This is a genomic window from Mycolicibacterium lutetiense (genome assembly GCF_017876775.1).
GTDB classification, from domain to species: Bacteria; Actinomycetota; Actinomycetes; order Mycobacteriales; family Mycobacteriaceae; genus Mycobacterium; species Mycobacterium lutetiense.
On the sequence record NZ_JAGIOP010000002.1, the window covers coordinates 2,567,648 to 2,624,135 of the forward strand.

Genomic DNA, 56,488 nt, shown 5'->3' on the forward strand with positions numbered 1-56,488 from the left:
GGCGTCATGTTGAGACGTTCGGTGTAGTAGACGTAGTCGAGTTCGGGGCGGTCGAAGGATCGCGCCACGTAGTCGTCGATCAGGGCGCCCAGTGCCTGCTCCGGATCCATCGCCGCGCCGAGCACCTCGGCCATATCGGCCGACAGCCGGTCGGCCGCCCGCCGGAACCCCGCGGCCAGGATGTCTGACTTGCCGGAGAAGTACCGGTAGATCCCCGAGGCCGGCATTCCGACGGCGGCGGCGATGTCCTCCATCGTGGTGTCGCGGTAGCCGTTCTGATTGAACAGCCGCATCGATTCGGTCAGCAGCGCTTCGTATTTCGTCGTGCCTATGGTGGGCGGCGGAGGCACCACAGGATCCGCCGCGCCGGGAAATTCCGGCAACTCGGCCGCCAGCAAGGCGTCGCAGATATCGGCGAGCGTTTCGCGGATCTGGCCGGCGGGCAGCTTGGACCGATGGTCGACGACGCTGCCGATCACGCCGAGCACCGCTGTCGACAGGGTCCAGCGGGCCCGCGAGCCGAGCTCGGGCCGCAATTCCATCAGTGGCCGGTGAATCCGCCGGTGCACCGTGCGCACCTGCGCGTCCAGGGTGCTCTGGTCCTCGCCGCGCAGATAGCGCGCCTCCCAGCGGTACAGCCCACCGGATTCGCGATTAGCCAAAGCGGTGTCGCTGAGCGCCGCGACGATGAGGCGCAACCGCTCCCGCGGGTCGCCGTCGGCCTCGTCCGCGAACGCCGTTCCGTCGACAAGTTGCTGGCTGAGATTGAGCACCGCGTCGCGGAACAGTTCGTACTTGCTCGAATAGTGCCGGTACAACGCGGCCGCCGAGATCCCGACACGTGAGGCGATGGCCTCCATGCTCACGCCGTGGTATCCCAGCGTGCTGAAAGACTCGGCCGAGGCCCGCGCTATCTGGGCCTTTCGGTCTTTGGGACGGCGGCGCACCACACTGGCACCGCTGTCGATCGACCGGGGCGAGATGCGCGCCATTCCGTCACCATAACGGACCGAACAGTCGGGTCAAAATAGTAGTTCGACAGAGAATAGGCGTTAACATAGATGACATTGTGGCCAGATGGGGGTCAGGTGTTTGCCAGGTTGCGGAGGTTGCTGGCCTACCGCGTCGCCGTCGGCGAACTGATCGTCGTAGCTGTGGTGCTGGGCGTGCCGTATCTGTTGGTCGGTACCGTCTGGTCCGGGACGCACATCGACCATCTGCAATCGATGGGCGGCCTCGACGCGGTGGTGTCCTTCCTGGGTGCGATCGTCTCGTGGCCGGTGCTGTTGTTCGCGGACGTATGTATGACGTGAAGGGGGAACGGTGAGTTTTCGCGCCGTCTATATCGGAATCGCCGGGGCACTGCTGCTCGCCATCGGCCTGTACCTGATGAGCCTGCCGGTCTACCTTGACGACTTCGACCAGTTCGGCATGCAGATCCCCTGCGGCTCCGGGTACGGCGCACACCTCGTGCAGGCCAATGCCGCCGGCCAGGAGTACGCGGACAAGTGCGGGTCGGCCGTGATGACCCGCCGGCTGTGGACCATCCCGATCGTTGCCATCGGAGCCCTGGGCCTGATCGCGGTACTGTTCCGCGCCGCGACGTCCTCGGCACACGAATCGCTGCTACCCAAGCGCGATACGCACTGATCTGAATCCCGTCGGCCGCGCTTGTCGGTGGTCGAATGTATGTTCGAGTCATGCAGGCGGGTGCGGTTGAGGCGGTAGCGGCGTTACGCGCCGCCTACGACGCGTTCGCCGCGTGTGACCTCACCGCCTTGACCCGCACCGAATTGCTCGGCGTGCTCGACGAGTACGAGGCCTTGACCTGTCAGATGCCCTCCGTGGCGCATCGACTCCTGGCCCAGCTGCAAGCCGACACCACCCCACAGGAGATGGGCGCCAAATCCTGGAACACGGTGCTGCGCATCCGATGGCGACTGTCCACTGCCGAGGCCGGCCGCCGCCTCGGTGAAGCCGCCGAGTTGGGGCCGCGGCGTGCCCTGACCGGTGAACCATTGCCCCCGGTGTTGCCGGTGGTCGCTGCGGCTGAGGCTGCCGGGCTGATTACCGCCGACCACGTCAAAGTGCTGCGCGACGCGGTCAGCCGACTCCCGAGTTTCGTCGACACCACCACCGCCGAACAGTTCGAAGCCGACCTGGTGCGCGTCGCGGTCGGGGTGGGCCCTAAAGAACTCAAAGACACCGCGGAGTTGCGATTGTTTCTGCTCGATCAGGACGGCCCCGAACCCGATGACACCGAACGCGCCCGCAAGCGCGGTGCCACGGTGGGCAGGCAGGGTCGCGACGGCATGACCGCGTTGACCGCGCACCTGGACCCCGAAACAGCCGCGGTGTGGGAAGTACTGTTCGCCAAATTCGCTGCCCCCGGTATGTGCAACCCCGCCGACGAACAACCCTGCACCAGCGGCACCCCCAGCCAAACCCAGATCGACAACGATCACCGCAACCTGACCCAACGCCAACACGACGCCCTGCTCGTCATCGGACGTATCGCGTTGATGACCGACCTGGGTCAACTCAACGGGCTACCCGTCTCACTGATCATCCGCACCACCCTGCAAGACCTCGAATCCCGCGCTGGGATCGGGATCAGCGGGGGCGGCACCAAAATCCCCGTCACAGACGTCATCCGGATGGCCGGGCACGCCCACTGGCACCTCGCGGTGTTCGACCGGGCCACCGGATCAGCACTCAATCATTTCCGGGCCCGCCGGGTCGCCAGCCCCGCCCAGCGCATCATGTTGATCGCCCGCGACGGAGGATGCACCAAACCAGGCTGCACCGTGGGCCCCTACGGCTGCCAAGCCCACCACGCCGTTAGCGATTGGGCTGATGGCGGCAACACCAATATTGATGAGATGGCCCTGGCCTGCGGCCCCGACAACCGCCTCGTCCATACCGACGGTGGCTACACCACCAGCATCAACCCCGACGGTGACGTGGAATGGCAACCCCCAGCGGGATTGGATCACGGGCAGGCCCGCATCAACTACCACCACCGCCCCGAACTCCTACTCACCCCACCCGCACAACCCGAACCCGAGTCAGCGCAACCAGAACCGGAACCGGACCGCGACTGGGAAACCGACTGGGACCTGGAGTGGGACCACCCCACACCCACCCCACCCAACATCGAACACCTCTGGGACACAGAACCACTCGACCCAGCCGACCTCCGACTCCCACCCGGCTGGACCCTGCTCGACCCCCACCCACCACACCCCAACCCCAACAACCACGCCCTCAGCAGCAAGGCAGTACGCGGACCCTAAGGGGCATTACGTTCGAGGGCATCGACTTCGCGTCGAGTCCGTCGGGCGTCGCGCTAGATCGGGTTGAACGACGAGATCAGCCAGCGGCCATCGATTTTCGTCAGCCCGACCTTCACGGCGCTGGCGGCCTGGGCCGGTTCGGGGTTGTCGCGGCTAGTAGTTGCCTGGTTCAGGTAGACCAGCACCTCCGCGGTGTCCGACTGCACGTCGACCGGGGCGGCGCGGACAACCGCAGCGGTGGCCTGGATGTCCTTCTGCTTGGCCGCCGGCGCGACGAACTTGTCGGCGAACTCGCTGTAATAGTCGAGGAAGTCGCCGGTCAGTTTGGATTTCGCCGTAGCGAAGTCCTGATCCAAACTGTTTGGCGCATAGGACAACAACGCCACCGAACCCTCGGTCGCCGCGTCGATCACCACCGTGGACGCTTGAGCGGCTTGATGTTCGGCGCGATACGCACCGAAATAGAGTGCCGCTACCGAACCCGCCGAGGAGAGCAGTACGCACACGACCGCGATCGCTCGCCACCGCCTCGCGATGCGACGGGTCCACCGCTCGGAATGCTCCGGGTCCTCGGTAACCGCTTCGGCTTCGCCGGTCTGCGGCTCTTCGCTGACTGATTCGGTGACGACCGATTCGGTGTCCGAAGGGATTTCGGTATCAGTGTCTGCTGTGTCGGTACTCACGGGACGAACTCCACCTTCGACATCTTGATCTGTCCACCGTCTTTGACCATGGTGACGCTCAGCCGCCAGTTGCGCGGCTGCTGATTGGCGCCGGCCGAGTTGCTCACCGTGGTTGCCGTGCTGACAAGGACGACTGCGGAGTCGGCGTCCATCGACTGCACAGCCGTGGCCTTCGCCGTAGCCTTCGTCGTCGCCTTCGAATCCTGCGCGGCTCTCACCAGGTCGTCGGCCGACGACTCAATGTCCGCCTTGAACTGCCCGGTGGAGTTGTCGACGATCTGCTTGACGTTCTCCTCCGCCTTGGCGCTGTCGATCGACATCAAGGTGACGGCGGCTTGCGATGCCGCCGCCGAGAACTCCGCACGGCGCTGCTGCTCACCGTCAGCCTTCAGCTGGAACCAGACCATGTATCCGCCGGCCGCCATCAACGCACCGCTGACGAGGATCGCGACACCGGCAAGCAGTGTCGCGAGTTTCGGTCGCCACCTGCGTTTTTCGTCCGCAGCGGGCTGATTCAGCAACTCGAGATCGTCGTCGAGCACGGTCGGCTCAGTTGTCTCGTCGGTGCGGCTGAGTAACCGCATGATGCACCTCCGGTTGGTCTCGGCGGGACGCTAATGCGGCCTGAGCCTGCGTCGACGCGGCTGTCCCACCCAGCGGTCACCAGTTCCGCAGCGAACACAAGGCCCCTTTGGGGCCGGCAGCACGGTCGACGACGACGCCGTCGATGGCCAGTTCGCAGCGCAGGGTGGAGGCCGATTGCGGAGCCAACCCGCCGGTGGAGACGGCGACCATGGCCCATCGCATGGGGTCGGCGAGCGTGACCTCACGGATCCACGGCGCGCCCGGTTCCAGGGTGAGATCGTCCTTGGGGCTGAACTGGTACGGATCATGGCTGTAGTCCGCCCATGTCGGCGGGTCGACGTCGCGGTAATAGATGCCGACGTCCGTCGGCTGCTCGGCGGTGACGGTGTAGGTCACGCGGTGCGTCATCGGGTTCTCGTCGGCGTATGCGGGTGCCGCCACGGGCAGGCCCGCACCGAGGGCGACGACGAACATCACGCCCCTCGACACCGCACGCCCCAGCGCGTCAGAGGTCGCCACGAAGCCACCTGCTCGCTCCGTCACTGGACACACAAGTCAGGAACAGCCCGTCGGGCGCCTGGGCGACAGAATTCTCGAATCCGGTGCACGGCGTGTTCTCCTCGCGAATGCCTTTCAAGGGCGGCGACCGGAAGTAGCGGGGTTCGTAACGGCGCGGCGACCCGCAGAAGACCACCCGCCCCCACGACGTGGTGCCGAAGACGTAGTACGCCGTATCCCCGCACGGAGCGCCGAGTACGACGCCGCCGGTAATCCCGGGTACACACGAGGGTTCACTGCATCCGACAGGTTCTGCGCTCGCCGGCGCTGGGGCCGGCGCTGGCGCGATCATCGCCGCCGCGACGAGCAACCCAGCCATGGCTGCCACCGGTATCCGCACGTACGACACTGTGGCACGGCTCAATCCGGCTGCCATCGCATTGCCCACTAGGTGGGAGGTTGCCCGTCAAACGGCCCCAGAAGTTGGACAGTGAAGGCTGCCACGGCGAGCGTCGGTGGCCGTGCACAGAGGAGTGTGGTCATGCGGGTGTCGACGGCAGTCATTGGGGCAGGGGTTTTTACCGCCGCTGCGGTGGGAAGCCTGTGCAGCCCCGTCGCCGCGGCCTCCCCGAACTGGGGCCTGAATGGCACCTACATCGCCACGTCGAACGGTGAGTGGGCGAAGACGAACGACATCTTCCACGACGAGGCCAGTATCCGTGGCACGTGGACGATCTCGACGACGTGCAGTTACCCGAGCGAGTGCACCGGCACGGTCGACAGCGACTGGGGTTGGAGCGCACCGATCTACAAGAAGAGCGACGTCTGGTACGTCAAGAAGACGGTGGACAACTGGCAGCCGTGTGGCGATGGCACTGCCGGCCCGGGTCTGCAGGTGTACCGCTTCTTCACCGCGAACAAGGACGGCACTGCGAACGACCCGAATTCGACGACACTGCTGGGCGAGGATTCGACGACCGGCGTCAGCGGCTCGTGCGGAACCAGCCGCGTCGTGTTCATCACGATGCCGTTCAAACTCGTGAAAACGGCCTGACCGGACAGCTTTTCAGCTGCCCGGCCAGGCGCGGTGTCAGGTCAGGTGGTGAAGAGGTCCTGCCACGTCTGGTCACCGGTGTGCGGCACGAGATCCTTCTGGCGGTACACCTTGCCGTCCGGAGTCGCGTACCGGCCCGTCTTCGGGTCGTAGGTGGCGAACGCCACCGAGGGTCCTTCAGATCCGTTGGGGGCAAATGCACTCGGCGCCATCGTCGGCGCCCCGCCGTCGCTCGGCGGCGCTTCGGCAGCCGGCGCTTCCACGACCGGCGCTTCCACGACCGGTGCCTCTGCAGGCGGCACGGCAGCCGGTGCTTCTACGACCGGCGCCTCAGCCGGCGGACGCGGCGTACCCTCGACCGGACCGTGGATGAACTTGTCCCGATCGACGCGGGAATCCGGCGCGATCCCCTGCGCAAGCAGGTTGGGATCGATCGGGTACGGGCCGAGAGCATGCTGGCGCATCGACAATGGCTCGTAAGGCCGGTCGCTGTTACAGATTTCGACCGTGGGAGCGCGCTTTCCCGGCTTGCCCATGCACGGGTAGTTACGGGCTCCGCGGACACCGATCGCCGAGTCCTGAGGCAGCTTGCAGTACAGCCCGTCGGGGGTGTCGATGTCGGTCATGTCCTCCGGGGACCGCCACGACGACGGCGGCAGGAACCCGACGGTGCATGCCGGCGGGTCACCCATCGAAAGAGTGAAGTCGCCCAACGTCATACCGACCGGGTTGTTCTTCGGCGCACCGTATGACTGGGTGGCCGAGATGGACGGCGGCAGAAGTACCAGCATCTGCTCCAGCGCGGGATGGTAGGTCACCCCGACCTGGCCGAGGCTGGTGAGGTTGGCCAGGAGCAGCGGCAGGGTGGGCTTGACCTGATTGAACAGGCGGGTGGCTTCGTCGGCGGCACCCGGCCCGTCTTTGAGCAGGGTGCGGACGTGCTGGTCGTCGGCGGCGACCTGCTTGGTGATGCCGGCCATGCTGCGTGCCCAGGTGCGGATCGCATCGACCGACTCGGCCTGTCCGTCGAGGAGCGGCGCACCGTCGTCGATGAGTGCACGGGTCTGGTCGGAGGCGGCGTTCGCCTCGGCGATCAGTCGTGACGAGGAGTCCAGCAGTGCCCCCATGTCGTTTCCAGAACCGTTGAAGGCCTTGAAGGTTTCATCGAGCAGTGGGCTGATCTTGTCCTTGGGGATGCTGCCCATCAGTGAGCTGACCTGATCGAGCATCGGCCCCACGGCCTGGGGGATCGACGTGTTGGCGACCGGGATCACCGAACCGTCGTGCAGATACGGCCCCGAGTCATTACTGGGTTGCAGGTCGACGTATTGCTCGCCCACCGCCGACACACTCAGCACCGCGGCGTGCAGGTCGGCCGGGACCTTGGGTGACGTGTTCAGCGACAGTGTGGCCACCGCGCCCTCGCGGGTGGGCCGCACCTCGGTGACCTTCCCCATCTGGACGCCGCGATAGGTCACGTTCGAGAACTGGTAGAGCCCACCGGTTCCGGGCAGTTCCAGGGTCACCGTCATGCGCCCGATACCCAACAGCGTGGGGGCCTGCAGGTAGACGATGCCCATCAGGGCCATGCCGATCACCGAGGCGATCGCGAAGATGACCAGCTGGATTCGGACAAAACGGGTGAGCATCAGTTGCCACCTTCGCTCGGCGCTACAGGGGCTGGAGGCGTTGAATCATCGGCCGGCGGGTCGATCAGCGGCGGCATCGTGGCCACCGCCGCCGGTGGCGGCGTCAACGGCATGCCCAGTGGATCCTTCGTGTAATTGGCGAAGAACGGGTCGCCGGGCGCCGGTGTGAGCGGCAGTCCCTCCTGGCCCCACCGGGTACCCAGGAACAGGCCCCGCTTCAGCCTCGGAATGGTGAAGTCGAAGGTGATGAACTGGTTGAGGTAATCCCCGCGGATCGCCCGGTCGATGAAGTTCTGCGGATAGGGATATGCCGGCGCAAATGCCAGCACGGTACCCAGATTCGGGCCGACGTCGGCCAGTGCCTTGACCGTCGGTTCGAGGTTACGCAGGTTGGTCAGCAGGTCCTCGCGCGTCGCGTTGACGAGATTGGTTGCGGTGTCGCTGAACTTGCCGAACTTCTCCAGCGCCGTGGTGATCCGCGGCCGCTCCTTGACCAGGATGTCCAGGGCCGGAGGTATCCGCTGCAGCGCCGTGGTGATCACCTCCTGCTGTCCGGACAGCGTGCCGGCCAACCGATTCAGCTCCGTGATCGAGGCATTGATGTCGTCTCGCTGGTTGGCGAACATCCCGACGATGTCGTCGAGCCGGGTGAGGAGATCGCGGATCTTGTCTTCGCGACCATTGAGCGCGGCGTTGAATTCGGTGACCAGGTCGCCGATCTTGCCCAGGCCTCCGCCGTTGACGAGCACCGACAGCGACGACAGGGTCTGTTCGGTCGACGGATATGTCGAAGTCTGGTTTAGCTCGAGGGTGGCCCCCGGGGTCAGCCGTCCGGTCGGCGACTGTCCCAGCGGAGGATCCAGCGCGACGTGCATCGAGCCCAGCAGGCTGGTCTGCCCAACGGTGGCGACCGCGTTCGCCGGGACGACGATGTCGGGCTTGACCGAGACCTCCACGTCCGCGTGCCAGCCCTTCACCGCCATGCCGGAGACACTGCCCACGATGACGTCACCGATCATCACAGGCGAATTGGATTCCAGCGTCCCGATATTGGCGAGTTCGACGTGATAGACCGTCGCGTCTGACCCGCGGCCGACGGTGCCGGGCAGCGGCAGTGAATTCAGGCCGTGGAACGCGCAGCCCGTCAGCGTCGCCGCCGAGCAGGCGGCTACCGCCGTCAGTCGTGTCAGGGACCGCCGACTGATCATGGGGTTCCTCCTGGGGCCGGCAGTGCGGGGACCGGTGCAGCTTCAGCTGGAAGCAGCATGTCCCGCACTGTCTTTGGCGCTGATACCGGCACATCCGCCACGATCGGCGATCCGGGATACGCCGCGGGCGAGGTGTTTGCGGGCAAGCCGTCGGGCGCGTACGAACCAGGAGGTCCAGGAGGCGCACCCCATCCGGCCGGCGGCGCGACATCACCGGCACCGGTGTACGCCGACACGGCCGGCGGCAGATCCGCGTAGGGCTGCGGCCGCCCGCCGGCCCCGCCGGGTGCGAGGTTCGGATCGGTGTACACCAGGCTCTCCGGGCTGGGCGACTTCTTCAGATAGGCGTTGAACGGCATCGGCATGTGGTTGAAGTTCAGCAACGACAGGGCCGGTCCGAGGTACTGGGCGCACAGCTTGGACGATTCCGCCGCGGTGGCATTCTTGATCGCGCCGATCGCCGAGCACACCACCGACAACGGGTCGGAGAAGTTCGCCAACGCGAATGCGCCGACGGCGGTGCCACTGTCGGGGTTGTAGATGTTGTAGCCGTTTGCGATCGCGTTGGGCGCGACGTGCAGAACGTTCTCGAGCTTGGTCTTGTTGTCCACCAGGTTCTGGGTGACGTTGTTCAGCCGCTCCAGCTGTTCGGCGGTCTGGTCGCGACTGCCTGCGACGAATCGCCGAACATTGCCGACGGCGTCCGCCAGGTTGGTCAGGGCGCCGTCCAGGTCGGAGCGGCTCCCATCGACAACACTGGTGACGTTGGCGAGCTGCCCTTGGAATTCCACGATCTGGGCGTTGCTGTCCCGCAGCGCCGTCACGAAGACCTGCAGGTTCTTGATGATGCCGACGACATCGCCGCTCCCCTGGCCCAGAATCTTTGCCACATCGGACAATTGACTGATCGCCTCGTGCAACTTCTCGCCGTTGCCGTTCATGGCCGCGGCGGCGCTGTCGACAAAGCGGCTCAGTGAGGTGGCCGACGCCCCGTTGATCGGTCCCAGGTCGGACGCCAACCGCATCAGCTGGTCCTTGACCTGGTCCCACTCGACGGGCACGGCGGTGCGCTCCACCCCGATCTGCGTACCGTCGGCCATCGTCGGACCGACGTCTTCATAGGCCGGCGTCAGCTGGACGTACCGGGCGGCAACCAGGTTCTGCGCCATCAGGATCGCTTTGGCGTCGGCCGGGATCTTGACGTTGTGATCGACGGCGAGGGTGATCCGGGCCTGCCCACCGGTCGGTTCGATACTCGTGATCGAGCCGACCTTGACCCCGGCAACGCGAACCTCGTCGCCGGGGTAGATCGCGGTGGCGGAGGTGAAGTACGCGGTGATGGTGGTCGGCTTGAAGACGGTCTGCCGCACGATCACCGCCGTGCCGGCCACGGCCAGCGCGACGAGCAGCACCAGCACGGTGCGGCTGATCCGCTTCCGGTTACGGGCGATCATCGACTTCCTCCAGGAATGCCGTTGTGGGGCCAGGGGAATTCAGCTCGGGGACCGGCATTGTCCGGTGGTTGTCCGGCGTTGGTGCCGCGCCGGAAGCCGAACGCGTAGTCGAGGAACGGCTGGATGGTCTGCGCCGGGTTGAGGTTCGCGACGAAGGCGTTGTAGTAGAAGCCGTTGTTCACCGATTCGCCCTGGGTGACTTGGTACTTGGCGAGACCTGCCAGGGCGCCTGCGACGTTGTCGCGGTTCTTCTCCAGCATCGCCGTCACCGAGTTGAGCTGCTTCAGGGTGGGGGCGAGCTCTTCCTCGTTGTCGTGGACGAGTCCGGAGAGTTGCTGGGCCAGCCCCGAGGTGTTGGCCAGCAGGTTGACGATCGCATACCGGCGTTGGTCGAGCACCCCGGTCAACGCGTTCGCGTCCAGCAGCAGCGTATTGACCTGCTCGCTGCGCTTCGACAGGATGCCGGTCACGTCGGCCGCACTCTTGAGCAGGTTGGACAGCGATTCGTTGCGGCTGTTCAGCGTCTCCGACAAGCGGGACAGCCCCTCGAACGTCGGCCCCAACTGCGGTGCCATCCGGTCGATGGTGTCCGACAACGTATCCAGGGACTGCGTGAGCGCGGCGGTATCGGTGCCGGCGGTGTTGTTGGTGAAGTCGCCGACTGCGTTGGTCAACGAATACGGTGACGCCGTCCTGGTGAGGGGGATGGTGTCCGAGGAACGCATGGTGCCTGCGCCGGCCGGTTCCAGGGTCAGCATGCGGGCACCGAGCATCGTCCCGGTCCGGATGTGCGCGGTGGTGTCGGAGCCGAGCCGGACCGTGCTGTCCAGGGTGAAGGTCACCAGCGCCTTGCCGTGGCTCAGGCTGACATCGGTGACGAGGCCCTTCGTGACCCCGGAGATCTTGACGTCGTTACCGGTGGTGAGCCCGCCGGCCTCGGCGAACACAGCGTGGTATTTGACGGACGTCGCCCACGACCACAACGCCTGCGGCTGAAGCCCGACCGCGATGACCATCGCGATCAGCAAGATGCCGATGAGTCCGCTCCGGATGAGGTGTGATCCACGGTATTTCAGCATCAGGGCTCCCCACAGCGTCCGGAGTTCTGGATGATCCACGGGAAGTACGCGGTCCGCCCCTGCAGGTCGGTGACGCGGACGTTCATCCCACACACGTACTGATTGATGAAGCTGCCGTATGCGCCCAACCGGACCAGCTTGCGGTAGTTCTTCGGCGCGTTCTGCAATGACAGGTCCAGACGCGCGATGTCGTCGGAGTTCGAGAGCAGCGGCGCCAGGCGGGTGAGCTGATCGACCGTGCCCGACAGCGGCGGTCGGGCCTGCGTCATCAGGTCCGCCAGGGATGCGGTGCCGTTGTCGAGGGCCGTGATGGCCTCCCCGATGGGATCGCGTTCCTGAGACAGACCGGTGATGAGCTGTTGGAGCTGATCGACAGCGCCGGAGAACTTGTCGCCATCTTTGGCAACGGTGGCCACGGCGGTTTTCAGATTGTCGATCAGTTGCTGCACGGTCTGCCCGTTGTCGGCCAGCGCCTGGGTGAACGAAGTCGTATGCGCCATCATTGATTCCACCGTGCCGCCCTGGCCCTGCAGGATCTGGATCAGCGAGTTCGTCAACGCGTTGACGTTCTGGGCGTTCAGACCCTGGATCACGGGTTTGAGACCACCGAGCAGAAGGTCGAGGTCCAGCGCCGGCTCGGTGCGCTCGAGCGGGATCTGTGAACCCGCCGGCTGGATCTTGGTCGAACCAGGGCCTTCCAGCAGCTCCAGATAGCGGTTGCCGACCAGGTCCAGATAGCGCACCGCGATCTTGGTGGCGGTCGTCATGACCACTTCGCGGTCCGCGTCGAAGCGCACCAGCACGGTGTTGTCAGGTTGTAGCGCAACCTCATTGACCGTGCCGATGCGAATCCCTGCTACCCGCACCGAATCACCGGACTTCAGGCTGGACGCGTCGGTGAACAGGGCTGAATAGCCGGTCGTCGACCCGGTGCGGTACTGGCCCATGATCGCGAACAGTGCTCCGGTCAGGAGCAGCATCGTCACTCCGAACACGCCGAACTTCAGGGCGGTCCCCCGGCTGCGCGTCATCCCGGTTGTCCTATCTGGGTGGTGTTACGTGGCGGGCCGTCGATGGGGCCGTACAGCGCCTGCTTGAGGCCGTCGGAGTTCAGCAGGATCCCCTGATTGCCGTACTGCGCAGGGTTGGCATCGATGTCGGTCACGATGAACGGCGGCCGCTGCTCGAATCCGACCTCAGGCAGGCCCTGGCACTGCGGGCCGCCGCTGGCGGCCACCTTCGGCAGGTTGCCCGGGTAGCGGTAGCGTTCGGTGCCCAAGAGGAACGAGTCCAGCAGCATGACGCCGGGCAACGGTGTCGGCGGCCCGAGTGCCAGCGGCTCCAAGCCCTTGAGCGCACAGGTGAGCGCCGGGTTGTACTGGTTGAGCAGATTCGTCGTCGGCACCAGCAGTCGCATCGCGTCGGTCACCCCGGCGCTGTTGGACGCGATCACCTCGTTGCCGACGTCGGCCAGCCCGATCGCGCTGATCAGCAACGCGTCCAGATCATTTCGGTGATCGACGAGCGTGTCGCTGAGTTGCGTCGCGCTACGCACTGTGTCCATCAGATGCGGTCCGGCGTCGGCGTAGGCCTTGAACACCTGGGGCGCGACGGCCATCTCGTGGCTCATCGTCGGGAGGCTGGGGGCGATCTTGGCCAGCAAGGCGTCCAGGTCGACCAGGGTCTGACCGAGCTTGTCGCCTCGACCGTCGACGGCCTGGGCCATCGCGCCCAGTGTCTCGTTCAGCTTTTCCGGTTGGATCTGTGCCAGCACCGAAACCAGCTGCTCGAACACCGTGTTGATCTCGACGGTGGTATGCGACGCGTCGAGCACCTGACCGGCGTACATCGATTTCTGCGAAGGATCCGGCGGCGGGACCAGCTGGACGAACTTGGCGCCGAACACGGTGCTGGAGGCGATCTCCACCCCGGTGTTGGCCGGGATCAGTTGCAGGTCAGCAGGGTTCATCTCCAACCGGAGAGCTGCCTGCCCGTCCGGCAGCGTCTCGATGGCGGCGACCTTGCCGACCTGCGCACCGTGCAGTTTGACCTTGGCGTCGGCGTTCATCACCAGACCGGCCCGCGGAGAGATCACGGTCACCGACGCGGTGGGCGCCACCCCACCGCGGAACAGCACGATGGCACCGATGACGATCGCGGCGATCACCACGACCGTCGCCAGTCCGCTCAGTTGACGTACAGCGTCACGCGACATCAGATGCCTTCTCTAGCCGGAGAGGTTGAAGTTGCCGTTGGAGCCGTAAACGGCCAGCGAGATCAGCAGGGTGATCGAGACGACGACGATCAGCGACGTCCGGACCGCGTTGCCGACCGCGACGCCCACGCCGGCCGGGCCGCCGGTGGCGAAGAAGCCGTAGTAGGTGTGCACCAACAGGATCGCCAACGCCATCAGCAGCGCCTGCAGGAACGACCAGAGCAGGTCGATCGGGTTGAGGAACGTGCTGAAGTAGTGGTCGTACAGACCACCGGACTGCCCGAGCAGCACGACGGTGGTGAACTGACTGGCCAGGAACGACAGGATCACCGCGATCGAGTACAGCGGGGTGATCGCGATCATTCCGGCCACGATGCGGGTGGATACCAGATACTCGACGGGCCGGATGGCCATCGATTCCAGCGCGTCGACCTCTTCGTTGATCCGCATTGCGCCGAGCTGCGCGGTGACACCGGCACCGAAGGTGGCGGCCAGACCGATACCGGCGACGATGGGCGCCGAGATCCGGACGTTGATGAACGCGGCGAGGAATCCGGTGAGGGCCTCGATACCGATATTGCCCAGTGAGCTGTAGCCCTGGATGGCCAGGACCCCACCGGTGGCCAGGGTGAGGAACCCGACGATCACGACGGTTCCGCCGATCATCGCCAATGTGCCTGCACCCATGCTGATCTCGGCGATCAGCCGGATCACTTCCTTGCGGTAGTGCGCGGCCGCGTGCGGTATTCCGGCGAGCGCCCGGCCGTAGAACAGGACGTGGTCGCCGATGCCGCCCAGCGCCGCCCCGGGCCGCCGCACCGCCCGGGACAGTCGCGGGTACGCCGTCTGAAGTACTGCCGTGGACCCCGTCATCGCGTCGTCATCTGGATGCCGATGGCGGTGACCACCACGTTGACCACGAACAAGGCCATGAAGGCGTAGACCACCGTTTCGTTGACCGCGTTGCCCACCGCTTTGGCTCCGCCACCGGAGACGGTCAGACCGCGGTAGCAGGCGACCAGCCCGGCGATCAGCCCGAACAATGCCGCCTTGACGCAGGAGATGATGACCTCCGGAATGCCGGTGAGCAGGGTGATACCGGCCGCGAACGCGCCGGGGTTGACGTCTTGGACGAACACCGAGAACAGGTATCCGCCAAGGATTCCGATGATCACCACGACGCTGTTGAGCAGTAAGGCGACCAGCCCTGACGCGAGCATTCTGGGCGTCACCAGACGCTGAATCGGATTGATGCCCAGCACCTCCATGGCGTCGATCTCTTCACGGACGGTGCGCGATCCCAGATCGGCGCACATCGCGGTGGCCCCGGCGCCGGCCACGATCAACACCGTCACCATGGGTCCGACCTGGGTGACGGCACCGAAGGCCGCGCCCGCCCCGGAGAGATCGGCCGCCCCCAGTTCACGAAGGAGGATGTTCAAGGTGAACGAGACCAGGACGGTGAACGGAATCGCCACCAAGAGCGTCGGTGCCATGGAAACCCTTGCCACGAACCATGACTGGTCGAGGAACTCGCGCCATTGAAATGGCCTGCGCACCGCGAATCTGGCGGCGTCCACCGACATGGCGAACAACCCACCCACCCCCTCGAGTGGGCCGGCGAGCTGTCGCTGCAGCATCGGATTCTCCGTTTCTGTGGATCGACCTTCCGACGGTTCGTCCGACCGGACCACTCGTCTCGACCGGGAACAATCGCAGTTCTTCATCCGGCCGGACATGCCTCGTCCCGCCCATCGGGAGACGGGAGGCGTGCGCAACAAATTTCACTCACTGAGACACCGCCCACATCCCGGCTCGATGCGGTACACCATCGGTGACAGCCCTCGACGGAATAGGACCAGATGATGACTGAGCGGGTAATCGACCGGGTGCGTGAGAACGCCGATCTACTGCGCAACCAGGGCACCGAGGCCGAGAAGATCGGCATGCTCACCGACGAGACGGTCAAGTTGATGAAGTCGGCGGGCAATATCCGACTGCTGCAACCGAAGGCCCACGGCGGTCTGGAGGTTCATCCGCGGGAGTTCGCCGAGACCGTGATGGCCACCGCGGCACTCGAGCCGGCTGCCGGATGGATCAACGGCGTGGTGGGTGTCCACCCCTACCAACTGGCCTACGCCGACCCCCGCGTCGCCGCCGAGATCTGGGCCGATGACGTCGACACCTGGGTCGCCTCACCGTATGCACCCCAGGGCGTGGCCACTCCCATCGACGGGGAGGCCGGCGGCTTCGTACTCAACGGCCGCTGGCAGTTCAGCTCAGGTACCGACCACTGCGACTGGATCTTCCTGGGTGCACTGCGCGGGGACGCCGAGGGTAAGCCGTTGATGCCGCCGCAGATGCTGCACATGATCCTGCCCCGCAGGGACTACGAGATCGTCGAAGACTCCTGGAACGTCGTGGGACTGCGCGGAACCGGCTCCAAAGACGTCATCGTCGACAACGCCTTCGTGCCGTCGTACCGGACCATGGATGCCACGAAGGTGATGGACGGTACGGCTCAGCGTGAGGCGGGCATGACCGAGACGCTCTATCTGATGCCGTGGTCGACGATGTTCCCGCTCGGGATCAGCTCGGCGACAATCGGTATCGCCGAGGGCGCACTCGCGGCTGCGCTGGATTACCAACGCGCGCGGGTGAATTCCAGCGGAGTGGCGATCAAGGACGACCCCTACGTGATGTACGCGATCGGCGAGGCCGCCGCCGATATCAACGCCGCCCGTCAGGAACTGCTGGCCAACGTCGACCGCATCTACGACATCGTCGACTCGGGCCGGGAGGTGTCCTTCGAGGACCGTGCCGCAGGCCGGCGCACCCAGGTGCGGGCGGTGTGGCGCGCCGTGTCGGCGGTGGACGAGATCTTCGCCCGGTGCGGCGGGAACGCCGCGCGGATGGACAAGCCGCTGCAGCGGTACTGGCGCGATGTGCACGTCGGCCAGGCGCACGCCATCCATGTTCCGGGCACGACGTATCACGCGTCGGCGCTGAGTTCTTTGGGCGTGGATCCGCAGGGCGCGCTGCGGGCGATGATCTGAGACGCCGACCCCATTCGGTGATTCGTGTGACAGGGCCCACACTGCTATGTTACAAATAGTCATATTCCTAATAGTCATATTTCTGTTAGGCATGCAGCTCCGGGCGGAAGGTTTCAGATGACAATGGCTGTCGAGAAGACGGGCGAGACACCCAGCGCAGTCATCGACCGGATTTCCCTGGTCCTCGACGCTTTCGACGGGCCCGGCTGCCTGACACTGGCCCAGATCGTGCGACGGACCGGTCTGCCCCGCTCGTCGGCGCACCGGATGCTCGAACGTCTCGTCCACCTCCGGTGGCTGCGCCGCGACGGCCGCGACTACCAGCTCGGCATGCGACTGGTCGAGCTCGGATCGCTCGCTCTGCACCAGGACCGCATCCACCGCGCGGCGATCCCATTGATGCGCGATCTGCACCGGGCCACCGGGCTCGTCGTCCACCTGGCGGTCCGCTGCGGTTCCGACGTGGTGTACCTGGAGAAGATCGGCGGCCAGATGGTGACCGCCATCCCGACCCGCGTCGGAGGCCGCCAACCCGCACACTGCACGGCGGTCGGCAAGGCAATACTGGCCGACAACCCGTCCGCCGAGGTCAGCTTGTCCTCACGCTTGACGCGATTCTCGATCGCCACCGAAGCACAGTTGGCAGCCGAGCTGGACCGGACCCGTGCCCGCGGGGTGGCGTTCGAGCGGGAAGAGTCACTGGCCGGATTCGGTTGTGTGGCAGCGCCGATCGGCCCGGCCGGCGAAGCCGTCGCTGCCGTGTCGGTGTGTGGTCCGATGAGCCGGATGACGTTCGACCAGCGGTTGACCGCCCCGGTCCGGATGACCGCGATGGCCATCTGGCGTTCCGCCGAGGACGGCCCCGACCGGCCCGCGCCCACCCTGCAGCCGTTGCGTCCGCTCCGTGCGCCACATCGCGGCGCACCCGCGCCCAGCCTGCAGCCCGCGTAAGCGGCCCCGGCCTACTTGCCGCTTTCAGCGGCCCCGGCCTACTTGCCGCTTTCAGCGGCGACCCGCTTCTCGAACTCTTCCCAATACTCTGGCCCCGGCAACGGAATCCCTTCGCCCACCTTCGGGAACGTCGCCTCGGCGTCGTCGAGATCCTTGATCATTCTCAAGGTCAGCTCCCGCTCGGACGCGTAATAACGCTCCGCCCAATCCAGGGCGATCCTGGCGTACGTCCATTTCGGATCCGCCGCGGCCCAGCGCGCACCCTTCGCGGCATCGAGGTGCATCTCGTCGACGTAAGCGATGTGCTCCTCGAGCGTTTGCTTGAGGGCCGCCGGGTCACTGAGATGCCCCAGGGTCACCCGCATGATCGCCGGGTGCTTCAGCGTCGGAGGATCGGCCGGCGTATCCCGCGCCCATCGTGTGACGGCGTCCAGGCCGGATTCGGTGATCTTGTAGAGCCGACGGCTGCGTGGGCCGCCATCATCCACCCGGGAGGTCAGGAAGCCCATCTTCTCGAGCTTCTTCAGATCGGCGTAGATCTGGCTGAACGCCGGGCTGCCGTAGTAGTAGCGCACGCCGTAGTGCAGCCATTTGCGGATGTCATAGCCCGAGAGTTCGCGCTGGTAAGACAGCATCCCAAGCAGCGCCCAGCTGTTGGCGGCGAGCGCCGGCACGGCCGCTGACTCGGGTTCTTCCACATGTCGAGGGTAACAACCGAGGTCACCAGCGCGCCGCCGGTAAACCACTGGTTGGGAGACGGGAGTGCTGCCGCGTCCGTCATCACCTCGAAACGCCCTACTATCGCGGGGGTGACCACCCCCGGCGGGCTGCAACGCAGGCTCGGGACCACTGACGCCGTCGTGATCGGCCTGGGATCGATGGTGGGGGCGGGCATTTTCGCGGCCCTGGCGCCGGCGGCCGGCGCGGCCGGAAGTGGATTGCTCATCGGCCTCGCGCTGGCGGCCGTCGTCGCCTACTGCAATGCGACGTCCTCGGCACGGTTGGCCGCGCGCTACCCGCAATCCGGCGGCACCTACGTCTACGGGCGCGAACGTCTCGGCGATTTCTGGGGTTACACGGCCGGGTGGAGTTTCATCGTCGGCAAGACCGCCTCATGTGCGGCGATGGCGCTCACGGTCGGGGTGTATGTCTGGCCGCAGTGGGCGCATGCCGTGGCAGTGGCCGCGGTGGTGGCGTTGACGGCGGTGAACTACGTCGGAATCCAGAAGTCGGCCCTGCTGACCCGGATCATCGTCGCGTGCGTGCTGGCGGTACTGGCCGCGGTCGTGGTGATCATCGCCGGTTCCGGAGCCACGGACCTCGCCCGGCTGGAGATCGGTGACGACGTCGGCGTCGGGGGCGTGCTGCAGGCCGCGGGCCTGTTGTTCTTCGCGTTCGCCGGGTACGCCCGGATCGCCACGCTGGGCGAGGAAGTCCGCGACCCGGCCCGCACCATTCCGCGGGCGATTCCGATCGCACTGGGCATCGCGCTGGTGGTCTATGCCGCGGTGGCGGTGGCAGTGCTCTCGGTCCTCGGCAGTTCCGGTCTGGCCTCCGCGCCCGCACCGCTGGCCGACGCTGTCGCCGCGGCCGGTGCGCAGGAGTGGCAACCGGTGGTGCGAGCCGGCGCGGCCGCCGCAGCGCTCGGCTCACTGCTGGCCCTGATCCTCGGGGTGTCGCGCACGACGCTGGCGATGGCCCGCGACCGTCACCTGCCGCCCGTACTGGCCGCGGTGCATCCGCGGTTCGCCGTGCCCCACCGGGCCGAGATGTTGATCGGCATCGTCGTCGCGGTCCTGGCCGCAACCGTGGATCTGCGTGGGGCGATAGGATTTTCGTCGTTCACCGTGTTGTTGTACTACGCGATCGCCAATGCGTCCGCGTGGACTCTGGGACACCACCTCATCCCCGCGCTCGGCCTGGCCGGCTGTCTGATGCTGGCCTTCTCGTTACCCCTGTCCTCGGTGCTCGCCGGGCTCGCCGTGGTGGCGGTGGGTGCCGCGGTCTACGCAGTCCGCATGCGCGGCGGCCGTTGATGGTGTTCAGTCAACATTCGTGATTCCGCTGCGTTGGAAATACGTCGAGACCCGCACCGACGACGATTTCGTGGTCAACCCCGGGGAACGGCTAGATTGGGCCAGCACCATCGGTATCGGGGCCCAGCACGTGGTGGCCATGTTCGGCGCCACGTTCCTGGTCCCGGTGCTCACCGGCTTTCCGCCGGCCACCACCCTGCTGTTCTCCGGCGTCGGCACCATCGGATTCCTGCTGATCACCGGCAATCGGTTGCCGAGCTATCTGGGGTCGAGTTTCGCGGTGATCGCGCCGGTGACCGCGGCGGTGGTCTCCCACGGAACCGGAAGCGCGCTGGGCGGGTTGATCGCAGTCGGGATGCTGCTGATCCTCATCGGCGCGGTGGTGCACCTGATCGGCACCCGGTGGATCGATCTGACCCTGCCGCCGGTGGTGACGGGCGCGATCGTCGCGCTGATCGGCTTCAACCTGGCCCCGGCGGCCAAGGCCAATTTCGAGAAGGGCCCGCTGGTCGGATTGGTGACGTTGGTGTTGCTGGTCGCGACGCTGGCCTTCTTCAAAGGGCTGGTCGGCCGGCTGGCGATCTTCGGCGCGGTCGTGATCGGGTATCTGCTGGCGCTGATCCTCGGCGACGTGGACACCGCGGCGATCGCGTCGGCGCCGTGGCTGGGACTGCCCGAATTCCACACCCCGACGTTCAGCCTGGCGGTGCTACCGCTGTTCCTGCCCGCGGTGATCGCCCTGGTCGCCGAGAACATCGGGCACGTCAAGTCGGTGGGACAGATGACCGGCACCGACCTCGATCCGATGATCGGCCGGGCGCTGGCCGCCGACGGCGTCGCCACCGTGCTGGCCGGCGCCGGCGGCGGTTCGGCCACCACCACCTACGCCGAGAACATCGGGGTGATGGCGGCGACCCGGGTCTACTCGACGGCCGCCTATTGGGTGGCCGCGACAGTGGCGATCGCATTGTCGTTGTGCCCCAAGGTCGGAGCGGCGATCTCGGCCATCCCCCCGGGGGTGCTGGGCGGCGCCACCATTGTGCTCTACGGCCTGGTCGGCATCCTGGGCGTGCGGATCTGGCTGACCAATCACGTGGATTTCTCCAAGCCCGTCAACCAGATGACCGCGGCGATCCCGCTGATCATCGGGATCGCCGACTTCACCTGGCAACTGGGTTCTCTGACGTTTACCGGGATCGCGCTGGGCTCCATCGCCGCGCTGCTGGTGTTCCACGGCATGCGGTTGCTGGAGTACCTGGGCAACCTGGCGCGGCCTACTCCCCCAGTGCATTCACCGCCCGAGCGAACACCGACGGCAACGCCGCCGACGCCGGGGTGATACAGGCCCGCACCGGACCGAAACCACTGCCGTGCAACAGGGCCGCGGTCAGCAACCGGTAGCGACGGGTCAACGCGCGCCACTGCCGGTCGTAGTCATCTGGCCGGTCCGCCCCTACGCACCCGACCAGGAGTTCGGCCGCCCCGAAAGCCAGGCCCAACCCCTCCCCGGTCAGGGCATCGACGTAGCCTGCCGCGTCACCGACCAACAGCACCCGCCCCGCACTGCGGTGGCGGACCTTCTGCCGCAGCGGCCCGGCGGCCCGGTCCTGGTCGTGCTCAAGGCCGTTGATCCGCTCGACCAGCATCGGAAATGCCGCCAGGTGCTGGTCGAACCCGCCGCGCTCCGAGGTCAGGATCGCTATCCCCACACAGTTCTCACCGACCGGCGTCACGTACGCCTCGGTGTCGGGCCCCCAGTAGACCTCGACGCAATCCGACCAGGGCGCGATCTGGACGTGACGCCGGATGCCCCAGCGGCGTCGCCTGCCCTCACCGCCGCTGAGCCCGAGGTCGCGGCGGATCGGCGAATGCAGGCCATCGGCGGCGGCCAGATAGCGGGCCCGAAAACCCGCGGCGCTCACCGATGTCGAGTCCTGGATCACCGGACCCACCTCACCGTGCACCACCCGAACCCCGGCCGCCGACGCTGCCTCCGCCAACGCGGCGTGCAGCACCGTGCGACGCACCCCGTATCCGGACCCGTCGCGAAACCTGGCCTCGGCGGTGCGCCGACCGTCCAGGTAACGAATACCCCAAAATGCCCGTCCGTCGACCTCGGCGCCCAGGCGCTGCAGCTGCCGGACCGAGTGCGGCATCAACCCCTCACCGCAGGCCTTGTCGACCGGGCCGGTGCGCCGCTCCACCACCACGACCTCCATCCCGGCGCGTGCGGCGTGCACCGCGGTGGCCAGCCCGGCCGGGCCGCCACCTGCGACGAGCAGATCGATCACGACAAACCTTGCAACGCTTCGTTTTCGATGCGGATCCGGGTCCGCAAGAGCGCGGCGTTGGCCACGGTGAAAACCAGAGCGGTGATCCAGGCGCCACCGGCCAGCGGCAACGCGGCCCCCTCGGTGACCACTGCCACGTAGTTCGGGTGCGGAATCACCCGGTACGGGCCGTCGGCGACCCGCGCGGCGCCGGGCACCACCACGACCCGGGTATTCCACTGCCTGCCCAGCGTGGTGATGCACCGCCAGCGCAACGCCTGGGCGGCGAGCACCACCGCGACCATCACCCGGCCGAGGACCGACGACGGCCTGCGCCTACGGGCCTCCACCACCGCGCCCACCAGCAGCGCGCTGTGCAGCGCCACCATCACCGGATAGTGGTCGGCCCCAAATTCCCTGCCGCCCTGGGCGATGCTCCACTTCAGATTGCGTTTGGACACCACCAGCTCGAGGACCCGCTCGGCGGCGACGAGGACGATCAGCGCGGTGAATCTCTTGGCCGTCATCAGCGCCAGCGCAGCAGGACGAGTTCGGAACAGAAACCCGGGCCCATGGCCATCATCACCCCGGGCGTATCCGACTCCGGCCGTTTGCGGATGGTGTCCCGCAGCACGTGCAGCACCGAGGACGACGACAGGTTGCCGACGTCGGCGAGTGATTGCCAGGTCAGATCCAGGGCATCCTCAGGCAATCCGAGGGTTTCGATGATCGCCTCGATCACCTTCGGCCCACCCGGATGGCTCACCCACGCGGAGACGTCCTCGACGGAAAGACCGTGACCGCCGAGGAACCCGGTGACGTCGTCGCCCAGATAGCGCCCCACGAAGCCCGGGATTTCGGCACTCAGCACGATCTCGAAGCCACCGGAGCCGATGTCCCAACCCATGGCGTGCAACGAATCCGGGTACAGATGACTGCGCGAGTCCAGCACGTCGGGTCCGACCGGGTTGAGCTTGCGGGCCCGTTGTTCGCCGACCGCGACCACCGCGGCGGCACCGTCACCGAACAGCGCGCCGGCCACCAGCGTCGGCATCGTCGGATTATGTTTGCGGGTCAGCGAACACAATTCGACCGACACCAGGACCGCGACCTGGTCGGGCGCACCCCGCAGATAATCGTTGAGCCGGGCGATGCCGGCCGCACCGGCCACGCAACCCAGCCCGAAGATCGGGATGCGGCGGACGTCGGGCCGCAGGCCGAGCCGCCCGGCGATCCGGGCGTCCAGCGACGGGACCGCGGCGCCGGTGACCGTCGTGGTGACGATCAGATCGACATCCTGCGGACGCAGACCCGCATCATCGAGTGCCCCGGACAGTGCGGCGCAGCCCAGTTCGGTTGCGTGTTCGATGAACAGGCTGTTGCTCTTGCCGAAATCATCGAGCTCGGCGTACTCCTCGAGCGGCAGGACCAGATACCTGCTGTTCACTCTCGCGCTCTTGTGCAGAGCCCGCAGCACGTCTTCGGACTCGGCGTATCCGGGCAGGTCCAACAAGGCGCTCGTGACCTCATCCTGGGTGTACCGATGAGGGGGCAGTACCGCATGGACGCCGGCAATGGTGCTGTGGCTGGGCATTCTCGCGACGTTAATTCCCATACCCCTACAACGGGGACCTACCCTCGACGGTTCAGCCGCGGTGCCGCTTGTCCCGCGCCGGCACACCGTTGGGGCCCTCGATCGACCGGGCGTACGTGCCGACGGTGAAGGCGATGGCCGATCCCATGATTCCCAGCGCACGCGCATCGACGTTGTCGATGGTGTCGCGGCGGGTGTGATAGTTCGGATCGAACGCCGCCCCGGCCCGTCCGCCCCATAATCGGGCCTGAACTTCGGTCTTGCGCTGTGACGATCCCGTGGTCACGCCCCCGATCGGTACCCCGGCCTGCAGAAGCGGGTGGTAGTCGGAGTTGATGCCGATCGGCATGTCCGCGGGTCGCACCCCGGCGAGGTTCAGGTATCCGGCCATGGTCCGTTCGACGCCGGCCGAGCCCTCGGGTATCGGCTTGGGATCGGTGGCCTGGCCGGACTGGTCGCCGTCAAGGGTGAAGAACCCGGCGTTGGGTGAGCCGACCATGTCGAAGTTCAGGTACAGCGCGAGATCGTCGAGTTGATCCAGCGGCAGGCCGCGCACGTACTGTGTCGACCCGTCCAGCCCCATCTCCTCGGCACCCCAGAACGCGAACCGCACCGCATTGGTCGCCTTCGGTGAACTGCCCATCTGCAGCGCGGTTTCCAGTACGGCAGCCACCCCCGACCCGTTGTCGTTGATGCCGGGCCCGCCCCCCACACTGTCCAGGTGCGCGCCGACGAGCACCACATCCGACGCCGAACCCGTCTTCGTCTGCGCAGTCACGTTGCGGGAGGTGACCATCTCGGCTTTGCCGTCGAGGGTCAACCGGACCGGGGCGCTGGTGCCTAACAGTGCCGCATCTGCATTCTCATCGATGACCCCGACCGGGACGGTGAGCTCACGGTAGTAGCCGGTGCTGAACAGCCCACCCGGAGCGGGCTGACGCCCACGGTTGACCACCAGCAGCCCCACCGCGCCCTTGGCCAACGCGGTGTTCTGTTTTGCCACAACGGAACACCCGATGTCGTCGACGACCGCGATGGCGCCGGAGATGTTGACCGAGCCGTAGTCGGTGGCCGCGCATCCGGAGGGTTTGACCGGACGCAACGTGGGCGCGTTGAGCCCGCCCGGCGCCGTCATCACCAGCATCGAAGCCTGATCCACGGGGTAACTGCGCCCGGAAACGTTCAGCGCCGGGTTGCCTCCGCGCATCGCGCCCATCCGCTCGAACTCCGGCGTCTGTACGTCGAAACCCTTGTCCCGCAGTAGTTGTGCGACATAGTCGACGCTGGCGTCGTATCCGGAACTGCCGGCCGAGCGCTTGCCGTCATGGCTGTCGGCGATCTCCTGGAGCTTGCGCAGGTGGGTGAACATGGCGTCGACGGTGATCCGGCCCGCCAGTTCCTCGGGCTGGACCGCCTTCGGCGTGGACTCCGCCGAGCAGGCCGCCAGTGCGGCAACGAACAAAATGATAGCGAGTCGACGCACTCTCACTGCGCGTTGATCTGGTGCCGGGTGCGGTCCGAGCGGATCGGTAAACCGTTGCGGCCCCGCTGGTCTTGGGCATACAGCCCGACAACGTAGGCGACTCCCTCACCATGAATCTGCATTGCATCCCGGTTCACGTGGTCAAGCGTATCGGTGCTCTTGTGATAGTTCGGATCGAACGGTTGGTCCACCTCGCCGGCCCACAACTTGGCCTCCTCCGCGCTCATCTTGTCCTCGGCGCCCGAGAACAACCCACCGGCGGGAACCCCGGCCATGGTGAACCCGTCGTAGTCGGACCGGCCGTCAAAACTTGTGTCGCGCGGCGTCTTTCCCGCCTCTTGAAGGTAGTTCGCCAACGTGCGCTCGATTCCCGCCGAGCCCTCGGGGACCCGCGGGCGCCCCTGCTCGTCCAGCGGTGCGGACTGGTCGCCGTCATAGGTGAAGTAACCCGCGTTGGGCGAGCCGAGCATGTCGAAGTTCAGGTACATCGCGATGTCTTTGAGCGCTTCGGTGTCCAGGGATTCGACGTAGTTGTTCGAGCCGAGCAGACCCTTTTCCTCGGCCCCCCAGAAGCCGAACCGCACCGCGTTGGCCACCTGCGGTGAATCACCCAGCTGCAGGGCAGTTTCCAGAACCGCGGCGACCCCGGAACCGTTGTCGTTGATGCCGGGGCCTTCGGGGACGCTGTCGAGGTGCGCCCCGACCATCACGACATCCGAGGTGGATCCGGTCTTGGTCTGGGCGATGACATTGCGGGTGCGCTCGACGCGTACCCCGGCGACGAGCTTGATCGTGGTGGTACCGGGTGCGTTGCGCAGCCGGGTGCCCTCGTCCTTGGTCACGCTGATCACCGGGATCTTGACCGCGGTGTTGCGGCCCAGCGTGCCGCCCATCTTCTCGTCGTTGTCGGTGTTGACGACGATCATCGCGACCGCACCGCGCTCGGCGGCCGCGGCCTGCTTGTCGGCGAAGGCGCAGGAACCACGGTCGACCAGCACCACGGCACCCGCGACCGGCAGCCCGTCGTAGTCAGCGGCCTGGCACCCCGGGGTGTCCTCCACCTTGGCCGGCACCAGCGGCGCGGACACCCCCGCCTGGTCGGTGCCGATGGTGAACTCCAGCGGCTTGGCCGTGACGGGCTGGCCACCGACGGTCACCTGGGGGTCTTCGGCGAACGGGAGCTTCACCTCGAACTCGGGGGTTTCTACGTCAAATCCCTTGTCGCGCAGCGCGCCGGCGACGTAGTCCACGCTCGCGTCGTATCCCGCGGTGCCCAGCGCGCGGTTGCCGTCGTGCGCGTCGGCAATCTCCTGCAGCTTGCCCAGATGGGCCATCATCGCGTCGATCGACACCCGCTCGCGCAACCCGTCGGCGAACTGCACCGCCGCCGATGAGGACTCCCGGGACTGCTGCCCGTCGGTATTCAGTTCGGTTTTCGCATCACAGCCGGCCAGTCCCAGGATCAGCGCCAGCGCGCCGAGAACCGCACCCGTCGAAGTACGTCGCATTGCACCCACGGTAGCTGCTGCCTCGATCTGGCAGACCGATAAATCAGTTGCCTGGCGATGTGCCGTGATGGGAACGTGTTTCCCGGCGCCGACAGGGAAGCAGGCCGAGCGGGGTACCGCAACGCTTCTGCATGTTGCCGGCGGCGCCGTGGCACAGGTAAAGGGCCTGAGGTTCGAATCCTCCTCCACATCCCGATACCGCCGCCGGGTCCACGCGATCAGCGACTTTGTGGCCCGCATCCGCCGGTACGGGGTGCGACGCCCCGTCACCGATCACGTCCGGCGGCGGTATCCCTTTGCCGCACAGACACTTACACCGGAAGGAGGACACGACATGGGCATCTTCACGTTCAACCGAATCACCGTTTCCGCAGGCCAGTGCGCACTGGAATACCGCGACGGCACGCTGGGTCGTGTCCTGCCCCCTGGTCGCCACCGCATTGATGTGGCGGCCTCGGTGGTGCGTGTCGAGATGCGCGAGCAGGTGCTCACGCTGGCTCCGCAGGAGGTGCTGACCTCGGATGCGGTGACGCTGCGGATCACCGTCGCACTGCAGTTCAAGGTCAGTGACGCCGTGGCCTACGTGGAGGCGGCGGCCGATCCGATGGCCGCGGTGTACCTGGCCGCGCAGATCGCCCTGCGTGACCTCGCCGCCGCGGTCACCGCCGATGAGGTGATGCAGCGTGGAAACCGCATCGACGCCGGGGCGATCGCTACGGCGGCACGGACGGCCGGCGCCCGCACCGGGGTCCAGGTGATCGAGGCGTTCGTCAAGGACGTGATCATCCCCGCCGAGATCCGGGCCGCGGCGATGCAGCTGGTGACCGCCAAGGTCACCGGTGCGGCGAAGCTGGAAGCGGCCCGCGCCGAGACCGCGGCACTGCGCGCGCTGGCCAACGCCGGCAAGCTGCTGGACGCCCACCCGGCCCTGGCTCAGCTGCAGCTGATCCAGCGGGTGCCGTACGGGTCGAAGGTGGTGCTGGCCCTCGGCAGCGTGGCGTCTGACCCGGAGTGATCCGGGTCAGGCGTCACGCCTGGTCAGTACCACCGCCGCGGCGACGAACGCCGCCGCAACCCACGCCATGAAGTAGAACAGCGAGCCCAGTTCACCCCAGGACGTGACATACGCCGGGAACAACCACTCCACGTGCAGGAACGTGAACATGTTGGAGAACGGCAGCCACGGTCCGACCTTGGGGCCGGAGTTGGGCATGTTGCCGAGCAGGGGTTCGGCCACCAGCGGCCACAGCAGCAGGACCGCCACCGCACCGGCCGCGAATCGCACCAGCGCCCCGACCGCCACCCCGAGCACCGCGGCCAGCGCGGCGTACAACGCGAACCCGCCGGCCACCCGCCACGTCGCCGGATTGGCCAGCGACAGCTGCGTCCCGGCCACCGGATCGGCGACCATCCGGGCCACCAGCACCGAAGCCAGCACCATCATCACCGCGCACACCGACGAGAACGCGGCGCACACCACCGCCTTGGCGGTCAGTACCTGCAGACGGTTCGGTGTGGCCAGCAACGTGGTGCGGATCAGCCCGCTGCGGTACTCGCCGGTCATCGTCATCGAGGACAACACCATCAGGACCGGAACCCCGAACACCGCGACACCCAAGGCGGCCTTGGACGGGGGCAGCGCGGAGTAGTGGTCCGTCGTCATGCCCTGCAAGGCGGCCAATCCCAGGCTGAGCACCGCGACGCCGACCGTCGACCACAGCGGGGAGCGGGTGGTGGACAGCTTGATGCGCTCGGCGTCGAGCGCGGCCAGCGCGCTCACTTCGGTGCCGCCCGGTAGTCGACGACATCATCGGTGAGTTTCAGATACGCCTCCTCCAGCGAGGCCTGCCGCTGGCTCAGCTCGTGCAGGGCGATCGCGTTGCGTGCGGCCAGGTCGCCGATCACCTCGATGGCCGCGCCGTGCACCGCCAGCGCGTCGCCGTCGGCGGCGGCCTCCACCTCGAACCCGGCGCCGGTGAGAACCTCGCGCAGCGTTTCCAACTGGGGGCTGCGCACCCGCACGGTGTCGGCGGGTGTGCCGCTGACGAACTCGCTCACGGTGGTCGAGGCGATCAACCTGCCCTGACCGATCACCACCAACCGATCTGCGGTGTTGGACATCTCGGCCAGGAGGTGGCTGGACACGAACACCGTGCGCCCCTCGGCGGCCAGGCCGCGCATCAGGGTGCGCACCCAGTGGATGCCCTCGGGGTCCAGTCCGTTGACCGGTTCGTCGAACAGCAGCACCGGCGGATCGCCCAGTAGTGCGGCGGCGATCCCCATCCGCTGGCTCATGCCCAGCGACAACGTCCCGGCATTGCGGTCCGCTGCCGACGTCAACCCGACCGTTTCGAGGACCTCGTCCACCCGGGTCGACGGAATCCGGTTCGCCGCGGCGATCCAGCGCAGATGGTTGCGGGCGGTCCGGTTCGGATGGGCCTGCCGCGCGTCGAGTAGGGCGCCGACGCTACGCAGCGGATCGCGGAGTTCCCGATAGTGCTTGCCGTCGATGGTCGCAGTCCCTGAAGTGGGATGGTCCAGTCCGAGGATCAGCCGCAACGTGGTGGTCTTGCCTGCGCCGTTGGGCCCGAGGAAGCCGGTGACCACGCCCGGTTCGACGGTGCACGTCAGATCGTCGACAGCGCGGTGGGTGCCGTAGAGCTTTGTCAGCCCGGTCAGTTCGATCATGGCTCCCACTCCGCCACCATATCGGCGACCGCTCGCATGCCGGCGGCGTTCGGGTGCAGTGGCGCGGGCCGCCGCGGCCAGGGCAAACCGGGCCGCGTGGTCCACGGCTGTGCCGACCAGGCATGGTGCGCCAAGCTGGCCTGTGCAGCGCGAACCCAACCGCACTGGGTTTGCGCCGCGGCCTCTCCGGTGAGTCGTTCCAGGGTCGCCGCGATATGTCGCCCGAGCGCGGCATCGGCCTGCGACAGTGGCGACGCCGCGACACCTTCCGGCGGCAGCAGGGTCAGGTAGTCCACGAACAACACCCGGGCCTGCGGAGCGCGTTGCCGGATCTCACGTCCCACCGTCACCAGCGAGTCGGCCACCTGCGTCAACGCCGCCGCACGCGCATCGGGATCGAGCAGGCCGCGGAGCGACGACCCCACCAACGGCAGGGACCGGATGAAACGCGGCAGCGCAGCCGCCATCAACTGGGGCACATAGCCGGCGTCGTTGCCGCCGATCGTGACCGTGACGAGGGCTTCGGACCCGTCGAGTGCCTCGATCTGCGGCGGCGCACCGTTCTGATGTTCACTCAGGATGTGCGCGGTGGTGGCGCCGGAGTAGGTCACGTCCACCAGATCGAGCCCGAGCCGGGCCGCCACCAGATGCGGGTAATTGCGCGCCGAGCGGCCCGCCTGCCATGGCGCACCTTCGGCCGACGGCTTGATCCCCGGCCCGGCAGCCATCGAACTGCCCAGGGCCACATAGCGTTTCACAACACAGTTCCCCCGCGTCGAGACTGCGCCCAGAACGCGATTTTGTTCATTTTCACGATCTCACCGCAGACTCGGCGCGACATCACAGCGCGGGGCTCGACGCCTGCGCCCAGAACCGCTTCGGGATCCGGCCGGCCTGCCGTGCCAGATACCCGGCGGTGACGGCTGCGGACATCGCCGCGGCCATGGTGGGCGGATCGGAAGCCCGGGTGACCGCCGTGGCCAACAGCACCGCGTCACACCCCAGTTCCATCGCCAGCGCGGCATCCGACGCGGTACCGATCCCGGCGTCCAGCACCACCGGCACCCCGGCCTGCTCGACGATCATCTCGATGTTGTGCGGGTTGGAGATGCCCAGGCCGGTGCCGATCGGCGAGCCCAGCGGCATGACCGCGGCACACCCGGTGTCCTCCAGCCGGCGGGCCAGCACCGGGTCGTCGTTGGTGTAGGGCAGCACGATGAACCCGTCGTCGACCAATTGTTCTGCGGCCTTGACCAATTCGATGGCGTCGGGCAGCAGCGTGCGTTCGTCGGCGATGACTTCGAGTTTGATCAGGTCGGTGCCCAGCGCCTCACGGGCCAGCTGCGCGGTCAGCACGGCCTCGGCCGCACCGCGGCAGCCCGCGGTGTTGGGCAGCGCCGCGATGTTCAGGCGGTTGAGCAGATCGAGCACCCCGGTTCCACCCGACGCGTCGACCCGCCGCATCGCGACGGTCGTCAACTCGGTCCCGGAGGCGACCAGAGCCTCTTCCAGCACCGCCAGATTCGGTGCGCCGCCGGTCCCCATGATCAGCCGGGACCCGAACTCCCGGCCGCCGATTACGAGATTCGAGTCACCCACCCTGCACCGCCGTCACAACCTCCACCCGGGCGCCGTCGGCCAGCGTCCGGTCCCATTCCGACCGGGGCAGCACCGTCCAGTCCAGCGCGACGGCGATGCCCTTGTCCGGGAAGCCACGGGTTTCCAGCAGTCCCTCGACGGTGGTCTGGTCGTCCACCTCCATGGCCTCGTTGTTGACCGTGATGGTGATCATTTCGCTCCCACACTCATCTCGAGCTCAGCCGCGACCCGCTCAGCGGTCCACGGCGCCAACAGAAATCCGTTCCGGCCGTGCCCGACGGCCACCAGCGTGCGCTCGTCGACACGCTCGACGATCGGCAGCCCGTCGGGCGTCATGGGCCGCAGCCCGGCCGCCGTCTCGGCCAGCTCGTACTCGCCCAGTGCGGGCATCACCGCGCAGGCGTCTTCGAGCAGATCGCGCACCCCGCTGACCACCGGCGCGGTGTCGCGCCCGTGCTCGTACTGGGTGGCACCGACCACCACACCGTCGGCCCGCGGCACCAGGTACACCGGCCGGCCGTGCACCCGGGCCCGGATCACCCGCTGCGGCACCGGCATACAGCCCTTACGCCACCGCAGCCGCAGCACCTCACCCTTGACCGGGCGCACCGGCAGGCCGGGCAGGAGCTTCGGGGAGTCGATCCCGTTGGCGATCACCCGCTGGTCGGGGGCGCCGTCTCGATCAAGTTCGGCCAGATCGTCGACGGGCCCGGCCCATCGCACGGCCAGCCGCTCGCAGTGTGCGGCTAGCCCGTCGACCACCGCGCGGTTGTCCACGGCGAGTTCGGTGGTGGCCCGAAATCCGTGCCGGATGCCCTGGGCCAGCAGGGGTTCCACGTCACGGGCGGCCGTGGTCAGCTCGACGGGCTGTCCCTGGGCGGACAGCCATTCAGCGACGGTACGCAGATCGGCTACATCGGCCCGGTCCACGGCGACCACCAGCGACTCCCGGGCGGTGACCACCTCGGGCGCCAGCCCGTCGAGGAATCCCGAGTGCCACAGCTTCAGCGATTCGAGACCGATCTGCAGGATCTGCTCTTCGCCCGGCCAGCCTTCGCTGTGCGGGGCCAGCATGCCGCCGGCCACCCACGAGGCGCCGCGCTCGGTGGTGGTGTGCAGCCGCACGGTCCAGCCGTCGAGTGCGGCCCGGCGTGCCACAGACAGCCCGATGACACCGCCGCCGATGACGGCGAGTGTTCGCGCCATATCCGCTCCCTTCGCCGGCATTACCCGGATCAGGTGTGACGGTCAGGGCCGGTCCGGATGCCCACTCTCAGCCCCACGTTCCAGGGGCCCCCGTATTGCCCGTCCAGGGTACTCGGGCGGTACCGGCTACCGTCGCGGTGTGGAATCACCGGCCGACCGTTTGCAGCGCGCCACCCTGTACCTGTGCACCGACGCCCGACGGGAGCGTGGTGACCTGGCTGAATTCGCCGACGCGGCGCTGGCCGGCGGGGTGGATCTGATCCAGCTCCGGGACAAGGGTTCGGCCGGGGAGAAGCAGTTCGGCCCGCTGGAGGCGCGTCAGGAACTGGAGGCACTGGAGATCCTGGGCGACGCGGCCCGCCGCCACGGCGCGTTGCTCGCGGTCAACGACCGCGCCGATATCGCACTGGCGGCCGGGGCTGACATCCTGCACCTGGGCCAGGACGATCTGCCGCTGGACATCGCCCGCGGCATCATCGGGGACCGTCCGGTGATCGGGCGCTCCAGCCATGACGCCGCGCAGGTAGCCGCCGCCATCGCTGAACCCGTGGACTATTTCTGTGTCGGCCCGTGCTGGCCCACCCCGACCAAGCCGGGCCGCAACGCGCCGGGACTGGATCTGGTGCGTTCGACGGCGGCGCTGAACCCGGCCAAACCGTGGTTCGCCATCGGCGGGATCGATGCGCAGCGGCTGCCCGAGGTGCTGGCTGCCGGTGCCCGGCGCATCGTGGTGGTCCGCGCGATCACCGCAGCCGAGGATCCCCGGGCCGCCGCTGCCGAGCTCAAGACTGCGATCAGCGCGGCGGGTTGAGCTCCAGCGGCAGCGTCGCGGTCACTTCCCGCAGCTGCGGCCAGCTCGCGGCGAACCCGGGATGCAGCGGCAGCTCGGCGACCTCGTCCTCGGCCACCCAGCGCAACTCCGAGCTCTCCCGGTTGGGGATCGTCTCCAGCGGTGCGGGCACATCGGCGATCACCGTGGTGTAGCTCCAATGTGTGCCGCCGATTCCGGCGACCTCGGCGGTCACCACCGTGGTCCGCACGGTGAGCTGCTCGGCCGTCACCCCGGCTTCCTCGTGCGCTTCCCGGACCGCGGCCTGCTCGGCGGTCTCGTGACTGTCGCGCGCACCGCCGGGCAACGCCCAGGTTCCGCCCTGATGGCTCCACGGCGCCCGATGTTGCAGCAGTACGGCGGCCGATCCGCCGGGCCACGGGGCCCGCAACAGCAGGCCGGCCGCACCATGGCGCCCCCAGTACCGGGCACCGTTGTCGGAGAACACCCAGCCGTCGCCGTCGCCATGCACCCGTACAGGATAAGGAACGCAGCCAGATTCGCCTTCCCCCAATTTCTCCGCGAGCCTATGCGGGCGCTCTCAGAATTTTTTTATAGTGTGGAGGAAGCCGTAAGCACCGAAACTAAATGAGGTCCGTGCGCAGGTGACTGTGGAGTTGGCACATCCGTCGACCGAACCGCTCGCGTCCCGGTCGCCGACCACTCCTGCCCATCCGCGGTGGTGGTTTCTGTGGACCACCCCGGGACGCATCCTGACCATCGGTGTGGTGCTGGCCGGGCTGGTCATCGCCAGCGCGTTCGCCACGTCCACCACGATCAACGACCGCCAGCAGGCGCTGACCACGGTGCTCGATCACACCGAACCCTTGGCATTCGCGGCGGGCCAGCTCTACACCACGCTGTCGGTCGCCGACGCCGCCGCGGCCACGGCCTTCATCGCCGGAGCCGAGCCCCGTGACGTACGACAGCGCTACGAGCAGGCCATCACCGATGCCTCGGTGGCGGTGACCAGGGCGTCGAGCGGGCTGACCGACGAAGGGCTGGTCCAGCTACTCGGCCGGATCAACGCGCGCCTGGCGGTGTACACCGGCCTGGTGGAGACTGCGCGGACCAACAACCGGGCCGGCAACCCGGTGGGCTCGTCGTACCTGTCGGAAGCTTCGGCGATGATGCAGTCGCAGATCCTGCCCGACGCGCAACGCCTCTACGAGGAGACCTCGGCACGGGTGGATGCCGAGACGACGGCCTCCACCCGGATCCCGGCCGCGGTGATGCTGGTGGTGCTGGCCACGCTGATGTTCGGCGCGTTCGCCAACCGCTGGCTGGCGCGACGCACCCGACGCCGAGTCAACATCGGTTTCGTGGCCGGCGGGATGGCCGTGCTGATCATGCTGATCTGGGTGACGACGGCACTGGTGATCTCGACGTCGGACAGTCGCAGCGCCAAGGACACCGCGGCCGAATCCCTGAAGACCGTGACCAACCTGGCCATCACCGCCCAGCAGGCCCGGGCCGACGAGACCCTGGCCCTGATCCGGCGTGGCGACGAGAACCTGCGTAAGCAGTCCTACTACCAGCGCATCGAGGCCATGCAACAGCAGCTCACCCAATATCTGGCCCGCGACACCGGTATCGACAAGAGCGACCTGACGGGTGCCGAGGATCTGCTCACCAAATGGCGTGCAGCCGACGACCGGATCAACGCGTATATCGCGGTAGGCAACTACCAGGCCGCGACGCAGGTGGCGCTGGGCACCGGCGAGGACGATTCCACGTCGGCCTTCGACAAGCTCGACGACGCGTTGTCCAAAGCCATCGAGCACAGCCGCAGCCAGTTGCGCAGCGATATCGCCAATGCCCGCCGGGTGCTGTCCGGTGCGACCGTGGGTGCCGCCCTGCTCAGCCTGGCGGCAGCACTGGCCGTGGCGCTGGGATTGTGGCCTCGACTCAGCGAGTACCGCTGATGAGCGCTCGCGCGAAGAAGAGACAGCCGCAGCTGAGAAATCTGCGAAAGATGTTGGCGGCCCTCACCGCGGCCGTGGCGGTGGCCGGGTGCGGTCAGAGTGCACCGGCATTGACTACGCCGGCGATGACACTGTCGCCGCCCAGCCCGGCAGGCATGCAGGAGATGGCGCCCCAGCCGGTGCGGGTGCCGACGGCCGAGACCGAACAGTGCGACCGCACCGCAAGCTTGAGGCCGTTCAGCAACAAGGCCGACGCCGAGGCGGCAATGGCCAAGATCCGCGACCGCGGACGGTTGGTCGTGGGGCTGGACATCGGCAGCAACCTGTTCTCGTTCCGGGATCCGATCACCGGTCAGATCAACGGGTTCGACGTCGACATCGCCGGTGAGGTGGCCCGCGACATCTTCGGTACCCCGTCCCAGGTGGAGTACCGCATCCTGTCCTCGGCCGACCGGATCACCGCGTTGCAGAACAATCAGGTCGACATCGTGGTCAAGACCATGACGATCACCTGTGAGCGCCGCAAGCAGGTGAACTTCTCCACGGTGTATCTGATGGCCCACCAACGCATCCTGGCCGCCCGTGACTCCAACATCTCGCAGGCCTCCGATCTCTCGGGCAAGCGGGTGTGCGTGGTGGACGGCACCACCTCGCTCAAACGAATCCAGCAGATCAGCCCGTCGCCGATCATCGTCTCGGTGGTGACCTGGGCGGACTGTCTGGTGGCGCTGCAGCAGCGGCAGGCCGACGCGGTCAGCACCGACGATTCGATCCTGGCCGGGCTGGTGTCCCAGGATCCCTATCTGCACATCGTCGGTCCCAGCCTCAACGAGGAGCCCTACGGAATCGGGCTGAACCTGGACAACACCGACCTGGTGCGGGTCGTCAACGGCACATTGGAACGTATCCGGCGCGACGGCACCTGGAACACGTTGTACCGCAAGTGGTTGACGGTGCTGGGGCCCGCGCCCTCACCCCCGGTCGCGAGGTATGTCGACTGATGAAGAAGCCCGACGACACCGGACTCCCGGCGGCCAGCGACCCCGATGCCGAGGGCGGTCCCGGGACGCAGCCGGCGAGCCCCGAAGACCTCGACATGGACTCGACCCTGCGGCCCATGGCCACCCAGGCGGTGTTCCGCCCGGAGTTCGACGATGCCGACGATGCGCCCTTCGGCATCGACGACACCGAACCGCAGAACCTCGCCACGATCGCCACCCGGATCCTCTCGCCGATCCGAAGGCTCGGCGGTGGGCTCGTGGAGATCGTGCGGGTGCCCGAGCGCGATCCGTTGACAGCGCTGATGACCAATCCGGTGGTGGCCGAGCAGAAGCGGTTCTGCTGGAACTGCGGCAAGCCGGTCGGTCGGGCCTCATCGGATGCGCATGCCCTGTCGGAGGGTTGGTGCCCGCACTGCGGCAGCGCATATTCGTTCCTGCCGCAGCTGTCCCCGGGCGAGATCGTCGCCGACCAGTACGAGATCAAGGGCTGTATCGCCCACGGCGGGTTGGGCTGGGTGTATCTGGCCTTCGACCACAACGTGAACGAACGCCCGGTGGTGCTCAAGGGCCTGGTGCATTCCGGTGACGCCGAGGCCCAGGTGATCGCCATGGCCGAACGCCAGTTCCTGGCCGAGGTGACGCACCCGGGAATCGTGAAGATCTACAACTTCGTCGAACACGATGACAAGCACGGCAACCCGGTCGGGTACATCGTGATGGAGTACGTCGGCGGAACGTCGCTCAAGCAGGCCAGGGGAACTCGGCTCCCGGTGGCCGAGGCGATCGGCTACATGCTGGAGATCCTGCCCGCGCTGGGCTACCTGCATTCGATCGGGCTGGCCTACAACGACCTGAAACCCGAGAACATCATGATCACCGAGGAGCAGCTCAAGCTGATCGACCTCGGCGCGGTGTCAAAACTCAATTCCTACGGATATCTCTACGGCACACCGGGATTCCAGGCGCCCGAGATCGTGCGCACCGGGCCGACGGTCGCCACCGACATCTACACCGTGGGACGCACGCTGGCCGCGCTCACCCTGAATCTGCGGACCCGCCGGGGCCGCTACGTCGACGGGCTGCCATCCGAAGATCCGGTGCTCGAGACCTACGATTCGTTCGGCCGCTTCCTGCGCCGCGCCATCGATCCCGATCCGCGGCGGCGTTTCCACAGCGCCGAGGAGATGTCGTCGCAGCTGCTCGGGGTGCTGCGCGAAGTGGTGGCGGCCGACACCGGGATCCCCCGCCCCGGTCTCTCGACGATGTTCAGCCCGTCCCGGTCGACGTTCGGGGTCGACCTGTTGGTGGCGCACACCGACGTTTACGTTGACGGGCAGGTCCATTCGGAGAAGCTCACCGCGCAGGAGATCGTGCGGGCCCTGCCGGTGCCGCTGGTGGACCGGACCGACGTCGGGGCCCCGATCCTGGCGGCCAGTGTGCTCAGTCAGCCCGTACACACCCTGGACCAGCTGCGCGCGGCACGCCACGGCACGATCGACGCCGAAGGTGTGGACATCTCCGAATCGGTGGAACTGCCGTTGATGGAGGCACGTGCCCTGCTCGATCTGGGCGATGTCGCCAAGGCCACCCGGAAGCTCGACGACCTGGCCGTCTGGGCCGGGTGGCGCTGGCGACTGGTCTGGTTCCGCGGTGTGGCCGAGATGCTGTCAGCCGATTATGACTCGGCCACAAAGCATTTCACCGAGGTCTTGGACACGCTACCCGGGGAGCTGGCCCCCAAGCTGGCGTTGGCCGCGACGGCCGAGCTGGCCGGATCCGCCGACGAGCTGAAGTTCTACAACACCGTGTGGAGCACCGACAACGGCGTGATCTCGGCCGGCTTCGGGTTCGCCCGCGCCGAGTCGGTCGCCGGGTCGCGGGACAAGGCAGTCCAGACTCTGGACGAAGTTCCCCCCACCTCACGACATTTCACCACGGCCCGGCTGACGAGTGCGGTCACGCTGCTGTCCGGGCGATCGACCGGTGAGATCACCGAGCAGAACATCCGCGATGCGGCGCGGCGGGTGGAGGCGCTGCCCGATTCGGAACCGCGGGTGCTGCAGATCCGGGCACTCGTATTGGGCACCGCGATGGACTGGCTGGCCGACAACACGGCGAGCAGCAATCACATTCTCGGATTCCCGTTCACCGAGCACGGTCTCAAGCTCGGCGTCGAGGCGTCGCTGCGGGCGCTGGCCCGCATCGCCCCCACCCAGTCGCACCGCTACGCCCTGATCGACCTGGCCAACAGTGTGCGGCCGATGTCGACGTTCTGAGTCGGGCCTCAGGTCACGGCCGCGACGGCCCGCGCGATCGCCAGCTCCTCGTTGGTCGGGACCACCAACACGGTGACCCGTGAGTCCGGCGTCGAGATCCGCCGCGCCTGGCCCGACCGCACCGCGTTGAGTTCCTCGTCGATCTCGATGCCCAGACCGATCAACCCGGCCAGCGCATCGCGGCGCACAGCGGCGTTGTTCTCCCCCACACCCGCGGTGAAGCTGAGGACGTCGGTGCGCCCGAGCACCGCCAGGTAGCCGCCGATGTACTTGCGGAGCCGGTGGATGTAGACGTCGTAGGCCGATTGCGCGTTCTCGTCACCGCATTCGATGAGCTCGTGCACCTTGCGGAAGTCGTTCTGGCCGGCCAGACCGAGCATCCCGGAATGCCGATTGAGCATTGTCTCGATCGCTTCGACGCTCATACCCGCAGTACGCCACAGGTACATGATGAGGCCAGGGTCGACATCACCGCTGCGGGTGCCCATCACCAGGCCCTCCATCGGCGTCATACCCATCGAGGTATCGACCGGACAGCCACCGGCGATGGCCGACACCGACGCCCCGCTCCCCAGGTGCAGCACAATCTGATTCAGCGAGTCATAGGGCTGGTCCAGGAAGGCAGCGGCTTGCCGGCTGACGTACTCATGCGACGTGCCGTGGAAGCCGTAGCGACGGACCTGCCAACGCTGCGCGATCTCGCGGTCGATCGCGTACGTTGCGGCAGCCTCGGGCAGTCGATGGAAGAACGCGGTGTCGAACACCGCGATGTGCGGCAGGTCCGGCAACAGCTTGCGGGCCACTTCGATACCGAGGATCGCCGGCGGGTTGTGCAGTGGCGCAAGCGGTGACAACTCTTCGAGCTTGGCCACCAGCGCATCGTCGATCACGGTGGGCCGGTAGAAGATGGTGCCGCCGTGCACCACCCGGTGTCCGACCGCGGTCAGTCCGAGCGTGTCGAGGTGCATGCCCTGGGAAGCGAGCACCTCATGCACGATGCGCAGCGCAGCCTCGTGATCGGGTACCGGACCGGAACCGATCTCCTCGACGATCCCGTCGGCCAGGGACTGCCCGGTAGCCGGGTTCACCACGGCATACTTCAGCGACGAGGAGCCCGAGTTGATCACCAGAACCGTCATCAATGCCCCTGCGCCTGGATCGCCGTGATCGCCACGGTGTTGACGATGTCCTCCACCAGGGCTCCCCGGGACAGATCGTTGACGGGTTTGTTGAGCCCTTGCAGCACCGGGCCGATCGCGACGGCGCCGGCGCTGCGCTGAACCGCCTTGTACGTGTTGTTGCCGGTGTTGAGATCCGGGAAGATCAGCACGGTAGCCCGGCCGGCCACGGCCGAATCAGGCATCTTGGTCGCCGCCACCGACGGCTCCACCGCGGCGTCGTACTGGATCGGCCCCTCCACCAACAGATCTGGTTCCCGTTTGCGCACCAATTCGGTTGCGGCCCGGACCTTGTCGACGTCGGCACCGGTGCCCGAGGTTCCCGTCGAATAGGACAGCATCGCCACCCGCGGGTCGATGCCGAACTGTGCTGCGGTGTGCGCCGAGGAGATCGCGATGTCGGCAAGTTGTTCCGATGTCGGATCGGGCACGATCGCGCAGTCACCGTAGGCCAGCACCTTGTCGGCCAGGCACATCAGGAAGATGCTCGACACCGTGGAAATCCCGGGCGCGGTGCGGATGATCTCGAAGGCCGGCCGCACCGTGTGGGCGGTGGTGTGCGCGGCACCCGACACCATGCCGTCCACCATCCCGTTGTGCACCAGCATCGTGCCGAAATACGAGACGTCGTGGATGATCTCGCGGGCCTGCTCGACGGTCACGCCCTTCTTGCGGCGTATTTCGGCGTACTGCTCGGCAAACTGGTCACACAATGTGCTGGTGAGCGGATCGAGCACCACGGCGGCATCGATGTTCACCCCGAGTTCGGCTGCACGCGAACGGATCTGACTCTCTTCACCCAGGATGGTCAGCTCGGCCACCTCATGTTGCAACAGCCGGCCCGCAGCCTTGAGGATGCGGTCGTCGGTGCCCTCGGGCAGCACGATGCGCCTGCGGTGTGAGCGGGCTCGGTCAAGGAGCTGGTAGGTGAACATCTGCGGCGTGGTCACCGCGGGAATCGGGATGCTCAGTTGCGCCAACAGGTCGTTGACGTCGACGTGGCGCTCCATCAGCGCCAACGCCGTGTCGATCTTGCGTTGCGAGGTCGCGGTGACCCGGCCGCGCGTACCGGCAAGCCGGCTCGCGGTCTCGAAGGTTCCGTACTTGGTGGCGATGACGGGCAGCCGCAGCCCCAGACCTTCGACCAGCGCGGCGATGGCCGGGTGCAGCTCGAGCCCGCCGTTGAGGATGATGCAGGACAGTGACGGAAAGCCTTCGGCGACATGGGCACTGGCCAGTGCCAGCACGACGTCGGACCGGTCGCCCGGGGTGACCACGGCGACGCCTTCGGTCAGCCGCTCCAGACAATGCTCGGCGGTCATCCCCGCCACCATCACGCCCATCGCCTCCCTGGACAGCAGCTCGGGATCCCCGGCGATCATGGTGCCGTCGACCGCCACCTGCAATTCGCTGACCGACGGCGCCACCAGCAACGGTTCCTCGGGCAGCACATAGGCGGGCGGGCCGAGGGGTTTGAGGGCCCCGGCCACCGCGTCCAACTGCGCCGGGTCACACCGGTTGGCAACCACGGCCGCGGCGTGGGCGTGCTGATGGCTCAGCTCGGCCAGGCACACCTCGACCACCTGGGCGACCTCCTCGGGCGTACGGTCGGCGGCCTTGACCGCGAGCACGACGGGAGCACCGAGGTTGACCGCGATGCGCGCGTTCATGCTCAGCTCGCTGGGGGTGGCGACGTCGGTGTAGTCGCTGCCGACGATCAGCACGGCATCGCACCGCTCGGCCACGCGGTGGAACCGATCGACGATGTCGGCGATCGCGATGTCGGGATCCTCGTGCACCTGCTGGTAGCTGACCCCGACGCACTCGTCGTAACTCAGCCCGGCCGTGGCACCGGACAGCAACAGTTCGAGGATGTAATCCCGATTCTCGCCGAGGCGGGTGATCGGGCGGAACACCCCGACCCTCGGCACCGTCGCGGCAAGTCGATGCAGGATGCCCAGCGCAATCGTCGACTTGCCGGTGTCGCCTTCGGGTGAGGCTACGTATACGGCAGTCGCGATCGAAGCCAGACTGTCATCATTCATCGCCTCAGATTTTGCCTCATGCCCCGCTCCCGAGTGCGCGCAGCCGGGGCTCCAGGTCTTTCTTGAACAGGTCGAGGAACCGACGCTGATCGTGCCCGGGGGCGTGGAACACCAGATGGTTGAGGCCCCAGTTGACGTACTGGCCGACCTTCTCGACCGCCTCATCGGGATCCGAGGCGACGATCCAGCGCTTGGCGACCTGCTCGATGGGGAGCGCGTCGGCCGCCTTCTCCATCTCGATCGGATCCTCGATCGAGTGCTTCTGCTCGGGCGTCAGCGACAGCGGCGCCCAGAACCGGGTGTTCTCCAACGCCAGCTTCGGGTCGGGATCGTAGGAGATCTTGATCTCGATCATCCGGTCGATGTCCTCGACATTGCGGCCGGCGGCCTCGGCGCCCTGCTTGACCGCGGGGATGAGCTTGTCCTTGTACAGCTCCTCACCCTTGCCGGAGGTGCAGATGAACCCGTCACCTGCGCGACCCGCGTATTTGGCCACCACCGGGCCGCCCGCGGCGATGTACACCGGGATACCGCCCTCGGGCACGTCGTAGATCGAGGCGCCCCGCAGCGTGTAGTACTCGCCCTCGAAATCGACGCGGTCGCCGACCCACAGCTCACGCATGAGCTTGACCGACTCGCGCAGGCGGGCGAAGCGCTCCTTGAACTCCGGCCACTCCCCCATGTATCCGGTGGCGATCTCGTTGAGCGCCTCACCGGTGCCCACCCCGAGGAAGATGCGGCCCGGGTAAAGGCAGCCCATGGTCGCGAAGGCCTGCGCGATCACCGCCGGGTTGTACCGGAACGTCGGCGTCAGCACGGAGGTGCCCAGGATCAGTCGCTCGGTGCGCTCGCCCACCGCCGTCATCCAGGCCAGCGAGAACGGCGCATGCCCGCCCTCGTGGCGCCAGGGCTGGAAATGGTCGCTGACCGTCGCGCTGTCCATCCCCGCCGCTTCGGCCAGCACGGCCAGCTCGACGAGTTCCCGGGGCGCGAACTGCTCCGCCGACGCCTTATAACCAAGTTTGAGTTCAGCCACGGTTCGTTTCTACTCCCTGGGCGCGCCACGGGTGCGCCACGGGTTCGTTTCTACCAACTAACTTTGCGCAGCTCTACCAACCGACCTTGCCCACATGGTGACGAAGGCCAAATGCACGAGCAGATTGCAGACGGCATGCCTTACCAGTGCGTACATCCCTGTTTGGTTGCCAGCGTGGTGCATCAACCAATGATCATGTCAGGGGTGTGGACGATACTGCCGCTGTGAGCGAGTTGATGGTGGTCAAGCGGTGTGTGAAGTATCCGCTGGCGCCGTCTGCAGCACAGTCGGAGGTGTTGGCTCGACAGGCCGACGCTGCTCGGGCGTTGTGGAATTTGATCCACGCCCACCACACGTTCTATGAGGCGTCGAGACGGTGGCCGTCGTGGCCCGAGTCAGATGCTGCTATCCGCCAGGCCCGCAAAGACATCGACTGGCTGGCGATCCTGCCCGCCCAGGCTGCGCAGCAGGTACTCAAGGCTTACAAGCAAGCTTGGTTGAATTGTTGGAACGGCACCCATAGCCGGCCGAACTGGAAAACGCGTCGTGCACGTCGCGCGGTTGACGTGCCCCAAGCTCGCGATCTCAACCTCACCCGCCTCAATCGCAAGTGGGCCACCGTGGCCATTCCGAAAGTCGGGATGGTCAAGGTCCGGTTGCACCGCAGCATGCCTGAACGGGTCACCGGTGCGCGGGTGGTGCGGGAGGCATTTGGCTGGATGCTGGTGGTGCGCGGTGAAAACCAGGTTGTGAAACCCCGCCAGCGCCGAGCGCAACGGGGCAGTGTCGGTATCGACCGCGGCGTGATCCACACTCTGGCACTGTCGGACGGGTCGTTCATCGACCAAGCCTCCACCCTCGCTTCGGGTGAGAAGAAACGTCTGTACCGTCTTGAACGTCGAGCCGCGCGGCAGCGGGCAGGGACACTCCGCGGCCGCACAGCAAGCCGCAGACTGTTGCGGACCTACGCCCAGATCGCGGGCCTGAAAGCCCGCCAGGCCCGACGCCGGTACGACTTCGCACACCAATCCACCGCTGCACTGGTCGCAACCGGGATGGCTACGCTGGTTCTGGAGGACCTGCGGGTGAAGGACATGACCCGCAGCGCTAAAGGCACCGTCGAGGCACCGGGGGTGAACGTCAAACAAAAGTCCGGGTTGAACCGGTCCATCCTCAATCAAGGATGGACCCAGATCCTGACACTGCTCACATACAAGGCCGATCAAGCAGGGGCACGGGTCATCCGGGTCCGGCCACACGGCACGTCGCAGACGTGCCACCGATGCGGGTCCACCGCAGAGGGGCAACGCGAAAACCAAGCGTTGTTCCGATGCGCAAACCCAGCATGCGGGTGGACCGGCAACGCTGACACCAACGCCGCGATCGTAATCAAACACCGGGGCCAGGAAGTGGCCTTGCAGGACGTGGAGCCCAACGCCACCAGGCAGGCCGTGAAACGTCAAAACCCGAAAACCGCCGCCTAACAACGGCGCCAGTAGGGAAACCGCCTCCTTCAAGACGGCGGAGGCTTCATTCCAGTCCCTAAACTCGCGGCATGGCAGCAGTCCTCACCGCGATCACCGAGCATGTGCACTTCGCCCAGACTGACCTGGTCAACTGGACGCTGGTGACCGACGGGGACCGGGTCATGCTGATCGACGCCGGGTTCCCGGGCCAGCGCCAGGACGTCATCGGCTCGGTGAACCAACTCGGCTACTCCATCGACGACATCGCCGCCGTACTGCTCACCCACGCTCACGTCGACCACTTCGGCACCGCGATCTGGCTCGCGAAAACCCATGGGATACCGGTGTTCTGCCACGAGACCGAACTCGGTCACGCCAAGCGTGAATATCTCGAGCAGGCTGCACCCGCCGATGTGGTGCGCAACATCTGGCAGCCCCGCTGGCTGAAGTGGGCGGCCACCATCACCGCCAAGGGCGGGATGAATCACGCCGGTATTCCCACTGCGCAGGGGCTGACCGCCGAGATCGCCGCCGGGCTACCCGGGGCGCCGGTAGCCGTGCCCACGCCGGGTCACACCGGCGGACACTGTTCGTTCATCGTCGGCGGCGCTCTGGTCAGCGGCGACGCCCTGGTGACGGGGCACCCGCTGTTGCGGCACACCGGCCCGACGCTGCTGCCTGCCCTGTTCAACCACGACGAGGACGGCTGTCTGCGCAGCCTCGAGACGCTCGGGGTGCTGGGTACCGACATCATGCTGCCCGGCCACGGCCCGTTGTGGCGCGGCCCGATCGCAGAGGCCGCCCGGCAGGCCGCCGGCCGCCGCGCCTAGTGCTGCAGGATGCGGTACCCGAGTAGGAAGAACCCGGTCAGGCACAGTCCGCAGGCCAGCACGATCGTCGGCATCAGGACCATCTGATCGAGTTCGTCGGGGTCGAACACCTCGTCGTCGTACACCGATCCGAACAGCACCCGGGCAAACTTGGTCCGGCGGAATGCGTGCATCCGTCGCCGCGATTCCGCCGATTCGGCCCGGCGGCCGATGAACACCCGGACCGCCACCCCGGATGCGAACACCATCACCGCTGCAACCAGCAGCAACGACCCCACGAACACCTGCACACTCGGCAAATGCACCCCCAGCGGTGACGACAACTCCGGTGGCCAGCCTAACCGGCGTGGTCAGCTCAACTGCTTCTCGAACGCAATCGGGAACACCGCCCCTTCCGCCTCGGCCGGCATCGGGGCGATCAGCCGGGTGTAGCCCGCGGAGTCGTAGAGCGCCTCGGCCTCCGGCTGCAGGTGACCCGTCGTCAGATAGACCCTCCGGTACCCGCGTGCGGCGATCTCGCCTTCGAGGTGGGCCAGGAGCACCCTGGCGTATCCCCGCTGCCGGTAACGACTGTCGGTCCAGATGCGTTTGAGTTCGGCGGTCTCGGTGTCGAATCGGGTGAATGCGCCACCGGTCACCGGCACGCCGTCGAGCACCCCGACGTACAGCCCGCCGCCGGGTGGCGCGAACTCGTCGGCGGACTTTCCACGCAGCCAGCCCAGCATCAGTTCGGGTGTGCCGCCGTAGCGCTCCGAGTACTCCACCGACAACTCCGCCAGCAACGGTTCGGCCAAGGGATCATCCAGGCCGACCGCGACGAACCGCACACCACTCACGGGGGCTGACTTAACCACCGATTGCATACCCACGGCTAATTCAACGCGCCCATTTAGCCGGAAGGAGAAATGCGAAATGAATTTTCCTCGGCAATAAAAGCATTTTCAACGCTGCCGTAAATCTTGCGTTGACCAGGCGCTAGGTGCATTCTCAATTTGTTTTTGATGTGCCACACATGGCGACCCGGGGAGGGGTTCAAAATGGGGATTAAATCAATTTCTGGCGTCACAAAAAAACTGCTCATCGCCGGACCGATGTTCGGCGCCACCATTCTCATACCTTTTGCCGGTATCGGCACCGCCACTGCGACGTCACCGGTTTCGTCCTACCCGGCCGATTCCACCTACCCGGCCGACCCGTCATGGCCTTCACCAGCGTCGTGGGGGTCCTACCCGGCGGAGCCGTCTTACCCGGGAGGGTCGTCGTACGGCGGCAGATGAATTGCCCGGCAACGGGCAATCACTTCCGGGCCAGGTAGTAGTAGTTCGACGGGTCCTGCTCGACTTCGGTGACGTCCACGTCGGTGAACCCGGCGTCGGCGAGCATCGACACCGCCAGCTGCCTGCCCCACATCGTGCCCAGCCCGGCGCCGCCCAGGCCGAGCGAGACCGACATGCAGTGCGTCAGGGACACGGCGTAGCGATAGGTACCCATCGGGGTGCCGATGTTGTCCTCCAGCCGACTCGAAGCCTTGATGTCGGCCATCACCAGCACGCCACCCGGCCGCAGCGCGCGATAGATGTTCTCCAGAACGCGGGCCGGCCGCGCCTGATCGTGAATCGCGTCGAATGCGGTGATGACGTCGTACGTCGCGGTCTGGTCCAGATCGGCCAGGTCCGCAGGCAGGAACGAGACATTGGTCAATCCGCGCTGCTCCGCCTCGGCGGCCCCGGTGGCGATCGCTTCCGGTGAGAAGTCGATACCGGTGAATCGGCTGGCCGGATAGGCCCGGGCCATCACGCCGATCGCGTATCCGCTGCCGCAACCGAAATCAGCGACGTCGATTCCGCTCTCGAGCCGTTGCGGAAGGCCGTCGACCAACGGCAGCACGGCACTGATCAGGGCCGCGTCGAACACCTCACCGCTGCGCTCTGCCATCACGGTGTGGAAACGCGGATAGTCGTCGTAGTGCAGACCGCCGCCCTCGCGGAAGCAGCCGAGGATCTTCTGCTCGACCTCGCACATCAGCGGGACGTACTGGGCCAGGCGGGCCAGATTGCCCAGGCCGGAGTCGCGCGTCAGCGCAGCGGCGCGGTGGGCGGGCAACCGGTATGTCGAGGACTCGGCGTCGTAGTCGACCACCCGGCCGGCGGCCATCCCGCCCAGCCACTCTCGGACGTAGCGTTCGTCGAGGCCGGCCGCGGCGGCGATCTCGGCGCTCGTTGCCGGCGATAGCTGCGCCATGGTGTCGAACAGTCCGGTTTGGTGGCCGATACTCAGCAGGAGGGTCAACCCTGCGCTGTCGATCGCCGAGGTGATCCGTTCGAAGAAATCCTCTGCGGTTTCGCTAATTGCCTGCTGATCGGTGCCATTTGCCATCACGCCCGCCCAGGCTACCTGCCTGCCTTGAGCACGTTTGCCGCTGCTGCATCAAGGTTGTCGGACGGGCGGCGACCCTGACAACAGCACCTGTCCGTCACCACACTCAGTCAATACGGAGGTGGGTCAGCCTTATCAGCCCCAGAAGTATGAGCTTCAATTGGCGCCCATACGGTCGATCACCAGCCGGTAAGATTTGCTGCGAGGATATTGCCAGAGGGGGGCACAATGCCTAAGCCAAACGAGCCGTTGAAAGTCGATCCCACCGAGTTGCATCTGACGGCGGACCACATAGATGGACACTCGGCTGAATTCCTCGACGGTCACCAGGCGACGCATTGGCAGGCTAGTCAGGCACGTTTGGGGTCTGGCCTTGCCGGCAGTGCGTTGCCGGCGATGCTTGCGGAGTGGGAGGCCGACGGTATCCGTTTTGGCCGCCACTTCACGAGGCACGCCGAAGGGCACCGCGAGGCAGCGACTCGATATGTAGGGACCGACACAGACAAGGCCGAGGGAATCAGCGACGCCGGCATTGATCTGTGAGCTGTGAGCATGTCATTGCCGCTAAACGAACTGAAGGACTGGCATAGCGAAATCGGTGACCTAGCGAAAGCTACACGCGAGGCCGTCGGTAACCACTCGAAGGCGGCTGAGTTCTACCGCTCACTGACCACTGCCTCAAGGTGGGAAGGCGAGGGAGGTGACGCGGCCAAGTCCGCGATGGGAGCAACCGCCCAAAACCACGAAGCCACAGCGGAGAATCTGCGCAGTGCAGCGGGGGGCATGGAGGACGCCACACAGGACGCCGAGGACATTTCGAAGAAGGTCAAGGCCATCCTCGACTATGCCGCCGAACAGCCTGCGGTCGAGATCAACGAGTCCACGAACCAGGTAATCCCTCCGGACACCAGCCATCTGACCGAGGAAGCCGCCGAGAAAGTCGCGTCGAAGGTTGCGGGCTTAGAGTCAGATATCGCGGCCGTCCTGGCAGATGCCGATTTGGTGGACGCCGACTTGGCGCGAGAGATCGCCACGGCCACAGGAACAACGCCGCCCGACGTAAATGATGGTGCTCCCAATGCCGCCGGAAGGCCCGATGACCCTGCCGCAACCGCCCAGCAGTATGACCAGTCCGGGCAGCGCGCAAAGGACCAGGCCCTCGTCGACAAAGCCAAAGCCGAGGGCAGGACCTCTTCTTCGACCAGCTTCGAGGGCCAGCCGGGCCATATGAGCCGAGAGGAGGCCGAGGCGGTGGCCCGTCTGCGCGACTATGAAACCATCTCCAACCCCACCAGCCACGCTGCTATCCATGGTGGCGAAAAGGCACGCCGCTTGGCAGCTGAACGACTCGATGACCACCGCATGTCGCAGTTCACCGGCCCCCTGGCGAAGGACACCGTTGTCGGCGGTGACGCCCGCACCCGCGCGCACGCCAGGCTCGAAATGCAACGCGCCTTCGAGAATGGCCAAGTGGCCGCGCATCCAGGGAGCATGACACCGGACGACGCAACCCGGCTAATGGACCGATTGGAAGTCGAGGGCCGCGCGCGTTTGCTGACTCAATTCACGAACGACCTGGAACATTTCGGGGTATCGCAGGACGGGGCCAAGGCTGCGGTTGAAGAGGTCAAGAACGGGAAGTCTCCCGATCAAGTCATCAAAGAAGCCACCGGAGGCCTTGCGACCCAGGCCAGCAATTTGGGCGAGGGCGCCAAAGCCCACGGTAACGCTATGCCGAGCGGCGAACACTGGGGCAAAGCCCCCGTGTGGTCACACGCCGATGTTGAAGCACTGAAAGGCTTCGGCTCGAAATTGGGCGCGGTCGGCACTGGCGCAGACGCTGTAATCACTGCAATCGATATTCTGCAGGGCGCACCTCTAGGCACAGAAGCCGCAGAATTCGGCGGGCGAACCGCCGGAACGATGCTCGGCGGGTGGGCAGCCGGCGCGGCTTGGGGAACACTCGTCGGACCCGAGGGCACACTCGTCGTTGGGTTCCTTGGCGCGCTTGCGGGCGGTATCGGAGGAGAAAAAGCTGTGGACTGGATGATGGGTAAATAATCGCGTGTCAAATGTATGTATTGCAATCCTTATCACCGCCGTAGCGGTAGCGCTGATCCAACAGTTCTTCGACCACAGTCGCAGTTCTCAGCGCCGTATTTACTGGGGTAGCACCTGCTTAGGAGCTATCGCCGCGCTCCTCGCTCCCTACCCTGACTGGAAAAAAGGAGTCGGGGTTGCCTTGTTTCTCTTTGCCGCGATGGCGGCAGCTGCGTACGGCTACACCCCCTATATCAAGATCCGCGGCAAGATCTACGCACTCAATGCGGTCGACAGCCAGCCCGATCCAGAAGACAAACCCACCGAAACTGCCTTAGACACAAATGATCACGGCGGGACCGATCCGACACCCGACTCTTACAGCGGCCTTCTAACAGCGCGAAAGATGTGGTGGGCACTCACAGCGCTCATGCTCATCGCCGCAATCAACGTCCGGATCTTCATCGAAAGTGGAGGCAAAGACTGGGCGGCGAGCGCAGCAGTGGTGGTGTTGATGATTTTCTTCGCGGTCGTCCTTGGACTCGGTGACGCCAGTTGGGGTTATGGAATCGCCCGTGGTCAAAAAATACAGTTCGCAATCGTAACAATCATTACAGCTGGCACATTTGCAATCATTTACCTCGCCGCGTATTGGATCGGTAAGCGTAAACCAGTGCGGCGTAAGCAATCCATGGAGTACCGAGCGCACCCTCGGCACCAGCGAGGACCGGCGGACTGACCAACGCGTCACCCCCTTCCGCGCCAAACTTGACACGTGTAAAGTTCGCCGCCATGGACAACATCAGGGGCAAGACCATCGCGATCACCGGCGCCGCGCGCGGCATCGGTTACGCCACCGCCAAGGCCCTGCTGGCCAAGGGCGCCCGCGTCGTCATCGGCGACCGTGACATCGCGCTCCAGGAGTCGGCCGTCGTCGAGCTGACCAAGCTCGGCCCGGTGTCGGGCTACCCGCTCGACGTCACCGACCGCGAATCGTTCGCGACGTTCCTGGACAAGGCCCGCACCGACGGCGGCGGGCACATCGACGTGCTGATCAACAACGCCGGCGTCATGCCGATCGGCGCATTCCTGGAACAGTCCGAACAGTCGATCCGGTCCTCCCTGGAGGTCAACGTCTACGGCGTACTCACCGGCTGCCAGTTGGCACTGCCGGAGATGGTGAAGCGCCGCAGCGGCCACGTCATCAACATCGCGTCACTGTCCGGCCTGATCCCGCTGCCCGGCCAGGTGGTCTACGTCGGCGCCAAATACGCCGTCGTCGGACTGACCACCGCGCTCGCCGATGAGATGGCCCCGCACGGGGTCGACGTGTCGGTGGTCATGCCGCCGTTCACCAACACCGACCTGATCTCGGGCACCAAGTCCAGCGGGGCGCTCAAGCCCGTCGAGCCCGAGGACATCGCCGCCGCCATCGTCAAGACACTCAACAAGCCCAAGACGCACGTGTCGGTGCCGCCGCCGCTGCGCTTCACCGCCCAAGCCGCCCAGATGCTGCCGCCCAAGGGCCGTCGCTGGATGAACAGGAAGCTGGGCCTGGACAGCGTGTTCCTGCAGTTCGACGCGGCCAAGCGCAAGAGCTACGAGGACCGGGCCCAGTCGGCCCAGGGTGTCATCGAGAGCTAGTCGACTGCGAACGTCGGCAGCTCGGCGCCGTGGCGGTAGCCCTCGATCACGTCGAGGGCACCGCCGAGCAATTCCTCATGAGTGAACTCGTAGCGCTCGACGCTGCCGACGAACACCACCCGCACGATCTCGCCGTCCTCGGCCGCATCCAGCCACAGTGAGGTCACCGGGACTCCGTCCGACACCGGAGCGCCGGACGGCTCGTAGAACCACACCGCGTAGTCGTCATTGGATTCGTCTTCGTCAAACGTCCAGCCGCGCGCGGTGATTCGCTCGTCGAACTCGGCCAGATCGGCGACGACCGCATCCGGGATGTCGGCCAGCTGATCGACTGCTTCCTGAGATATCCGATGCGTGTCACGGGTGGCCTGCCGCTTGCGGCGGCGGGCCTTCTTGGCGGCACTCTCCTTGGACACGCCCCACCCCCGACTAACTCAGCGCCTGGTCCAGGTCGGTGATCAGATCCTCGGTTCCCTCGAGGCCGATCGAGATGCGCACGACGCCGTCACCCAGTCCGATCGCGGCGCGTCCCTCCGGACCCATGGCCCGATGCGTCGTGGTGGCCGGATGGGTGATCAGCGTCTTCGCATCGCCCAGGTTGTTGGAGATGTCGATGAGGCGCAGCTTGTCGAGCACCTCGAACGCGCGCGCCTTTCCATCGGCGGCGTCCAGCTCGAAGGTGATGACCGTGCCGCCGCCACTCATCTGGCGCTGGGCCAACTCGTACTGCGGATGCGACTTCAGGAACGGGTATTTCACCCAGCTCACCGAAGAGTGGCCTTCCAGGAACTCGGCGATCTTCTGCGCCGAGCGATTCGCATAGTCCACCCGGACATTAAGCGTCTCAAGGCCTTTCAGCAGCGTCCAGGCATTGAACGCGCTGATCGCCGGGCCGGTGTGGCGCATGAGCTTCTGCACCGGGCCGTCGATGTACTCCTTGTCGCCCAGGATCGCCCCGCCGAGCACGCGACCCTGCCCGTCGATGTGCTTGGTGCCCGAATACACCACCACATCCGCACCCAGCGGCATACCCTGCTGCAGCAGCGGCGTGGCAAAGACGTTGTCCAGCACTACCTTTGCACCGGCGGCGTGGGCCAGCTCGGACACCGCGGCGATATCCACCAGGGACTGCATCGGGTTGGACGGCGTCTCGAAGAACACCGCCGTCGTCGGCACGGACAGTGCCTCTTCCCACTGCGCCAGGTCGTCGCCGTCGACGAACACCGTCTCCACACCCCAGCGCGGCAGGATCTCGCTACACACCACGAAACACGAGCCGAACAGGCTGCGGGCGGCCACCAGGCGGTCACCGGCCCCCAGCAGCGCAGCCAGCGAGGTGAACACCGCCGCCATGCCGGTGGCGGTGGCGAAACAGGCCGGCGCACCCTCGATGAGGCGCAGCCGCTCCTCGAACATCGAGATGGTCGGGTTGCCGTAGCGGGAGTAGACGAAGCGGTCGATCTCGCCGGTGAACGCCTTCTCCGCGGCCGACGCCGACTCGTAGACGTACCCCGAGGTCAGGTACATCGCCTCGGCGGTTTCCTCGAACTCCGAGCGCAGGATGCCGCCGCGCACACCGATGGTGGCCTGGCTGACGCCCTCGGGCAGGGCAGCCGGGATCCGGACAGATGGGATGTCGGTCATGTTCTTCTCGACTCTGCGGCTCAACTTTGTTTCCAAGGCAAACCGACGGCCTTCCAGCCGGTCGCGCCCCGGTGACGGTTCTCGTCGAGGTTGCCCTCGAATCCGTCGAGGATGTTGTAGGACGGCGTGATGCCGACCGCAGTGGCGGCCTCGGCAGCGCCGATCGAACGGTTGCCGGAGCGACACAGGAAGACCACCGGACGCTCACCCGGCGTCACACCGGATGTCTGAAGATCGTCGACGAACGCATCGTTATGACTGCCGTCGGTCCGGTTCCACTCCACGTAGATCACGTCACGCCCGAGGCTGGTCAGATCCGGCGCGCCGACGAAGCGCCATTCGGCTTCGGTACGACAGTCCACCAGCACGGCCTCGGGATTCTCGCTCAGAAGCTTCCAGGTCTCCTCAGGCGTGATGTCCCCTGCATAGCTCACGGGCGTGAGTCTCCCATACCCGAACAGACGCGCCATTGGCCGTCCTCGAGCACAAAGGCCGTCTCGGTGTTCACCTTGGTGTCCGGTGCGTTGTCGAAGTGGTACACCACCGTCGCGGTGGCCTGATCACCCTCGACCTGCACAGCGGTGACGTCATCGACGTACCTGGCGCCCTGCTTGCCCACCGAATCACGCTGCCGGGCAATAAAATCTGCCTCGGTTCCGCGTTGCGCGGTGCAAGTGAAATCGGAGAATTCGCCGAAGTTTTCCCGCTGCAGCGCGTCGTTCTGGCCGACCGCCGCAAGGCTGACCTTCTGCTCCTCGCTCCGCCCGTCGTTGCCGAAGACGTTGAGCAGAATGACAATGATCACCACGACGACAATGACGGCCAGCGCGCCCAGGAAGGGCGCCATCGTGGGCCGATCCGCTGCGTCGTCAGCCTCGCCGGTTTCGTCAGTCATCCCGGCCTACCACAGCTTGCGCAGCGCAGAGCCGACCCGGCGGGCACGGTCACGGGCGATGATCACGTCGGGCGCGGTCGCGAGGGCGACCCCCAGGCGCCGCGGGGCCTCCGATTCACCCGGACGACCGAACAACCGCACATCGCTTTCCGACGTGGCCAACGCTTCGGACAACACCGCGCTGATGTCGGCCGACGGCTCGCCGGCATCGGCCCCGCCGTAGCTGACCTCGGCGGCCGCCGGGGAGATCATGATGGTGTCCACCGCCAGGCCCAGAATCGCCCTGGCGTGCAGCTCGAACTCCGACAACCGCTGCGACCGCAGCGTCACCAGCCCGCTGTCGTGCGGCCGGATCCGGACGTCGGAGAAATACACGTCGTCGCCCTGGACCAGCAGCTCGACCCCGAATACCCCGCGTCCGCCCAATGCGTTGACGATCCGCGCCGAGATCGACTTCGCGGCGTCCAGCGCAGCGGGCGACAGTGGCTGAGGCTGCCACGCCTCCAGCACGTCCGTACCGACCTGGCGGTGCCCGATCGGCTCGCAGAACTGCACGCCCGGACCCGACGGCCCAGCCGTCCGCACCGTCAACATCGTGATCTCGTATTCGACCTCGACCACCGACTCGGCCAGCACCCGGTTCTGGGCGATGTGGCCGGCGGTGGTCGCCCGCTGCCAGGCCGGTTCGACGTCGTCGGATCGCAGCAGCACCGACTCACCGTCGCGCTGCGCACCCATCACCGGCTTGACCACCAACGGGAAGCCGGCATGCTCGGCCACCGCGGTCAGCTCCTCGACCGACCCGGCGAACCAGAACGGCACCGTGGGCAGGCCCAACTCGTCCGACGCGAGCCGGCGCAGGCCTTCGCGGTCCTGACTGAGCCGGATGGCGCGCGGCGTCGGCAGAACCTCGATGCCGCCCCGCTCGGCCACCGCCACCAGGGCGTCGGCGGCGATGACGCCGGACTCGGCCACCACGTAACGCGGCTTCTCCCGCTCGATCAGCGCGGCGAGTTCCTCGGCGTCGTTCATCTTGATCACCGCCGAGCGGTCCGCGACGCCGTGCGCGGGTGCGTAGTACCGGTCCGCGGCCACCACGACACCGCCCAGCCGCTGGAATGCCAACGCAAGCTCCCGGCTCAGCTCACCCGAACCCAGCAGCAACACCGTCGCCGCGGGGTCGGTGGGCCTGTCGGTGCCCTGTTCATCGGTCTGCGCGTCCTCAATCGATTCACTCATCGCACACACCAGCCTGCCAGATCGTCACCCGACCCGATGGTCGATATAGCACCAACGCCAACTCTCACCAGGTTCGGCCGAACGCATCACCGGATGACCGCTTTGCTGAAAGTGCCTGGTGGCATGCTGATGCGGGCTCGAGTCACAGCAACCGACGTGACCACACGTCAGGCACATCCGTAGATGCGCCCAGTTGCTCTCGCCGTCTTCCTCACATTCCTGGCATCGTCCGGGGGTCACCGGAATCGGCTCGGCGACCTCGGTGTTCAGATGCTCACAGGTGCGAGGCGCCGGATTCTGCTCACGCCGACGTGATCTCCTCAACATGTTGATCAAGGATAGGCACGGCACACGAAGGAGGAACGACAACGTGGGTCCCTCACTCCTGGCGGCCCTGGTCGCCGCAATTCTGCTGGCCGCCGTGGCCCGCCGGTTCGACGTCTCGGCGCCGTTGGCGCTGGTGGTGGCCGGTCTGGCCGCCAGCGCGCTGCCCGGCTTCGACGATGTCCATCTGGATCCCGAGCTGGTGCTCTTCGTGATCCTGCCGCCGCTGTTGTGGTCGGCGGGCCTGGAGAGCAGCTACGTGGCCCTTCGCCGCAACATCCGCCCGATCGGGTTGCTGGCGGTCGGGTTGCCGCTGGCCACCACGTTCGCCGTCGGCATCGTCGCGTTCCACACCGTGCCCGAACTCACCGTTGCCGCGGCCCTGACCCTGGGCGCGATCGTGGCCCCACCCGACGCCGTGTCGGCCACCGCCGTCGGCCGCAGGCTCGGACTGCCCCGACGCACCATGACGCTGCTGGGTGGGGAGAGCCTGCTGAACGACGCCACCGCGCTGACCGCCTACAAGGTGGCACTGGGGGCTGCCATCGGCACCGCCGCCAGCTGGGGCAGCGGGCTGGGCACGTTCGCCCTGGCCGCGGTCGGTGGTGTGGTGGTGGGCTGGGTGGTCGGCCTGGTGGTGCACTTCATCCGCACCCGGCTCGACGACCCGCTGATCGAAAGTGCGATCGGCCTGGTCGCGCCGTTCTTCATCTACCTGCTGGCCGAGGAGGTCCACGGCTCGGGCGTGATCGCCGTGGTGGTGGCGGCGCTGCTGCTGGGCCAGCGCGCCACGCAGGCCGGCTACGCCACGCGACTGCAGGACAATGCGGTGTGGAAGGCCGTGCAGCTGATCCTGGAATCGTTCGCCTTCCTGCTGATCGGGCTGCAACTGCCCAAGGTGATCGGCGAGCTGGCCGGAATCTCGGCCGCCACCCTGGCGATCTCTTCGGCGGCCGTGCTCACCACCGTGATCGGGGTGCGGATGGTGTGGGTCTATGTCTCGATGTATCTGCCCCGATTGCTGTCCAAGCGGATCCGCGACCACGAACCCGAACCGTCCCGGGCGCAGGTGTTCATCGTCGCGTGGGCGGGTATGCGTGGGGTCGTGTCGTTGGCCGCCGCGTTCGCCGTACCCGCCACCACCCTGGCCGGCGATCCCTTCCCCGGCCGCCCGCAGTTGGTGTTCCTCACCTTTGTGGTCGTGGTCGGCACGCTGTTGCTGCACGGTTTGACGCTGCCCTGGTTCATCCGGGTGCTCGGGGCGCAGGGCGACGAGGCCCACAGTGACGCCGTCGCCACGGCTGCGGCGCAGGACAAAGCGGCCCGGGCCGCCGCCGAGCGGCTCGACACCCTGATGTCCGAACAGTCAGCCACCGATGTGCCCGAACGCGCCGGCGACGTACTGCGGGCGTGGAACACCCGCCGCCGCAACGCCGCCTGGGAGCGTTTGGGCCGCGACGACGCCGACATCGGTGAGAGCCCGACCTCGGCGTTCCGCCGGCTACGCCTGGAAATGCTTGCCGCCGAACGGGACACGTTCATCGCCGAGCGTGATGCGGGACATATCGACGACGAGGTTCTGCGTACTGTGCTGCATGGGCTCGACTTGGAAGAGGCGACACTGAATC

Annotated in this window: 58 protein-coding genes and 1 riboswitch (2 of these 59 cut by a window edge); of the genes, 19 read left to right on the plus strand and 39 right to left on the minus strand. The window is 66.6% G+C overall.

Features of this window, described 5'->3' with window-relative positions:
* Window positions 1–992, minus strand: partial view of a TetR/AcrR family transcriptional regulator gene (locus JOF57_RS21660; RefSeq protein ID WP_209919876.1) — the 5' portion only. The gene continues 256 nt to the left of window position 1, outside the view; 992 of the gene's 1,248 nt are visible here — the first part of the coding sequence; the start codon lies at window positions 990–992; its stop codon lies beyond the left edge, outside the window.
* 96 nt (window positions 993–1,088) lie between these two features.
* Between JOF57_RS21660 and JOF57_RS21665 the strand changes: the two genes are divergently transcribed.
* Genes JOF57_RS21665 through JOF57_RS21675 form a run of 3 tightly spaced genes read left to right on the plus strand, consistent with a single transcriptional unit; the run spans window position 1,089 to window position 3,296 of the window.
* Window positions 1,089–1,313 (plus strand): hypothetical protein, encoded by a 225-nt coding sequence (locus JOF57_RS21665; RefSeq protein WP_209919878.1) that lies wholly within the window; start codon window positions 1,089–1,091, stop codon window positions 1,311–1,313.
* Window positions 1,314–1,323: 10 nt separating this feature from the next.
* Window positions 1,324–1,650, plus strand: coding sequence for a hypothetical protein (locus tag JOF57_RS21670; protein WP_209919880.1), 327 nt, complete (start codon window positions 1,324–1,326; stop codon window positions 1,648–1,650).
* A 35-nt stretch (window positions 1,651–1,685) separates the two neighbouring features.
* Window positions 1,686–3,296 (plus strand): HNH endonuclease signature motif containing protein, encoded by a 1,611-nt coding sequence (locus JOF57_RS21675; RefSeq protein WP_209919882.1) that lies wholly within the window; start codon window positions 1,686–1,688, stop codon window positions 3,294–3,296.
* Between the two features lie 53 nt (window positions 3,297–3,349).
* Here JOF57_RS21675 and JOF57_RS21680 read toward each other — a convergent pair whose 3' ends face one another.
* From JOF57_RS21680 to JOF57_RS21695, 4 genes are all read right to left on the minus strand, one after another.
* The gene (locus tag JOF57_RS21680) at window positions 3,350–3,979 is read right to left on the minus strand and encodes a twin-arginine translocation pathway signal (protein ID WP_209919884.1); all 630 of its coding nucleotides are present in this window, start codon (window positions 3,977–3,979) and stop codon (window positions 3,350–3,352) included.
* Window positions 3,976–4,563 carry an Rv1363c family protein gene (locus JOF57_RS21685; RefSeq protein WP_209919886.1) on the minus strand — a complete coding sequence of 196 codons (588 nt, stop codon included), beginning with the start codon at window positions 4,561–4,563 and terminating at the stop codon, window positions 3,976–3,978. Before JOF57_RS21685 ends, JOF57_RS21680 begins: the two co-directional genes overlap by 4 nt.
* A gap of 76 nt (window positions 4,564–4,639) precedes the next feature.
* The gene (locus tag JOF57_RS21690) at window positions 4,640–5,038 is read right to left on the minus strand and encodes an Rv2576c family protein (protein ID WP_209923589.1); all 399 of its coding nucleotides are present in this window, start codon (window positions 5,036–5,038) and stop codon (window positions 4,640–4,642) included.
* A gap of 31 nt (window positions 5,039–5,069) precedes the next feature.
* Window positions 5,070–5,441, minus strand: a complete 372-nt coding sequence (locus JOF57_RS21695) for a hypothetical protein (protein WP_209919888.1) — start codon at window positions 5,439–5,441, stop codon at window positions 5,070–5,072.
* A 162-nt stretch (window positions 5,442–5,603) separates the two neighbouring features.
* Here JOF57_RS21695 and JOF57_RS21700 point away from each other — a divergent pair, with 162 nt between their 5' ends.
* A complete protein-coding gene (locus tag JOF57_RS21700; RefSeq protein ID WP_209919890.1) occupies window positions 5,604–6,116 on the plus strand; it encodes an Rv2253/PknI dimerization domain-containing protein in 513 nt (170 codons plus the stop codon).
* 41 nt (window positions 6,117–6,157) lie between these two features.
* On the opposite strand, the gene JOF57_RS21705 is transcribed toward JOF57_RS21700, so the two are convergent.
* From JOF57_RS21705 to JOF57_RS21740, 8 genes are read right to left on the minus strand one after another with little or no spacing between them, the layout of a single operon-like run.
* On the minus strand, window positions 6,158–7,765 hold the full coding sequence (locus JOF57_RS21705) for an MCE family protein (protein ID WP_209919892.1): 1,608 nt from the start codon (window positions 7,763–7,765) through the stop codon (window positions 6,158–6,160).
* The gene (locus JOF57_RS21710) at window positions 7,765–8,973 is read right to left on the minus strand and encodes an MCE family protein (protein ID WP_209919894.1); all 1,209 of its coding nucleotides are present in this window, start codon (window positions 8,971–8,973) and stop codon (window positions 7,765–7,767) included. Before JOF57_RS21710 ends, JOF57_RS21705 begins: the two co-directional genes overlap by 1 nt.
* On the minus strand, window positions 8,970–10,427 hold the full coding sequence (locus tag JOF57_RS21715; RefSeq protein ID WP_209919895.1) for an MCE family protein: 1,458 nt from the start codon (window positions 10,425–10,427) through the stop codon (window positions 8,970–8,972). The genes JOF57_RS21710 and JOF57_RS21715 overlap by 4 nt, the downstream gene beginning before the upstream one ends.
* Window positions 10,424–11,506 carry an MCE family protein gene (locus JOF57_RS21720; protein WP_209919898.1) on the minus strand — a complete coding sequence of 361 codons (1,083 nt, stop codon included), beginning with the start codon at window positions 11,504–11,506 and terminating at the stop codon, window positions 10,424–10,426. Before JOF57_RS21720 ends, JOF57_RS21715 begins: the two co-directional genes overlap by 4 nt.
* Window positions 11,506–12,537, minus strand: a complete 1,032-nt coding sequence (locus tag JOF57_RS21725; RefSeq protein ID WP_209919900.1) for an MCE family protein — start codon at window positions 12,535–12,537, stop codon at window positions 11,506–11,508. Before JOF57_RS21725 ends, JOF57_RS21720 begins: the two co-directional genes overlap by 1 nt.
* Window positions 12,534–13,721, minus strand: a complete 1,188-nt coding sequence (locus JOF57_RS21730) for an MCE family protein (protein WP_209919902.1) — start codon at window positions 13,719–13,721, stop codon at window positions 12,534–12,536. The genes JOF57_RS21725 and JOF57_RS21730 overlap by 4 nt, the downstream gene beginning before the upstream one ends.
* A gap of 12 nt (window positions 13,722–13,733) precedes the next feature.
* Window positions 13,734–14,594, minus strand: a complete 861-nt coding sequence (locus JOF57_RS21735) for an MlaE family ABC transporter permease (protein ID WP_209919904.1) — start codon at window positions 14,592–14,594, stop codon at window positions 13,734–13,736.
* On the minus strand, window positions 14,591–15,361 hold the full coding sequence (locus tag JOF57_RS21740; protein ID WP_135361297.1) for an MlaE family ABC transporter permease: 771 nt from the start codon (window positions 15,359–15,361) through the stop codon (window positions 14,591–14,593). Before JOF57_RS21740 ends, JOF57_RS21735 begins: the two co-directional genes overlap by 4 nt.
* A gap of 225 nt (window positions 15,362–15,586) precedes the next feature.
* Here JOF57_RS21740 and JOF57_RS21745 point away from each other — a divergent pair, with 225 nt between their 5' ends.
* A complete protein-coding gene (locus JOF57_RS21745; protein WP_209919906.1) occupies window positions 15,587–16,777 on the plus strand; it encodes an acyl-CoA dehydrogenase family protein in 1,191 nt (396 codons plus the stop codon).
* Window positions 16,778–16,894: 117 nt separating this feature from the next.
* Entirely contained in the window at window positions 16,895–17,728 is an 834-nt protein-coding gene (locus JOF57_RS21750) for an IclR family transcriptional regulator (RefSeq protein WP_209919907.1), read from the plus strand.
* Between the two features lie 38 nt (window positions 17,729–17,766).
* Here the strand turns inward: JOF57_RS21750 and JOF57_RS21755 are convergent, their stop codons facing one another.
* Entirely contained in the window at window positions 17,767–18,426 is a 660-nt protein-coding gene (locus JOF57_RS21755) for a PadR family transcriptional regulator (protein ID WP_307870069.1), read from the minus strand.
* A gap of 111 nt (window positions 18,427–18,537) precedes the next feature.
* On the opposite strand from JOF57_RS21755, the gene JOF57_RS21760 reads away from it, so the two are divergent.
* Both JOF57_RS21760 and JOF57_RS21765 read left to right on the plus strand, forming a co-directional pair.
* Window positions 18,538–19,764, plus strand: a complete 1,227-nt coding sequence (locus tag JOF57_RS21760) for an APC family permease (RefSeq protein WP_209919909.1) — start codon at window positions 18,538–18,540, stop codon at window positions 19,762–19,764.
* A gap of 19 nt (window positions 19,765–19,783) precedes the next feature.
* Complete coding sequence (locus tag JOF57_RS21765; RefSeq protein ID WP_307870070.1) at window positions 19,784–21,103, plus strand: uracil-xanthine permease family protein; 1,320 nt, start codon at window positions 19,784–19,786, stop codon at window positions 21,101–21,103.
* Here the strand turns inward: JOF57_RS21765 and JOF57_RS21770 are convergent.
* Genes JOF57_RS21770 through JOF57_RS21790 form a run of 5 tightly spaced genes read right to left on the minus strand, consistent with a single transcriptional unit; the run spans window position 21,039 to window position 26,619 of the window.
* Complete coding sequence (locus JOF57_RS21770; protein ID WP_209919911.1) at window positions 21,039–22,055, minus strand: NAD(P)/FAD-dependent oxidoreductase; 1,017 nt, start codon at window positions 22,053–22,055, stop codon at window positions 21,039–21,041. The genes JOF57_RS21765 and JOF57_RS21770 overlap by 65 nt on opposite strands.
* The gene (locus JOF57_RS21775) at window positions 22,052–22,561 is read right to left on the minus strand and encodes an isoprenylcysteine carboxyl methyltransferase family protein (protein ID WP_209919913.1); all 510 of its coding nucleotides are present in this window, start codon (window positions 22,559–22,561) and stop codon (window positions 22,052–22,054) included. Before JOF57_RS21775 ends, JOF57_RS21770 begins: the two co-directional genes overlap by 4 nt.
* Window positions 22,561–23,628 carry a type III polyketide synthase gene (locus JOF57_RS21780; protein ID WP_234938209.1) on the minus strand — a complete coding sequence of 356 codons (1,068 nt, stop codon included), beginning with the start codon at window positions 23,626–23,628 and terminating at the stop codon, window positions 22,561–22,563. The genes JOF57_RS21775 and JOF57_RS21780 overlap by 1 nt, the downstream gene beginning before the upstream one ends.
* 52 nt (window positions 23,629–23,680) lie before the next feature.
* Window positions 23,681–25,117, minus strand: coding sequence for a M28 family peptidase (locus JOF57_RS21785; protein ID WP_209919917.1), 1,437 nt, complete (start codon window positions 25,115–25,117; stop codon window positions 23,681–23,683).
* A complete protein-coding gene (locus tag JOF57_RS21790) occupies window positions 25,114–26,619 on the minus strand; it encodes a M28 family metallopeptidase (protein WP_209919919.1) in 1,506 nt (501 codons plus the stop codon). The genes JOF57_RS21785 and JOF57_RS21790 overlap by 4 nt, the downstream gene beginning before the upstream one ends.
* Before the next feature lie 334 nt (window positions 26,620–26,953).
* Between JOF57_RS21790 and JOF57_RS21795 the strand changes: the two genes are divergently transcribed.
* Window positions 26,954–27,634: a slipin family protein gene (locus tag JOF57_RS21795; protein WP_209919922.1), complete on the plus strand. Its 681-nt coding sequence runs from the start codon at window positions 26,954–26,956 to the stop codon at window positions 27,632–27,634.
* 6 nt (window positions 27,635–27,640) lie between these two features.
* Here the strand turns inward: JOF57_RS21795 and JOF57_RS21800 are convergent, their stop codons facing one another.
* The 6 genes from JOF57_RS21800 to thiO form a co-directional block, all read right to left on the minus strand.
* The gene (locus JOF57_RS21800; protein ID WP_209919924.1) at window positions 27,641–28,399 is read right to left on the minus strand and encodes an ABC transporter permease; all 759 of its coding nucleotides are present in this window, start codon (window positions 28,397–28,399) and stop codon (window positions 27,641–27,643) included.
* Window positions 28,396–29,307 (minus strand): ABC transporter ATP-binding protein, encoded by a 912-nt coding sequence (locus JOF57_RS21805; RefSeq protein WP_209923593.1) that lies wholly within the window; start codon window positions 29,305–29,307, stop codon window positions 28,396–28,398. Before JOF57_RS21805 ends, JOF57_RS21800 begins: the two co-directional genes overlap by 4 nt.
* Entirely contained in the window at window positions 29,304–30,065 is a 762-nt protein-coding gene (locus JOF57_RS21810) for an SGNH/GDSL hydrolase family protein (protein WP_307870071.1), read from the minus strand. Before JOF57_RS21810 ends, JOF57_RS21805 begins: the two co-directional genes overlap by 4 nt.
* 82 nt (window positions 30,066–30,147) lie before the next feature.
* Window positions 30,148–30,906 (minus strand): thiazole synthase, encoded by a 759-nt coding sequence (thiG, locus tag JOF57_RS21815; protein ID WP_209919926.1) that lies wholly within the window; start codon window positions 30,904–30,906, stop codon window positions 30,148–30,150.
* Window positions 30,899–31,099: a sulfur carrier protein ThiS gene (gene thiS, locus JOF57_RS21820; RefSeq protein ID WP_209919928.1), complete on the minus strand. Its 201-nt coding sequence runs from the start codon at window positions 31,097–31,099 to the stop codon at window positions 30,899–30,901. Before thiS ends, thiG begins: the two co-directional genes overlap by 8 nt.
* A complete protein-coding gene (gene thiO, locus JOF57_RS21825) occupies window positions 31,096–32,112 on the minus strand; it encodes a glycine oxidase ThiO (RefSeq protein ID WP_209919929.1) in 1,017 nt (338 codons plus the stop codon). Before thiO ends, thiS begins: the two co-directional genes overlap by 4 nt.
* A riboswitch (TPP riboswitch) is annotated at window positions 32,102–32,216 on the minus strand. Its footprint overlaps the gene before it by 11 nt.
* 35 nt (window positions 32,217–32,251) lie before the next feature.
* On the opposite strand from thiO, the gene thiE reads away from it, so the two are divergent.
* Window positions 32,252–32,923: a thiamine phosphate synthase gene (gene thiE, locus JOF57_RS21830; RefSeq protein ID WP_209919930.1), complete on the plus strand. Its 672-nt coding sequence runs from the start codon at window positions 32,252–32,254 to the stop codon at window positions 32,921–32,923.
* On the opposite strand, the gene JOF57_RS21835 is transcribed toward thiE, so the two are convergent.
* Window positions 32,907–33,413 carry an NUDIX hydrolase gene (locus tag JOF57_RS21835; RefSeq protein ID WP_209919931.1) on the minus strand — a complete coding sequence of 169 codons (507 nt, stop codon included), beginning with the start codon at window positions 33,411–33,413 and terminating at the stop codon, window positions 32,907–32,909. The genes thiE and JOF57_RS21835 overlap by 17 nt on opposite strands.
* Window positions 33,414–33,546: 133 nt before the next feature.
* On the opposite strand from JOF57_RS21835, the gene glnX reads away from it, so the two are divergent.
* From glnX to JOF57_RS21850, 3 genes are read left to right on the plus strand one after another with little or no spacing between them, the layout of a single operon-like run.
* Window positions 33,547–34,866: a protein kinase G-activating protein GlnX gene (gene glnX / locus JOF57_RS21840; protein ID WP_209919932.1), complete on the plus strand. Its 1,320-nt coding sequence runs from the start codon at window positions 33,547–33,549 to the stop codon at window positions 34,864–34,866.
* A 50-nt stretch (window positions 34,867–34,916) separates the two neighbouring features.
* Complete coding sequence (locus JOF57_RS21845; protein ID WP_407666591.1) at window positions 34,917–35,867, plus strand: glutamate ABC transporter substrate-binding protein; 951 nt, start codon at window positions 34,917–34,919, stop codon at window positions 35,865–35,867.
* Entirely contained in the window at window positions 35,867–38,143 is a 2,277-nt protein-coding gene (locus JOF57_RS21850; RefSeq protein ID WP_209919934.1) for a serine/threonine-protein kinase PknG, read from the plus strand. The genes JOF57_RS21845 and JOF57_RS21850 overlap by 1 nt, the downstream gene beginning before the upstream one ends.
* 8 nt (window positions 38,144–38,151) lie before the next feature.
* Here JOF57_RS21850 and JOF57_RS21855 read toward each other — a convergent pair whose 3' ends face one another.
* From JOF57_RS21855 to fgd, 3 genes are read right to left on the minus strand one after another with little or no spacing between them, the layout of a single operon-like run.
* Complete coding sequence (locus JOF57_RS21855) at window positions 38,152–39,282, minus strand: acetate kinase (protein ID WP_209919935.1); 1,131 nt, start codon at window positions 39,280–39,282, stop codon at window positions 38,152–38,154.
* Entirely contained in the window at window positions 39,282–41,366 is a 2,085-nt protein-coding gene (pta, locus tag JOF57_RS21860) for a phosphate acetyltransferase (protein WP_209919936.1), read from the minus strand. The genes JOF57_RS21855 and pta overlap by 1 nt, the downstream gene beginning before the upstream one ends.
* A 16-nt stretch (window positions 41,367–41,382) precedes the next feature.
* Window positions 41,383–42,402 carry a glucose-6-phosphate dehydrogenase (coenzyme-F420) gene (gene fgd, locus JOF57_RS21865; protein ID WP_209919937.1) on the minus strand — a complete coding sequence of 340 codons (1,020 nt, stop codon included), beginning with the start codon at window positions 42,400–42,402 and terminating at the stop codon, window positions 41,383–41,385.
* A gap of 224 nt (window positions 42,403–42,626) precedes the next feature.
* Here fgd and JOF57_RS21870 point away from each other — a divergent pair, with 224 nt between their 5' ends.
* Window positions 42,627–43,886, plus strand: coding sequence for an RNA-guided endonuclease InsQ/TnpB family protein (locus JOF57_RS21870; protein ID WP_209919938.1), 1,260 nt, complete (start codon window positions 42,627–42,629; stop codon window positions 43,884–43,886).
* Between the two features lie 71 nt (window positions 43,887–43,957).
* Entirely contained in the window at window positions 43,958–44,698 is a 741-nt protein-coding gene (locus tag JOF57_RS21875; RefSeq protein ID WP_209919939.1) for an MBL fold metallo-hydrolase, read from the plus strand.
* On the opposite strand, the gene JOF57_RS21880 is transcribed toward JOF57_RS21875, so the two are convergent.
* The 4 genes from JOF57_RS21880 to JOF57_RS21895 all read right to left on the minus strand — a co-directional run bounded on the left by JOF57_RS21880 (window position 44,695) and on the right by JOF57_RS21895 (window position 47,074).
* Complete coding sequence (locus tag JOF57_RS21880; protein WP_209923597.1) at window positions 44,695–45,009, minus strand: hypothetical protein; 315 nt, start codon at window positions 45,007–45,009, stop codon at window positions 44,695–44,697. The genes JOF57_RS21875 and JOF57_RS21880 overlap by 4 nt on opposite strands.
* 39 nt (window positions 45,010–45,048) lie before the next feature.
* A complete protein-coding gene (locus JOF57_RS21885) occupies window positions 45,049–45,561 on the minus strand; it encodes a GNAT family N-acetyltransferase (RefSeq protein WP_209919940.1) in 513 nt (170 codons plus the stop codon).
* Window positions 45,562–45,587: 26 nt separating this feature from the next.
* Window positions 45,588–45,839 carry a hypothetical protein gene (locus tag JOF57_RS21890; protein ID WP_209919941.1) on the minus strand — a complete coding sequence of 84 codons (252 nt, stop codon included), beginning with the start codon at window positions 45,837–45,839 and terminating at the stop codon, window positions 45,588–45,590.
* Window positions 45,840–45,994: 155 nt separating this feature from the next.
* A complete protein-coding gene (locus JOF57_RS21895; RefSeq protein ID WP_209923598.1) occupies window positions 45,995–47,074 on the minus strand; it encodes a class I SAM-dependent methyltransferase in 1,080 nt (359 codons plus the stop codon).
* A 552-nt stretch (window positions 47,075–47,626) separates the two neighbouring features.
* Here JOF57_RS21895 and JOF57_RS21900 point away from each other — a divergent pair.
* The 3 genes from JOF57_RS21900 (at window position 47,627) to JOF57_RS21910 (ending at window position 50,758) form a co-directional block, all read left to right on the plus strand.
* Window positions 47,627–49,135: an Rv0964c family protein gene (locus JOF57_RS21900; protein WP_209919942.1), complete on the plus strand. Its 1,509-nt coding sequence runs from the start codon at window positions 47,627–47,629 to the stop codon at window positions 49,133–49,135.
* Between the two features lie 181 nt (window positions 49,136–49,316).
* Entirely contained in the window at window positions 49,317–49,853 is a 537-nt protein-coding gene (locus JOF57_RS21905; protein WP_234938210.1) for a hypothetical protein, read from the plus strand.
* A gap of 53 nt (window positions 49,854–49,906) precedes the next feature.
* Window positions 49,907–50,758, plus strand: coding sequence for an SDR family oxidoreductase (locus JOF57_RS21910; protein ID WP_209919943.1), 852 nt, complete (start codon window positions 49,907–49,909; stop codon window positions 50,756–50,758).
* On the opposite strand, the gene JOF57_RS21915 is transcribed toward JOF57_RS21910, so the two are convergent.
* The 6 genes from JOF57_RS21915 to JOF57_RS21940 are packed head-to-tail and all read right to left on the minus strand — an operon-like array spanning window position 50,755 to window position 54,863.
* A complete protein-coding gene (locus tag JOF57_RS21915) occupies window positions 50,755–51,174 on the minus strand; it encodes a hypothetical protein (RefSeq protein WP_209919944.1) in 420 nt (139 codons plus the stop codon). The two genes, JOF57_RS21910 and JOF57_RS21915, sit on opposite strands and share 4 nt — an antisense overlap.
* 13 nt (window positions 51,175–51,187) lie before the next feature.
* Window positions 51,188–52,402, minus strand: coding sequence for an O-succinylhomoserine sulfhydrylase (locus JOF57_RS21920; RefSeq protein ID WP_209919947.1), 1,215 nt, complete (start codon window positions 52,400–52,402; stop codon window positions 51,188–51,190).
* 20 nt (window positions 52,403–52,422) lie between these two features.
* Entirely contained in the window at window positions 52,423–52,836 is a 414-nt protein-coding gene (locus tag JOF57_RS21925; protein WP_209919949.1) for a rhodanese-like domain-containing protein, read from the minus strand.
* The gene (locus tag JOF57_RS21930; protein ID WP_209919951.1) at window positions 52,833–53,297 is read right to left on the minus strand and encodes an Rv0361 family membrane protein; all 465 of its coding nucleotides are present in this window, start codon (window positions 53,295–53,297) and stop codon (window positions 52,833–52,835) included. The genes JOF57_RS21925 and JOF57_RS21930 overlap by 4 nt, the downstream gene beginning before the upstream one ends.
* 6 nt (window positions 53,298–53,303) lie before the next feature.
* Window positions 53,304–54,536 carry a formate-dependent phosphoribosylglycinamide formyltransferase gene (purT, locus tag JOF57_RS21935; RefSeq protein WP_209919953.1) on the minus strand — a complete coding sequence of 411 codons (1,233 nt, stop codon included), beginning with the start codon at window positions 54,534–54,536 and terminating at the stop codon, window positions 53,304–53,306.
* A 24-nt stretch (window positions 54,537–54,560) separates the two neighbouring features.
* Window positions 54,561–54,863, minus strand: a complete 303-nt coding sequence (locus JOF57_RS21940; RefSeq protein WP_209919956.1) for a UBP-type zinc finger domain-containing protein — start codon at window positions 54,861–54,863, stop codon at window positions 54,561–54,563.
* A gap of 43 nt (window positions 54,864–54,906) precedes the next feature.
* On the opposite strand from JOF57_RS21940, the gene JOF57_RS21945 reads away from it, so the two are divergent.
* Window positions 54,907–56,488: the 5' portion of a Na+/H+ antiporter gene (locus JOF57_RS21945; RefSeq protein WP_209919960.1), read on the plus strand. The gene runs 8 nt beyond the window's last position; 1,582 of the gene's 1,590 nt are visible here — the first part of the coding sequence; the start codon lies at window positions 54,907–54,909; the stop codon falls past the right edge of the window.

Bases quoted from the DNA above. Each gene is read 5' to 3' on its own strand.
- JOF57_RS21675 (WP_209919882.1), top strand. From the start codon at position 1,686: ATGTATGTTCGAGTCATGCAGGCGGGTGCGGTTGAGGCGGTAGCGGCG.
- JOF57_RS21685 (WP_209919886.1), bottom strand. From the start codon at position 4,563: ATGCGGTTACTCAGCCGCACCGACGAGACAACTGAGCCGACCGTGCTC.
- JOF57_RS21690 (WP_209923589.1), bottom strand. From the start codon at position 5,038: ATGTTCGTCGTCGCCCTCGGTGCGGGCCTGCCCGTGGCGGCACCCGCA.
- JOF57_RS21695 (WP_209919888.1), bottom strand. From the start codon at position 5,441: ATGGCTGGGTTGCTCGTCGCGGCGGCGATGATCGCGCCAGCGCCGGCC.
- JOF57_RS21700 (WP_209919890.1), top strand. From the start codon at position 5,604: ATGCGGGTGTCGACGGCAGTCATTGGGGCAGGGGTTTTTACCGCCGCT.
- JOF57_RS21705 (WP_209919892.1), bottom strand. From the start codon at position 7,765: ATGCTCACCCGTTTTGTCCGAATCCAGCTGGTCATCTTCGCGATCGCC.
- JOF57_RS21710 (WP_209919894.1), bottom strand. From the start codon at position 8,973: ATGATCAGTCGGCGGTCCCTGACACGACTGACGGCGGTAGCCGCCTGC.
- JOF57_RS21715 (WP_209919895.1), bottom strand. From the start codon at position 10,427: ATGATCGCCCGTAACCGGAAGCGGATCAGCCGCACCGTGCTGGTGCTG.
- JOF57_RS21720 (WP_209919898.1), bottom strand. From the start codon at position 11,506: ATGCTGAAATACCGTGGATCACACCTCATCCGGAGCGGACTCATCGGC.
- JOF57_RS21725 (WP_209919900.1), bottom strand. From the start codon at position 12,537: ATGACGCGCAGCCGGGGGACCGCCCTGAAGTTCGGCGTGTTCGGAGTG.
- JOF57_RS21730 (WP_209919902.1), bottom strand. From the start codon at position 13,721: ATGTCGCGTGACGCTGTACGTCAACTGAGCGGACTGGCGACGGTCGTG.
- JOF57_RS21735 (WP_209919904.1), bottom strand. From the start codon at position 14,594: ATGACGGGGTCCACGGCAGTACTTCAGACGGCGTACCCGCGACTGTCC.
- JOF57_RS21740 (WP_135361297.1), bottom strand. From the start codon at position 15,361: ATGCTGCAGCGACAGCTCGCCGGCCCACTCGAGGGGGTGGGTGGGTTG.
- JOF57_RS21745 (WP_209919906.1), top strand. From the start codon at position 15,587: ATGACTGAGCGGGTAATCGACCGGGTGCGTGAGAACGCCGATCTACTG.
- JOF57_RS21750 (WP_209919907.1), top strand. From the start codon at position 16,895: ATGACAATGGCTGTCGAGAAGACGGGCGAGACACCCAGCGCAGTCATC.
- JOF57_RS21775 (WP_209919913.1), bottom strand. From the start codon at position 22,561: ATGACGGCCAAGAGATTCACCGCGCTGATCGTCCTCGTCGCCGCCGAG.
- JOF57_RS21780 (WP_234938209.1), bottom strand. From the start codon at position 23,628: ATGCCCAGCCACAGCACCATTGCCGGCGTCCATGCGGTACTGCCCCCT.
- JOF57_RS21790 (WP_209919919.1), bottom strand. From the start codon at position 26,619: ATGCGACGTACTTCGACGGGTGCGGTTCTCGGCGCGCTGGCGCTGATC.
- JOF57_RS21795 (WP_209919922.1), top strand. From the start codon at position 26,954: ATGGGCATCTTCACGTTCAACCGAATCACCGTTTCCGCAGGCCAGTGC.
- JOF57_RS21805 (WP_209923593.1), bottom strand. From the start codon at position 29,307: ATGATCGAACTGACCGGGCTGACAAAGCTCTACGGCACCCACCGCGCT.
- thiS (WP_209919928.1), bottom strand. From the start codon at position 31,099: ATGATCACCATCACGGTCAACAACGAGGCCATGGAGGTGGACGACCAG.
- thiO (WP_209919929.1), bottom strand. From the start codon at position 32,112: ATGGCGCGAACACTCGCCGTCATCGGCGGCGGTGTCATCGGGCTGTCT.
- JOF57_RS21845 (WP_407666591.1), top strand. From the start codon at position 34,917: ATGTTGGCGGCCCTCACCGCGGCCGTGGCGGTGGCCGGGTGCGGTCAG.
- JOF57_RS21850 (WP_209919934.1), top strand. From the start codon at position 35,867: ATGAAGAAGCCCGACGACACCGGACTCCCGGCGGCCAGCGACCCCGAT.
- JOF57_RS21855 (WP_209919935.1), bottom strand. From the start codon at position 39,282: ATGACGGTTCTGGTGATCAACTCGGGCTCCTCGTCGCTGAAGTATGCC.
- pta (WP_209919936.1), bottom strand. From the start codon at position 41,366: ATGAATGATGACAGTCTGGCTTCGATCGCGACTGCCGTATACGTAGCC.
- JOF57_RS21875 (WP_209919939.1), top strand. From the start codon at position 43,958: ATGGCAGCAGTCCTCACCGCGATCACCGAGCATGTGCACTTCGCCCAG.
- JOF57_RS21885 (WP_209919940.1), bottom strand. From the start codon at position 45,561: ATGCAATCGGTGGTTAAGTCAGCCCCCGTGAGTGGTGTGCGGTTCGTC.
- JOF57_RS21895 (WP_209923598.1), bottom strand. From the start codon at position 47,074: ATGGCAAATGGCACCGATCAGCAGGCAATTAGCGAAACCGCAGAGGAT.
- JOF57_RS21900 (WP_209919942.1), top strand. From the start codon at position 47,627: ATGTCATTGCCGCTAAACGAACTGAAGGACTGGCATAGCGAAATCGGT.
- JOF57_RS21910 (WP_209919943.1), top strand. From the start codon at position 49,907: ATGGACAACATCAGGGGCAAGACCATCGCGATCACCGGCGCCGCGCGC.
- JOF57_RS21920 (WP_209919947.1), bottom strand. From the start codon at position 52,402: ATGACCGACATCCCATCTGTCCGGATCCCGGCTGCCCTGCCCGAGGGC.
- JOF57_RS21930 (WP_209919951.1), bottom strand. From the start codon at position 53,297: ATGACTGACGAAACCGGCGAGGCTGACGACGCAGCGGATCGGCCCACG.
- purT (WP_209919953.1), bottom strand. From the start codon at position 54,536: ATGAGTGAATCGATTGAGGACGCGCAGACCGATGAACAGGGCACCGAC.
- JOF57_RS21940 (WP_209919956.1), bottom strand. From the start codon at position 54,863: ATGTTGAGGAGATCACGTCGGCGTGAGCAGAATCCGGCGCCTCGCACC.